The organism is Breoghania sp. JC706 (genome assembly GCF_037026715.1).
GTDB lineage: Bacteria > Pseudomonadota > Alphaproteobacteria > Rhizobiales > Stappiaceae > Breoghania.
The window spans coordinates 345000-401979 of the sequence record NZ_JBANCG010000003.1; the positions used below are offsets into that span (position 1 = coordinate 345000).

Consider the following 56980-nt stretch of genomic DNA (forward strand, 5'->3'; position numbering starts at 1 on the left):
GGCCGACGATGTCCAACATGCGCTCGCGCAGGCCGAGCGCTTGATCAAGGAACCATAAGATGGCCAAATCCAGCTCTATTGAGCATAGGAATGGCGATTATTGGACTAATTGGTCCACAAAGGGCCGGAGCACCGGCTGGATCATTGGAATGAAACCCCGAGCATTTTCTTCTCCACGCTTTCAGGAGCAACGCATGACGACCCCGAAGCTTTTCACACCGACGAAGGTGGGCGACATCGATGTGGCCAACCGCATCGTGATGGCGCCGCTGACCCGAAACCGCGCCCGCCCGGAGGACGACACGCCCTTCGAGTTGCACGCCGAATATTACGCACAGCGCGCCGGCGCGGGCCTCATCGTCTCCGAGGGCACGCAGATCTCGCCCGAAGGCAAGGGCTACGCCTGGACCCCGGGTATCTATTCGGACGCGCAGGTCGCCGGCTGGAAGAAGGTGACGGATGCGGTGCACGCCAGGGGCGGCAAGATCTTCGCCCAGATCTGGCATGTCGGCCGCGTTTCCCACAACACGCTGCAGCTCGATGGCCAGCCGCCGGTGGCTCCCTCCGCGATCGCTGCCGAAACGCGCACCTTCGACGGCAAGGAATTCCTGCCGACCTCAACCCCGCGCGCGCTGGAGCTTTCGGAAATTCCGCGGATCATCGAGGACTACCGCAAGGCGGCCGCCAATGCGGATGCCGCCGGTTTCGACGGCGTGGAGATCCATGCTGCCAACGGCTATCTGCTCGACCAGTTCATGCGTGATGGCTCCAACAAGCGCGAGGATGCCTATGGCGGCTCGATCGAGAACCGCGCCCGGCTCGTGACCGAGGTGACCGAGGCTGTCGTCGGCGTGCTGGGGGCGGGCCGTGTCGGCATCCGCCTCAGCCCCTTCGCCAATGCAAACGGCGTTTCCGACAGTAACCCGCAGGCGCTGTTCGAGCATGTCATCGACCGGCTGAACGGTTTCGGGCTTGCCTATCTGCACATGGTGGAAGGTCAGACCGGCGGTCCGCGCGAGTTGCCGGAGGGCGCCAGCATCGCGGCCCTGCGCAAGCGCTTCGACGGCACCTACATCGCCAATAACGGCTACACCCGCGAAATGGCGATCGACGCTGTGGAAACCGGCAAGGCGGATATGATCGCCTTCGGCCGGCCCTTTATCGCCAACCCCGATCTGGTGACGCGGCTGGAGAAGAACGCCCCGCTCAACGAGCCGGACAAGAACACGTTCTATGGCGGCGGCGCCAAGGGGTATACGGACTACCCGGTCCTCGACGAACAGGTTGCCTGAGGGCTTTCCGCCGGCGCACGTCTCGTGAACCGACGATGCCGCTTCGCCGCCTCCGGGCTGCTCGTGCCCCGGGGGCGGCGTTTGCATTTGCGGACACCGCACTCCCGGAGGTGCAAGGGCGTCCGACAAGGAGAAGGGAGCGGATCCCGGCCGTCATGGTCAATTTAGACAGTATTCAATAAACATATCATTTAATTTTGATTGTTGTTTTTCTTTGAAGTTCCGTCTTTTAAGGCTTTGTTTCCTGCGTCGGGTCTAGCTTCCCCTAGGGTTTAGGAGAGGGAAGAAGATGCTTCGCAAGAGCCTGTCCACGAAAATATCGGCGATCTTCCTCGCCGGTGCGTTCGTTCTGTGTGCCGCGCTCGTTGGCACGGCGGCGCTGCTCGGCGGGCGGGTCGCCAACGAGCAGGCGGACAAGGCGCTGATGAGCGCCACCGTGGGCAAGCGCAAGGCGCTGGAAATGACGCTGGAGCAGGTGCGCGAGAGCGTCCGCTTCTTCACCTCGCTGCCAACCGCCAAGGACAGCATCATGAAGATGCGCGCCGGCTGGAAGAACCTGAAGCAGGACCAGACAGCGCAGCTGCGCCGCATCTACGTGACCGACAATCCGAACCCGCCCGATCAGCGCCAGCTTCTCGTGGAAGCGCCGGAAAAGAACTACTACACGACCTCGCACGCCGTCATCCAGGCGAGCGCGCAGGAGATCATCGACCAGAACCTGTTTTCCGACATGGCGCTGAGCGATCCGGACGGCAATATCGTCTTCAGCTATCTCAAGGGCGAGGATTTCGGCCGCGCCTACGACGATCCCGCACTCGCGCGCAACGCGGTGGCGGCGGCGCTCAGTCCGCTTCTGGCGGGCGCGAAGGCCGGCACGCTGGCGCCGGGCGACATGTTCTTTTCCGGTTTCATGGTGGCCGACGGCGGGGCGGTCAATGCCGTGCTGGCGATGCCGGTCTTCTACCTCGACACATTCTTCGGGGCGGTCGCGTTTTCCATCAACATGAACCGCATCGCGACCATCCTCAACGATGCGACCGGCATCGCGGCGAGCGAGACCGGCATGCTGGTGACAAGCGAGGGCGAGGCCATCCGGTTCCGCGGCGCGGGAGGCAACGAGGTTTGGCGGTTTGCGGACATGCGCGAAAGCGACGGCGTCCTGCGTCTTAACGGCATGGCTTGGCGCTATCGTGCCGTGCCGGGCACGTTTCTCGAACGCAGCTTCACCGTTCTGGAGGCGGAGAAGCAGGAGGAACTGACGGCAGCCGCAAACCGGATCACCTATGGCCTGATCATCGCCGGCATCGTCTGTCTTCTGCCGTTCGCGCTCGTCATCTGGTGGTTGACGCGGCGCATGTTCGCACCGCTCGCGCGCCTGTCCGACGTATCCCGCCGCATTGCCGACGGCGATCTTTCCGCGCAAATCGGCGGACTTTCGCGCGGCGACGAAATCGGTGAGATGGCGCGTGCCGTCGATATCTTCCGGACCAATTCTCAGGAACGCGAACGGCTCGCTGCGGAAAGCGCGGCCGGCGCGGTGGCAAGCCGGCAGCGTGCCGAATCGGTCGAAGCGCTGATCTCCGGCTTCCGGGCTGAGGTGACCGAAATGCTGGCGAGCGTCGAGCAGGTGCTGGACGGGGTGGCGACCACGGCGGCCGATCTGGCCGGATCCTCCTCCGACGCGGCGCGTCAGGGAGCGGAGGCAGCCCTGCAATCGGAACGCGCCTCGGGCAACGTGGAGGCAGTGGCGGCCGCCACGGAGGAGCTGAACGCGTCCATATCGGAGATCGAACGGCAGGTCGCGACCACCGCTGATGTCGTGCGCCAGACCACCCGCTCGACCGCGGCGTCGAACGAGAAGGTGGCCGGGCTTGCCCGCTCCGTGGAGCAGATCGGCCACGTGGTCTCGCTCATTTCCGAAATCGCGGAACAGACGAACCTTCTGGCGCTCAATGCCACCATCGAGGCGGCGCGGGCCGGGGAGGCCGGGCGCGGCTTTGCCGTGGTGGCGGCGGAAGTGAAGGAACTCGCCGGCCAGACCGCGAAAGCGACGGAAGAGATCTCCACCCAGATCGCGGAAATCCAGGCCTCCACGACGTCCGCGGTGACCGAGATCGGCGCCGTTACCCGATCGATCGACGAGGTGAACGGCTACACCGAGGCGATCGCGGCGTCGGTGCGCCAGCAGGGGGCGGCGACGGGCGAGATCTCGCACAATGTCGCGGAAGCGGCGACGGGCACGCGCATCGTCAACGAATCCGTCTCGGCGCTTTCCGGGCGGGTGGGTGAAAGCGCCAGCGCCATGGGCGAGATGCAGGCCTCCACCCGGGCGATGAAGGAGCAGGCGGACCGGCTGCGCGCCTCCATCGACCGGTTCCTGCAGGACGTGGCCGCCGCCTGACGCGCCTTGCCGGGCGTATCCGTCACAGCTCCAGCTTGTCGACCTGGCCCTTCAGCAATTCCGCGCTCTTGCGAAGGGCGTCGTGTTCGTCGGGGTCCAGTTCGGGCACAAGATCGGTGACGACGCCGTCGGCGCCGAGGACGCGCGGAATGGACAGCGCCACGTCGCGCACGCCCTCCACGTTGTCGCTGACGCTGGAGACGGAAAAGACCGCGTGCTGGTCGCGCCCGATCGCTTCCACCAGCCGCGCCAGCCCCGCGCCGATGCCGTAATAGGTCGCGCCCTTGCCGTTGATGATCGTGTAGGCCGCATTGCGCACGCCGTCGTCGATACGGGCGCGCACCGCCTCGTCGAGCGGAACGTTCACCCGGGCCGCGACCTGGCCGATCGTCAGGGCGCCGGCGCGCGCGCTCGACCAGGCCAGCACCTCGCTGTCGCCGTGCTCGCCCAGTACATAGGCGTGAACGGAAAACGGCGAGACGCCCAGATGGCGGCCGAGCAGGGTGCGAAAGCGGGCCGTATCCAGGATCGTGCCGGACCCGATGACCCGGCTCGCCGGCAATCCGCTCACCCGTGTCGCGATCTGGGTGACGATGTCGACCGGGTTGGCGGCGGCGATCAGGATGGCGTCGGGAGCTGCCCGCAGCACCTCGCGGACGATGCCGCCAACGATGCTGGCATTGCGGGACAGGAGCTCAAGCCGCGTCTCGCCCGGCTTCTGGCTTGCGCCCGCCGCCAGGATGACGATGCGCGCGCCCTTCAGGTCGTCGTAGCTGCCGGAACGGACGCTGGTCGCCGAAGCGAAGGGCACGGCATGCGCGATGTCCTCGGCCTGCGCGTCTGCGAGCGCCTTGTTGAGGTCGACCAGAACGATCTGGCTGGCATGCCCCATGAGGGCGATGGCGTAGGCGGCGGCGCTGCCGACCATGCCCGCTCCGATAATTCCGACTTTCAAGGTAACCCCCGTCACGTTTCCGAAATTCAGTAGATGTGCCAGAACACCGCGCAAGAGGATCGCGGGCAAGGCGGCCGGCCGGTGATCTGCATGTCCGAAAACGCAAGGCTCGCACATGAGCGATGCGATTGCAAAGCGAGGGCAGCGCGCGGGGGTGGGGCGCATCGTTGCAGGCGCGGCAAAAGGCGGAACGAGGCCCTGTAGCTGCTGATCGAAAAGGTGTAAGTCAGCCGTCATGTCTGACAAGAACAAGTCCTGGCCCGACCTTTCCGGTCATCTGGAAGGCGGCGAACACGTCCTGCCGGTGCGCATCTATTACGAGGACACGGATTTCTCCGGCATTGTCTATCACGCGTCCTATCTGCGCTTCATGGAGCGCGGCCGTTCCGACATGCTGCGGCTGTGCGACATTCATCACAGCGAACTTGACGCAGGCCGCACCGGCGAACGGCTCGCCTTCGTCGTGCGCCACATGGACATCAATTTCCTCAAGCCCGCCCGCATCGACGACGTGCTGGAGATCCGCACGCGCTGTTCGAGCGTCCAGGGCGCGCGGATGATCATGGAACAGCAGGTGGTGCGCGAGGGCCAGGTGCTGATCGAGGCGAAAGTGACCGCGGCCGTGATCAACCCGCAAGGCCGCCCGCGGCGCATGCCGGCGGAACTCGCCGTCCGGCTCGGCGTTGGTCTGAGCCGCGACGGCTGAAGCCAGGCCTTGTCTGTCAAGAAAAGGCCGGCCGGGTGACGGTTGCCGGTTACTGGTCAGCGGAAATGCAGGCGCGCGGCCGCGCGCCACGCGCCTCGACACCCGATTGCCGCTCAAATCCGCGTCAACGCGGCCGTCGTTAAGGCGACGGTAACCTTGACAATGTCTTGCTAGCGTCGGGTTTGAGTGGCGAAAAGCCCCGGTTTCGCCAAATTCCACCGCCACAGAGGCTTCCGCCATGCGAGGGGTATCGCGGTTCTCGAAAGGGAGGTGGCGCGCAGCGGCCTTCATCGGCCGCGCGCACACATTGAGGTCCATCTGAATGATTTCGGAAGCGTTCGCGCAGACAACAGAGCTCGCCGCGCCGGCGGGCGACATATCGTTTTTCGCGCTGTTCCTCGGCGCGCACATCGTCGTGAAGATCGTGATGCTGGGTCTGATCGCGGCCTCCGTTTGGTGCTGGGCGATCATCATCGACAAGCAGCTGCTTTTCACGCGCACCCGGCGGCAGATGAACCGGTTCGAGAACGTGTTCTGGTCCGGCCAGTCGCTGGAGGACCTCTACCAGACGCTTGTCAACCGGGCCAACACCTCCATGGCCGCGCTCTTCGTCGCCGCCATGCGCGAGTGGAAACGGTCGCACGAGGGCAAGAAGCCGGCCATCGCCAGCCTGCAACAGCGCATCGACCGGGTCATGGACGTGACCATATCCCGTGAGATGGAGCGGCTTGAAAACCGGCTTCTGGTGCTGGCGACCGTCGGCTCGGCGGCGCCCTTCGTCGGCCTGTTCGGCACGGTGTGGGGCATCATGACCTCGTTCCAGGCGATTGCGGCCTCTAAGAACACCAACCTGACGGTGGTGGCACCGGGTATCGCGGAGGCCCTGTTTGCCACCGCGCTCGGCCTCGTGGCGGCCATCCCCGCGGTGATCGCCTACAACAAGTATTCGGCCGAGGCGACACGGCTGTCGTCGCGCATGGAAGGGTTCGCCGACGAGTTCTCGGCCATCCTTTCGCGCCAGATCGACGAACGCACGCAAGGATAAGCCGACATGGGTGTCCATACAGGAGCGGGTGCAAGCGGCGGTCGCCGTCGCGGGCGAGGCCGCCAGCGCCATCAGCCGATGAGCGAGATCAACGTGACGCCGATGGTCGACGTCATGCTGGTGCTGCTCATCATCTTCATGGTGGCCGCGCCGCTCTTGACCGTCGGCGTGCCCATAGATCTGCCCGAAACGCGTGCCAAGGCTCTGCAGGACGATGTCGAGCCGATCACCATTTCGGTGTCCAAGGACGGCAAGGTGTTCCTGCAGGATACCGAGATGGATCCGGACGAGATCGTGCCCAAGCTGACCGCGATCGCCAAGAACGGCTACGACGAGCGCATCTACGTGCGCGGCGATCGCGATGCCGACTACGGCACGGTGATGCGCATCATGGCGCGGATCAGCTCCGCCGGCTTCCGTCGCATCGGGCTGGTCACAACCGAGGAACAGAGCCGGTAGAGCATGCGTACAGGGCTCGTCGTATCCTTAATCGGCCATGCGGTCGTACTGCTTTGGGGGCTTATCGCCTTTCCGAGTGCGCAACCCTTTTCGGTCGAGCCCGTGGATGCGCTGCCGGTCGATCTGGTGCCGATCGAGGAAGTGACCAAGACCCGGATCGGCGACAAGACCGCGTCGAAGGACAATCCGTCGGCGCCCAAGCCCGCCGACAAGCCGGTGGAGGCGCCGAAGAAGGCGCCGGATCCGGGCAAGAAGCCGACGGAAAGCGCCAAGGCGCAGCCGGCCAAGGCCGAGCCGCAGAAGGTGGCCGAGGCACCGCCGGAGCCCGCGCCCGAGCCGCAGCCGGAACCCGAGCCTGAGCCGCAGGCGGAACCGGAGCCCGCGCCGCAGGCCGAGCCGGAACCGGCGCCGGCCGCGGAAGAGGCGCCGAAGGAAGCGGAGAAGGCGCCGGAGCCACCAAAGCCCGTCAACGTGGTGCCGCAGTCCAAGCCGGCGCCGCCCAAGCGCACGCAGACGGCGGCGGTGCAGCCGGCCAAGCAGCAGCGCGCACGCGAGCAGGATGACGAGAAGAAGTTCGATCCGAACGAGATCTCCAACCTGCTCAACAAGGTCAAGCCGGAGGGCGGAGAGCAAACGGTCTCCGACACGCCGGCCGGGCTCGGCAGCACGCGTGCCACACAGCAGCCGGGGCTTTCGGCCAGCCAGCTCGATCTCCTGGTCTCCAAGATCAAGGAGCGCTGGAACTACGTTCCCGACGCCTTCCCCCCCGATCTGGTGGTGGTGGTGCAGTTCCAACTGACCCGCGACGGCCATCTGGCCGGGACGCCGCGGATCATGAACTCCGATCCCTATCCCCGTTTCCGCCAGCTTGCGGAAGCGGCGGTGAGGGCGATCATCGCGGTCGACCGGTCGGAAGGCTTCGGTTTCCTGCCGCAGGAGAGCTACGACGGGAACGGTGGATGGAATACGGTGTTGGCCAATCTGAAGCCGCAGTGACGTTTCATGAGATGGTTCTGAGATCGAAGACATGTTGACAGGCACACGGCGCGGGCCTCTGGCCAAGGCCAGGGCAACGGCGGCCCGGCGCGGTGGGCGAAGTCAGTCTGAAGGGATAGCGATGCACGTCTTGTTCAAACGATGGGCCGTCATGGCCGCCGCGGTGCTCGGCTTCGTCGCCGTCAGCATCCAGCCGTCGAGCGCGCTGGTGGAGATCAACGTCGCCGGCGGCAACATCGAGCCGCTGCCGATCGCGCTGCCGGATTTCGGCGGCGACGACGCCAAGCTCTCGGCCGATATCGTCTCCGTCATCACCGCGGACCTGAAGCGCTCGGGGCTTTTCCGTCCGCTCGATCCGCAGAGCTTCATCCAGAAAAACATGGACGTGAACACCCAGCCGCGCTTCGGCGACTGGCGCGTGATCACGGCCCAGGTGCTGGCCACGGGATCGGTCTTCCGCCAGTCCGACGGACGGCTGCGGGCGGAATTCCGGCTGTGGGACGTCTTCGCCGGCGAGCAGATGCTCGGCCAGCAGTATTTCACCACGCCGGAGAACTGGCGTCGGCTCGCTCACATCATCGCCGATGCGATCTACGAGCGGCTGACGGGCGAGAAGGGCTATTTCGACACGCGCGTGGTCTTCGTTTCCGAAAGCGGGCCGAAGGACAAGCGCGTCAAGCGGCTCGCCATCATGGACCAGGACGGCGCCAACGTGCGCTACCTGACCCGCGGCGACGATCTGGTGCTGACCCCGCGCTTTTCGCCGACGAGCCAGGAGGTGACCTACATGTCCTACGCCTCCGGCGACCCGCAAGTCTATCTGCTGAACATCGAGACCGGCCAGCGCGAGGTGGTGGGCAACTTCCCCGGCATGACCTTCGCGCCGCGCTTCTCGCCCGACGGACAGCAGGTGATCATGAGCCTGCAGCAGGCGGGCAACGCCAACATCTATTCCATGGACCTGCGCTCTCGCCGGACGACGCGGCTGACTTCGTCGGCTGCGATCGACACCTCGCCGTGCTATTCGCCGGACGGGCGCCAGATCGTGTTCGAGTCCGATCGTGGCGGCTCGCAGCAGATCTACGTGATGAACGCCGACGGCTCGAACCCGCACCGCATCAGCTTCGGGCCGGGCAACTACTCCACGCCGGTGTGGTCGCCGCGCGGCGACCTGATCGCGTTCACCAAGCAGCACGAGGGCCGCTTCATGATCGGCGTGATGAAGCCCGACGGCAGCCAGGAGCGCATCCTCACCGAGGGCTTCCACAACGAGGGCCCGACCTGGGCGCCGAATGGCCGCGTCGTCATGTTCTTCCGCGACACGCCGGGCGCCAATGGCGGGCCGCAGCTGTGGACGGTGGACCTGACCGGCTACAACGAGCGCCGGGTGGAAACGCAAGGCTTTGCGTCCGATCCGGCCTGGTCGCCGCTGCTGGAGTAGGCGGCGTGCAGCGGGGCATGGCGCCGGGGTTGCCCGCCGCCTTGTCCCTGTGCGGCTTGCGCGCATGGCGCCGGGTGCGCGTCATGTGCGTTTTTTTCCGAATTTCGCTCCGCGCGATGGAACCAATCGCGGAGTGGCTGGTTACCGCCGGAGTTGGGCGGAAATCGTGCCGGCGGTCGCGGTCTTGATCGCGGGGGATACGGGGACTAGGTTCACTCACCGTTTCCCGAAATGGCAGGCAGGATCGGTTTCCTGTTCTGGCCGATTAGGGAAAAATTAACCATCTCCGCAAACCACGGCTTAACCAACTCGGGCTAGGTTTAGTTTACCCTATCGGGGCTCGGTGGGGACCAAGGAGTAGCGGGACTATGAAGATGAACGGGACATTCATGCGCGGATTGCGGGTCGCCGCTGTGGCGGCGATGGCGCTCTTCGTCGCAGCCTGCGCCCAGACGCGGCCGGACAACCTTGCCAACAGCACGGTGGCACCGGGGACGGCCCAGGATTTCGTGGTCAATGTGGGCGATCGGGTGTTCTTCACCGTCGACAGTTCCGATCTGACCGCCGAAGCCCGGGCCACGCTGGACAAGCAGGCGCAGTGGTTGCAGCAGTATCCGCGGTACACCGTGACGGTGGAAGGCCACGCGGATGAACGCGGCACGCGCGAATACAACATCGCGCTGGGCGCCCGCCGTGCGACCTCTGCACGCGACTACCTGATCAGCCGCGGTGTTTCGGCCGACAGGCTGCGCACGATTTCCTACGGCAAGGAGCGTCCGGTTGCCGTGTGCAACGACGCCTCGTGCTGGACCCAGAACCGCCGCGCCGTGACTGTCGTCAACAACGCGGGAAGCTGACGGCCGGCAACGCGCCCGCGTCTCAGACTTCTGGAAACAGGAGACCGGCGATCCCGAACGGGGCCGCCGGTCTTTTCGTTTTTCCCGCACACCGGTTGCGATGCGCGGCGAGCCTCCTATTCTCCTCACCTCGTGTCAGGTCAAAATTTGGCCGAACTCGGCGCGACCTATGGTAGGAAACGCGTAAACCCTTCTTCCGGGGCCTTCGGGCCCGTGACAACGGATGGATCATGAAGACATCACGTATCCCAGGCCGTCCGAAACGTGCCCGGGCCTTGGCTCTGGCGCCCCTGGCCGCGGCGTTCGCGCTGGCGCTCGCGGTTCCGTTGACCGCCGCAGGGCCCGCAGCCGCCCAGGGCGGCTTCTTCGGCTCGTCCAGCAATCGCGAGGACGGCCAGCTTGCCGTGCGGCTCGGTCAGCTCGAGGAACAGGTCCGCAAGCTCACCGGCCAGGTCGAGGAACTGAACCACCAGCTCCGCCAGACCCAGGACCAGTTGCGCCGCGCGCAGGAGGACAACGAGTTCCGTTTCCAGGAGCTTGAGGGCGGCAAGCCCGGCTCCGGCAAGCGGTCGCAGGCGCCGGCGCAAAGCGGCACCACCGGTTCGGCCAGCAACAGCTCTTATGGCAGCGCGCCTGCACCCGCCGCCCCCGATCCGAACGATCCTTATGCCACCAAGCGGCAGGCGACCGTGCGCGATCTCGGGTCCTATTCCGTGCCGGCCGGCGGCACCGGCGAAGAGGGCGGCTCGCTCGGCCCCTCCGGTCAGCCGCTCGACTTGTCGGCACTCGCGCGCGGCAATTCCGGCGGCGCCTACGGCGGCGATTCCTACGGCGGTGCGCCCGGCAACGGGGCTTATGAGGAGCCGGACAATCCGCCCCTCGGCGGCACAGGCGTCCCCGGTGTCGGCGGTGGCGACGATGCCATCGGCCAGCTTGCCGCGACCGCGCCGGACGGTTCCGCGCGGCAGGAATACGACGAGGCCTACTCGATGGTGCTGAACGGCCAGTACGATCAGGCCGCCCAGCGCTTCAAGCATATTCTGGCCGCCTATCCGGACGATCCGCTTGCCGCCAATGCGCAATATTGGCTGGGCGAGAGCTATTTCGGCAGGGGCAAGTACCGCGAGGCGGCGGATGCCTTTCTCAAGACCTACACGGACTATCCGGCCAACGACAAGGCGCCCGACAGCCTGCTGAAGCTCGGCCTGTCGCTCGATGGGCTCGGCCAGAAGGACGCGGCCTGCGCGACCTATTCGGAACTTTTGAACAAGTATCCCGGGGCCTCCGGCGCGGTTCTCGACCAGGCGCGCAAGGAGCGGAAGAGTGCCGGCTGCCGAGGATGACCAGACGCCGCTTTGCGACAGCGAGGCGACCGCGCTCTTAGCGCCGCTCAACGAATTTCGCCTGATCGCGCTCGCCGTTTCCGGCGGCGGCGATTCCATGGCGCTTCTGCATCTGTATGACCGTTGGCGAGAGGCCTGCCCCACGGCGCCCCGCGCGGTCGTTTTCACCGTCGATCACGGCTTGCGGGCCGAGGCGGCCGCCGAGGCGGAGATGGTCGCCCGGCGCTGCGAGCGCCTGCGAATTCCCCACAAGACGTTGCGCTGGCAGGGGCCCAAGCCCGTCTCCGGTATTCAGGAGGCGGCGCGCGCGGCGCGTTACGCGCTGATGGTACGGCACATGGCGGCGCTTGGTGCCGAGGCGCTGGTTCTCGCCCACACCCGCGACGATCAGGCGGAAACCTTTCTCGACCGGCTGGCGCGCGGCAGCGGCGTTTACGGACTGGCCGCCATGGCGCCGCGTACGCAGCGTGACGGCGTGACGCTGGCAAGGCCGCTGCTCGATGTCTCCCGCGCACGGCTGCGCGCGACGCTCGCCGCGGCGGACCTTTCCTGGGTGGACGATCCCTCCAACGAGGATCCCCATTATCGCCGCGTGCGCATGCGCCGGCTGATGCCGGTTCTGGCGCATGAGGGGCTTGGCCCCGATCGCCTCGCCGCGACCGCTCGTTCCATGGCGCGTGCTGCGGCCGCGCTCGACGGCTGGGTCGATGGCGTCATGGCGGGCGAGGTGGTGCGCCATCCGGCCGGTCCCTGCCGGTTCGACGCCGCGCTGCTGCGCCGGTTGCCGGAGGAGGTCGCGCTGAGGCTGGTTGCCCGGCTGTTGCGCGAAACCGGCGGCGGCGCCCACGTTCCGCGTCTTTCCCGGCTGGAGGCGGCGGTCGCGGCGCTGGAGGCCGGCGAGGGCCGGCGCACGCTCGCAGGCTGCGTCCTGGAGCGTCGGGGAGGAGAGATCCTTCTCTATCGCGAGATCGGCCGGTGCGGGCTTGAGGAACTCGAGCTGATGCCGGGAGAGTGCGGAATCTGGGACGGGCGTTTCGCCGTTTCCCTCAGCGGCGACGCGTCGGGCGGTGTGAAGGTCGGTGCCCTCGGCCCCGGCGGGTTGCGCCGTGCCGGGCTCCCTGCGCCCGAGGGCTGGCCGCGCGGCGTATTCGCCGGTGCCCCGGCGGCGCGGCGGGAAGGCGAGGTCCTGGCGCTGCCCGGTTTCGATCTCGACCCCGGCGAAAGGTGGCGGGGACGGGTCGTCGCCTGCCGCATCGGAGCGTGATTGTCGTGCCGGCTTAACAAAATGTCGACATCAATCGGTTGATAATGGGTCTGTGCCTTGTTCCGCGGGGGGGCGAGGCCTATCTTTCGGCAGGAACGCCACAGACGGCGCCGGATGCGGCGACGTCCAATCGAACCCCGGTCGGGGTGTGCCGGCAAGGACATGTCCTTGCTGGCGTCTCATCCACCGACCGGCGGCCAAGGGATCGTTATGAACTCAAATTTCAGGAATTTCGCGCTCTGGGTGATCATTGCCCTCCTGCTGATCGCCCTGTTCCAGCTGTTCCAGAGTTCGAACACGCGCACCCCGACGAGCGAAATCGCCTTCTCGCAGTTCCTCAATCAGGCGGAACAGGGCGACATTCGCGACGTCACGATCCAGCAGCAGCAGATCACGGGCCATTACACCAAGGGTGGCGGCACGTTCCAGACCTACGCGCCGGAAAACGAGCAGTATGTCGATCTTCTGCGCTCCAAGGGCGTGACCGTCGTCGCCAAGCCGCGCCAGGAGAGCTTCTCGCTTCTCAACACGCTGATCGGCGCGCTGCCGATGCTGCTGATCCTGGGCATCTGGATCTTCGTGATGCGCCAGATGCAGGGCTCGGGCGGCAAGGCGATGGGCTTCGGCAAGTCCAAGGCGAAGATGCTGACGGAGGCCCACGGCCGCGTCACCTTCGAGGATGTCGCCGGCGTCGACGAAGCCAAGGAAGATCTGGAAGAGATCGTGGAATTCCTGCGTGACCCGCAGAAGTTCCAGCGTCTCGGCGGCCGCATCCCGCGCGGCGTGCTGCTGGTCGGCCCTCCGGGCACCGGCAAGACGCTGCTGGCGCGCGCCATCGCTGGCGAGGCCAACGTTCCCTTCTTCACGATTTCGGGTTCGGACTTCGTTGAAATGTTCGTGGGCGTTGGTGCGAGCCGCGTGCGCGACATGTTCGAGCAGGCCAAGAAGAACGCTCCCTGCATCATCTTCATCGACGAAATCGACGCCGTCGGCCGCCATCGTGGTGCCGGCCTCGGCGGCGGCAACGATGAACGCGAGCAGACGCTCAACCAGCTGCTCGTGGAGATGGACGGCTTCGAGGCCAACGAGGGCATCATCCTGATTGCCGCGACCAACCGGCCGGACGTGCTCGATCCCGCGCTGCTGCGCCCGGGCCGTTTCGATCGCCAGATCGTCGTGCCGAATCCGGACTTCACCGGCCGCGAGAAGATCCTCAAGGTCCACATGCGCAAGGTTCCGCTGGCGCCCGATGTCAATGTCAAGACGCTGGCACGCGGCACTCCCGGCTTCTCCGGTGCGGACCTGATGAACCTCGTCAACGAGGCGGCACTGCTGGCCGCGCGCCGCGGCAAGCGGCTCGTCACGATGTCGGAGTTCGAGGACGCCAAGGACAAGGTGATGATGGGGGCGGAGCGCCGCACCCTGGCGCTCACCGAGGAAGAGAAGAAGCTCACCGCCTATCACGAGGCCGGCCATGCGCTGATCGCGCTGCACATGCCGGCGTCCGATCCGATCCACAAGGCGACCATCATCCCGCGCGGTCGTGCGCTGGGCATGGTGATGCGCCTGCCGGAGAAGGATCAGGTCTCGCTGACCCGCGCCAAGTGCCACGCCGACCTTGCGGTCGCCATGGGCGGGCGCGTGGCGGAGGAGATGATCTTCGGCTACGACAAGGTCACCTCGGGCGCCTCCGGCGACATCCAGATGGCGACCAAGCTCGCCAAGGCGATGGCGACGCAGTACGGCATGTCCGACAAGCTCGGCCCCTTGATGTACGGCGAAAACGAGGACGAGGTCTTCCTCGGCCATTCGGTCGCCCGCACGCAGAACGTGGCCGACGAGACCCAGCGTCTTGTCGATGCGGAGATCAAGGGCTTCGTCAACACCGGCTACGAGACGGCCAAGCGCATCCTCACCGAGCACGAGGACGAGCTGCACATCATCGCCAAGGGGCTTCTGGAATACGAAACCCTGTCCGGCGACGAGATCAAGGGCCTGCTGAACGGCACGCCGCCCGTGCGCGATCTGGACGACGAACCGATCATTCGCGGTTCGGCCGTCCCCAAGACGGGATCGCACAAGAAGGGCGACGGCGGCGAACCGGCCGGTGGCCTGGAGCCTCAGCCGCAGGGCTGAGCCCGTCTCGCGACACCGAATTGGAAAAGGGCCCGGCATAGCCGGGCCCTTTTTCGTGGGCGGGGCGGAGGGGATAGTGTCGCCCTTTCAGCGCTCCGCCGCTCGCATTTTTCGCATTCACGGCACTCAGGGCACTCACCGCACTCGACTGCACTTTCCGCTCGTCATTGCCGGCTCCGACCGGCAATGACGGGTGAGAGGGCGGGCGAACCGCATCGGGCCGCGGCGTGCGCTCTATCCTCAAGACAATTCGTCTGCGCACGAGCCCTTCGCTCGCGCGCCTCCCCGCCCGCTCGCACTCCGCCCCGCCTGTCGTCTCCGCAAAAGCCCCCACCTCCGGCGGGCACTGTCACAATCGCAAACAATTTTTGAACTCTTCGGTGACCATAATTCTGTATGTAGACGGCTGAGAACCGGTATCCGCCGCCTCGGCTGCAGACCCGCTCAAGGCTTGCGGCTTTGCAGGGAGCTGGCCGGAAAGCCCCATTGTTCACGCCCGCTGGCAGGCATTTGTCGCAGCCCCGCCCGAACCGGCGGACCGCGCGCCCCGGCGGATCCAGAATTTCGGAAGATCCATGACACGCAGCTACTTCGGCACGGACGGTATTCGCGGACAGGCCAACCGTTGGCCCATCACGCCCGAGGTTGCGATGAAGGTCGGCATGGCCGTCGGTGTCATCTTCCGAAACGGCGGCCACCGGCACCGGGTCGTGCTCGGCAAGGACACGCGGCTTTCCGGCTACATGATCGAGACGGCGCTGGTCGCCGGCTTTACCTCCGCCGGCATGGATGTCTTCCAGCTCGGGCCCATCCCGACGCCCGCCGTCGCCATGCTGACGCGCAGCTTGCGCGCCGATATCGGCGTGATGATTTCGGCCTCGCACAATGCCTTCGCCGATAACGGCATCAAGATCTTCGGCCCGGACGGCTTCAAGCTGTCCGATGAGGTCGAACGCGAGATCGAACGGCTGATCGAGAGCGATCTTTCCGGCCGGCTGGCGGCCCCCGCCGATCTCGGCCGGGCCAAGCGGGTGGACGGTGTGCGCGATCGCTACGTCGAGTACGCCAAGCGCACGCTGCCGCGCAACATGAGCCTGGAGGGCCTGCGCATCGTCGTCGACTGCGCCAACGGCGCGGCCTATCGCACGGCGCCGGAAGTGCTGTGGGAGCTGGGCGCGGAGGTGTTTTCCATCGGGGTTGAGCCGGACGGCCTTAACATCAACAAGGATTGCGGCTCCACCTCCATCGGTGCGCTGTGCGAGAAGGTGCGCGAGCTGCGCGCCGATATCGGCATCGCGCTCGATGGCGATGCGGACCGGGTGATCCTCGTGGACGAGAAGGGCGAGGCGGTCGATGGCGACCAGCTGATGGCGGTCGTGGCGGAAAGCTGGAAGGAGAGCGGCCAGCTCGCCCAGCCCGGCATCGTTGCCACCGTCATGTCGAACCTCGGGCTGGAGCGGCATCTGTCCGATATCGGCCTGACGCTGGCGCGCACCAAGGTCGGCGACCGCCACGTGGTGGAACACATGCGCCAGCACGGCTTCAATCTTGGCGGCGAGCAGTCCGGCCACATCATCCTGTCCGATTTCTCCACCACCGGCGATGGCCTGGTGGCCGCGCTTCAGGTGCTGGCGGTGGTCCGCCAGCAGAACAAGCCCGTGTCCGAGGTCTGCCGCCGGTTCGAGCCGGTGCCGCAGGTGCTCAAGAACGTGCGTATCGTCGGGGGCACCTCGCCGCTCGACAGCGCGGCGGTCGCGACCTCCATCGAGGCGGGCCGCGGCCGGCTCGGCAAGGGCGGTCGGCTTGTCATCCGTCCGTCGGGCACCGAACCGCTCATCCGCGTGATGGCGGAAGGCGACGATGTCGATCTCGTCAATTCCGTGGTCGACGATATCTGCACGGCGCTCACCAGCGTCGCGGCCTGAGGCCTGAAGTTCTGGGGCTGCTGGCGCCATCGGCTCCCGCCGTCCGCATTTTCTCTGATTTTTTTCGTTAAGGATTGCGGTCCTGTCGTGGGACGCTGCGGGAGGTTTGGTTAACGGGAAGGCGCGCGCCGCCCGTTTCCGGCCATGGTCCCGTTTTTGCCCTGCGACAGGCGGGGTCCGGATATTTCTCGATAACCAAGTATTTGTGCGCACTTGGCGAAAATGCCGGTTTCACCGGCGCCTGCCTGCGGTTCCCTATATTTCCGTCTCTCTAACTGCGCGTTAAAGAACGCTAACGGAAGATTAATGGTTTTAGTTAATGTAAATATGTCGGTAACCTAATCTATTATCCATTTTTGTTAGGGTTAATTGCCCATTAAACTTTCTGCACGCATCATTCGGCCCGTCGAGTATGAGTTTGACTGCCTGTTCACGATGGTTCTGGGCAACACAGAGGATGGGGTGCGAGATGTGCAGCCTGAGGAAACTGATCATATTTGCTAGCGTTGCGCTCGCCCTGCCGTCGGTCGCAAGCGCAGCTGACCTTCCCGAATACATTCCCGAACCCTATGTCGCGCCGCAGGGCGGCTGGTATCTGCGCGGCGACATCGGCTTCAAGATCTATCGCGACCCGGAAGCGAGCACGACCTACAACGGCATCGGCGACTTCTCCAGCGAAGGCATGGACAACACGGCCCTTCTTGGGGGCGGTATCGGTTACTACTTCAATGACTGGTTCCGTGCCGACGTGACGGCCGACTACGAGTTCAAGTCCGGCTTCGAAGGGCGCGCGCCGTGCTTCGGTCCGTGCGGTGCGGGGAGCACTTCCATCGAGACCGCCGATATCGATGCGTGGACGTTCATGGTCAATGCCTATGCCGATCTTGGCACCTGGCAGGGGTTCACGCCCTATGTCGGCGCCGGTATCGGTACGTCCTACGTCAAGGCCTCGGGCATCCGCTTCGACAATGGCAGCGGCAACACCGGTTCCTACGGCAACCACGGCCGCTGGAACCTCGCATGGGCGCTGATGGCCGGTGCCTCTTACGAGATCTCGCCGAACATGATGGTCGACGCGGGCTACCAGTTCCGCTCGCTCGGCAAGGCCAAGAGCGGCCGGATTTACGGCACCCAGAGCCGCATCGAGTACGACGACATTTACGCCCACGAATTGCGGCTGGGCCTGCGCTACAACTTCAACTGATCGACCTGAAAAGGTCTTCGGTGACAGACGGAACGGGCCGGGAAGGGTAACATCCCGGCCCGTTCTCGTTCGGTACGGCCCTGCCTTCGCTCAGGCCCGCACCTCCTGACGCTGGAAGGAGACATAGGCCAGCGTGAAGACCAGAACGATGCCCGCCACCAGGCCGGAGAAGTCCGGCCAGATGATCAGGAGGCTCTGGTCGAGCGGCAGCGGGGCGCCCATGAGCGCGCCTTCCATCTGGCTGCGGAACAGCAGGCCCAGCGCCCGGGTGGAGGGGTGCAGGATGCCCGTCAGCATCTCGCCGTAAAGCGTCGTCGGCGAAAGTCGCAGAAGGTCGTGCTGAAGGTTGTACTGGGTGAGCGCCGTCATCGGGTCGAGCGGATCGACGGGGGCGAGCGCCCCGGCCACCAATGGTGCCAGCATTGGCCAGAACACCGTGAACAGCAGCCACAGGGCAAGAGCGGCAAGCGCCGCCGTCGCGGTGGAGCGGAACCAGGTGGAAAACAGCAGCGCGATGCCGAGCCAGATCGCCGAATAGGCGACCGAGACCACAAGGAACGCGATGCCGCGCGCCACCTCCTCGCCCGAGGGCGGCAGGCCCAGCGACAGGATGCCGACGCCGGTTACCAAGAGCCACAGCGTGATCACGCAGATGGTGAGCACGACGAGGCCGCCCAGGAACTTGCCGGCGAGCAGCGCGTCCCGGTAGATCGGCTGGGAGAGGATCCGGCTCATGGTGCGGCGCTGGTATTCGCCGTTGATCGCGTCGAACGCCAGGGTGATGGCGACGAGCGGCAACAAGAAGCCCAGAAAGCCCGCAAACGAGGGCAGGGGCTCGCGCGCCGTGGTGAACAGGCGAAGGAACAGGAACGGATCGGAACCGACCGTTTCCTTCAGCTGCCCCGCCGAACCGTAGGCCGCGCCGATGGCGGTCAGGATGACGAGGCCGAGCACGATCTTCATCCGTGCGCTGGTGAGGTGGTCGGCGGCCTCCTTGGCGGCCACCGCCCACAGGCCCGTCCAGGGCGATCCCTCACGCTGCATGGCTCACCTCCATGGATGCGCGCTGGTCCTCGAAATAGCGCTGGTAGACGTCGTCGAGGCTCGGCCGGTGCATGGCGATGCGGCTGAGCCGGCCGCCGCGCTCCACAATCCGGGCCGCCACGTCGGCGCGAATGTCGGCCGTTGCGCGGATGCGCAGCCGGCCGGGCGTCAGGTTCTCGAAGCCGGCGACGCCGGGGATGGAGGCCACCGCCGTCTTGATGTCGATGCCGTCCGCTTCCACCTCGATCGTGTAGGATCCGCCGAGCACCTTCGAGCGCAGTTCGTCGACGGAGCCGGTGAGCCCGATCCGCCCCTGGTTGATCAGAGCCACCCGGTCGCAGATGGATTGCACCAGCGACAGAAGGTGCGAGGACAGCAGCACCGTGCGTCCGTCGTCGCGCAGCCGCCGGATGAGGTCGAGCAGCTCCGTGGTCGATTGCGGATCGAGCCCATTGGTCGGCTCGTCGAGGATGGCGATGGGACTGTCCTTCACCAGCACTTCTGCAACGCCGAGACGCTGGCGCATGCCGTGGGAAAAGCCCGCGACGTTCTTCTCCGCCACGTCGCTCAAACGGACCCGTTCTAACGCATTGTCGATGCGGGCATCGGCTTGCGCCGTGTCGAGCCCTGCGAGCCTTGCAGTGTAGCGCAGGTTCTCGCGTGCCGTCATGGTGTCGTAGAAGCCGACATTGTCAGGCAGGTAGCCGACGGCCCGTTTCACCGCCAGCGGCTGGCGCAGCGGGTCGAGCCCGGTGACGCGGACCTCGCCCGACGTAGGCTCGGTCAGTCCCAAAAGGATCAGGATCATCGTGGTCTTGCCGGAGCCGTTCGGCCCCAGAAGCCCGAAGACCTCGCCCCTGTTAACGGTGAGATCAAGCCCCGCGACGGCCTCCACGCCGCCGTAGCGCTTGACGAGACCCCGAACCTCGATCACGGGGCCTCCCTTTGCCGGGCCGCTCATCTGCGGCCATACCGGCGCACGCCGACGGCCATGACCAGAAGGGCGGCGGCGATGACGCCGAGCCCGGTCGCGCCCCACAGCGTGGAGGTGGCGACGGTCACGCGGAAATCGGCCGAGTTCGACACGCCGGAGCCGGATGCGCGCACGCTCGTCATGTAGTCGCCGGCGACCGCGTTCTTGGCCGGCGTCAGGTGCAGGGACACCTCCTGCTTGCCGTCGGGCGCCAGTTCATCAAGCGTTTTCGGCTCCATTTCCGCCTTCCAGCCGGAGGGCGCATGGGCGGTCAGGGTCACGTCTCGGGCTGCGTCGGTGCCGGTGTTGGCGAGGGTGAAGGAGAAATCGCGTTCTTCGCCGGCCGTCGCGGTGCCGGACAGCAGGCCGCCGGGCCCCATCAGCACGATCTCGGGCTGGCCGGTGATCTGCAGGTGCAGCGGGGCCTGGGCGGTGACGGCATCGCTCTGCGCGCCGATGGCGACGTCGTAGGTACCGGCGGCGACATTCTGCGGGGCCTTCACCTTGGCCTTGATGGTCTTGGTCTCGTTGGCCTTGATGGGCAGCGAGGTGATCTCCTGGCTGCCGTAACCTTCGGTGAAGGCGACCTGGAAGCCGTCGGGCGCCTTGGAGGTGAGGTTCACCACCGTGTCCTTCGGGCTGTCGTTCTTGAGGGTGAGTTCGAAATCGAAGGAGGATTTCGCCGTGCCGCGCAGGCTGGGCAGTTTCGGCTCCAGCGTCAGCTTCGCGGGCTTTGCCTCCGCCATGGTGAGCTTGATCGGCAGGCTCAGCGTCTGCGGTGCGCCCTGAGCGGGATCCTCAACCGTGCCGCGCACGTCGAACGAGAAGGTGCCGGCCGTCTTTGCTCCGCCCTTCGGCGGGGTGAGAACCACATGCAACGTCTCGGTGTCGTCCGTGCCGACCATGGCGGCGGAGACCTTCGATCCGCTGCCGTCGATCTCGGATGTCCAGCCTTTGGGAAGGCCGTCAAGCGCAAGTTCCACGCGCTCGGGCGGCAGGGCCTTGTTCTTGAGCGAGATGTCGAGCTTGACGGTATCGCCGAAGTCCACCGTTCGTTCGGGAAACGCCGTGGTGAGCCACAGACCGCGCACCGGCGGCGCCTGATCCTGGCCCATCATCATGGTTTCGGCGGAGGCTGGAAGAATGGTGATGAGAGATGCTGCGGCAAGCGCCGGCAGCCATGCGCGTCCAAGCGACATGGTTTGGTCTCCTGCTGTTCTGTCCGTCAGAAAACGGGCCCCTTCGCGTCGCGACGGCGGCGTTGGGGGCAGGTATTGGACGCGTGAAATTTCGTGACTGAAACCGGGCGAAATCGTGTTGAAAAAATTACAATGCGGTAATGTGCGGCATTGCCTTGCGGCGTCGCCCATTCCCCCGGCTCAGGCCACCCGCTCCTGTGTGACATAAAAAAAAGCCTGCGCGCGGGAGCTTTCCTCCGCGTGCAGGCCGACTGATCGTTATTCCGTTTTCAGTGGAGGCGCAGCCTCACTCCGCCGGCTGGGCCGCACCATGGCCGATGGCCGATTTCGGCGCGCCGACCGGCAGGACTTCACGGCCGTGGGTCTCGTTGATGACCTCGGCGGCTGCCAGATAGAAGGCGAGGATGGCCGTCACCAGCCCGACATAGCCGCCGGCATGCTTGACCGCTTCCAGTCCCGTGAAGTCGCCCGCCGCCAGCAGCGCGAAGGTGATCCACAGCGCAAGGAATACCATTTGCAGAGCGCGGGGCAGGGCGAGGCTGCCGATCCACATGAAGAACGTGAAGACGCCCCACATGGCGAGCCACCATGCGACGAACTCTCCGGAGACGCCGGCGGAGAAGAAGTGCACGAACAGGGCGAAGGTCCACCAGAAGGCGCCGTAGGAGCAGAAGGCGACGCAGCCGAAGGTGTTGCCACGCGGCATTTCCATCAGGCCGGCGGCGAATTGCGCCGTGCCGCCGAAAGCGAAGGCGGAGGCCAGCACCAGCGGCACGCTGGCACCGGTGAAGAAGCCGGCATTCACCAGGCTCAGCATCCAGGTCGTCAAGGCAAAGCCCGTCAGTCCGAGCGGCGCCGGATTGGCTAGTTTTCTTTCCATGACTTAAAATCCACTCTGCGCCGTTCTTTTATCTGGCGCGTATCTGCTTGGATGTTGCGTGGAGCTGATCTTCGAAGGGTCTCAAGCCTCGAATGTCCTCCCCACTGGCTCACGTTGCTTGCCGACCGTGATGCAGTAATATAACTCTGTCGGGGATAGACTTTAGACGCAAGCTATAGAATGTCGCAGGCCCTAAAATGACCTGATAGATATTGTTTATCGGCGAAAAAACGCTTGGTAATACCGGGAAAATTCGCTGCCCGATGAGCTCGGAAAACCGAAAGAATGCAACGCCGGGCGGTTGTCCCTCAGCTGCCGCGTCCGCCGGCCTCCAACTCGTCGCGTGGCCGGCAGCAGGCGCGGATGAGGCTGCGCAGCCAGCGGTGGGCGGGGTCGTTGTCGAGGCGCGGATGCCAGATCTGGGAGATCACGACCGGGTCCGTCGGGAACGGCAGCTCGAAGAATTGCAGTGCCGGCGGGTTCGGGCCGGCGGTTCCGGTCGGGGCGAGCGAATGTGTCACCAGCGCCACCAGATCGCTCTCCGCGGCGATCGCCAGCGCGGTGAAGAAGCTCGGCACCGTCAGCGTGCAGCGTCGTTCGAGGCCGAGCGCTGCCAATGCCGCATCGATTGGCCCCACGTGCCCGCTGCGCCGCGAGGAGAGTACATGGTCGGCCGCCGCATAGCGCTCCGGCGTCAGGACGCCTTCCATCAGCGGGTGACCCGTCCTGACCGCGCCGACATAGTGATCGCGGAAAAGCGTCTGGACCTTCAGTTCCGGCACGCTTTCCCCCAGAACGCCGATTTCCAGATCGATGGCCGCCTCGCGCAAGGGCTGCGGGTTCTTGTCCGGCTTCGGCGCGAAGCGCAGCCGGATCCCGGGCGCCTCGCGCCGCACCGCCGCGTGAAGCCCGGCCGCATAGGCGGCGACGAAGGCATCGTTGGCGCGGATGGTGAACGTGCGCTCCAGCGTTGCAAGATCCAGCGAGATATCGGCGCGGCCGAGGATCGCGTCGACCTCGCCCGCCACGTGGGGCACGCGCTCGCGCAGCGCGGCAGCATGCGGCGTCAGAACCATGGAACGGCCCGCGCGCACCAGCAGCGGATCGCCCGTCGTCTCGCGCAGGCGGGCGAGCGTGCGGCTCATGGCCGACGCGCTGAGCCCCAGCCTGCGTGCAGCGCCGGCCACGCTAGCCTCCGCAAGCAGGGCGTCCAGCGCCCGAAGCAGGTTGAGATCGGTGCTGGTCATCGCAAATTCCGTTCGCGCGCGGTCGTCCGGTTCATGACATGGCGTTTCATGCAGCTATTGAATGCAGTACGCGCGTCTTCTGCAATGGCTTGGGATGGATATTTTACCCGGCAGAGATCCGATGGAGCCCTTATGTCCTCACTTGCCCACACCGACGCCGTCGTGCCGATGGCCGGCCTTCCCATGCCACAGCGGCTTTTCGCGACGCTCGCCGTCCTCTCGACGCTCGTGCTGGTCGTGCTCGACGGGGCGATCGCCAACGTGGCGCTGCCGACAATCCACACCGAGCTGAAAGTCTCCGCAGCCGCCACGGTCTGGGTCGTCACCGCCTACCAGCTTGCGCTGGTGATGGGGTTGCTGCCGAGCGCCGCGCTCGGCCAGAGCCTCGGCTACCGAAAGGTCTTTGCGGGCGGCGTTGTGGTCTTCACTGTGGCCTCCGTGCTGTGCGCGCTGGCACCGTCGCTCACGTGGCTGGTGATTGCCCGCTTCGTGCAGGGGCTTGGCGCTGCGCCGCTCATGTCGTTGGCGGTCGCGCTGCTGCGCCATGTCTTTCCCCCGCGCATGATGGGCCGGGTGATCGGCTGGAACGCGCTGGTCGTCGCCCTTTCTTCCGCCATCGGGCCCACCATCGGCGCGGCGGTGCTGTCGGTTGCGAGCTGGCCGTGGATTTTCGCGGTCAACGTGCCCATCGGCCTTGTGGTGCTCGTGGCGGTTCGCGCGCTGCCCTCGCCCGCGGGCAGTGGGCATGCACTCGACGGGCTTTCGGTGCTGCTGAACGCGGCCGGGTTTGGCTGTCTGGTGATGGGTGCGGATGCGGTGATCGAGCGACCGGAAACCGGTCTGCCGCTGCTTGCCGTCTCGGCCGCGAGCTTCATCGCCCTGGTGCGGCGCGAAGCCCCGCGCCGGGCCCCGCTCATCCCGCTCGACCTGTTGCGCCGGCGCTCGTTCCGCCTCTCGGTGATTGCGTCGGTGTGCTGTTTCTCCGCCCAGATGTCGAGCTACGTGGCGCTGCCCTTCATCTTCCAGCACGGGTTCGGCCTTTCCGCGATGATGACCGGCATCGGCATGACGCCGTGGCCGCTGGTGGTGGCGTTTGCCGGGCCGGTTTCCGGCCGCCTTTCCGACCGGATGAACGGCGCCGTCCTGTGCGCCGTGGGCGGTCTCACGCTGGCCGCTGGTCTCCTCATGGCCGCCCTGTGGCCGGAAAGCGGCAGCCCGGTGCCGCTGGTCGCGATGACGATGGTCTGCGGCCTCGGCTTCGGCCTTTTCCAGGTGCCCAACAACCGCAACATGCTGGTCTCCGTGGAACCGGAGCGCGCAGGCGCTGCAGGCGGCATGCAGGGCACGGCACGTCTCGTCGGCCAGACGACGGGCGGGCTGATCATGACGGTGCTGTTCACGCTGACACCCGCTGATGTGGCCCCGCACCTGGGACTTGGCGTGGGTGCGGTGCTTGCCGCGCTGGCGGGCGGGGTGAGCGCGTTGCGGGCGCGGTAGGGGGAGGCCGGGGAGAGGGGACGAGCGGGAGGGAAGGATTGGACGGACGGGAGGAAGGGGCCGATGCTGCGATTCCTGCCTTGCCCGGCGGGTGCTTCTTATGCACCCGTACTCAACCCACCCACGATGTCATCCCGGCCTCCGAGCCGGGATCCATTCCGTGATGTTGCGGCGGCGGCTATGGGCCGATTATCGTGCCGGATCAGTCACTTCTTATCGCCGAGTTATAATTGATAATATTCGATTATATATTATACCATAAAAACTATTATATTCACATATAAAACAATATTTATTATAGATAATTTTCTGCAGAAAGTAATTTGTCTACTGGTCGTAGTAATAATATTTTCGGATTATCTTTTATTGAAATTCGCTTTTCTCTAAATTTCAACCAGAATGCGATGCGTAGTTCTTTTTCGTCTCTAAAATTTTCGGGCTTTATAAAGGCTATTTTATTCTTCAGATGTCTCACTTCGGAAATTGGGAAGTCCGCTTCCTGCTCAATGCAAATCGAACGTTCTTCGTAAGACACCGGTTGTATATCAACTTCCAATTGTAGGCCGCTTGCTAGTTCATTAAACCCGTTTTCTATCAATAGATAATCCGGTATGTCCTTAACTGAAATGCTACTCCATAGTAAATTACTCAAATGACCTGCAAAAGCACCCAGATTTTTAGCATTAATTTCCCAGAAACTGTCATGAGTCTCTGTTATAGAGCCGGCAGAGCTATTTTCACTGAGGGATAAGCAGTATATCCAGCAATTGTGCGTGGATCCATAAATTTCAACGCCCTTTATATGTGCCTGACCGGAAATAATAGCCATTTCCTCAATCGCAGCGTAACCCGTACCATCTTCGTGACCGCCAAATTCAAATTCGCTGACCCAATCGTTTGAGACGGGTGATAATTTCGGAAATTGAATGGAGAACTTAAATTTGCCTTCTCCAATATCTCTGAGTTTTTCATTTTCTTCTTTTCGATAGCTAAAAAGAGTGCCCAATCTTATTGTGTTGCATCCAGTTTTAATATTGTACGCTGAGGGGCAATATTTTACTAATGGCGGGCTCGAAAATTCGATAAATTTCGCCATCCATATCATCCTGTTCAATACGAATCTGACGGAAATATAAACTTTACGTTATATATGGTCAATGTTGGCGAAGTTTCTTGTGCGTATGAGAAGCCTCAGCATGCCCCGCAACAATCTGTCATTTGCCCTTCTCCGCATTTTCGCATATGTCGGTCAGTGGGACACCCTTCCCCAACGAAGGGCGCCTATCTGAAAGGGTAGCAACATGACAGTGACTGAAAAGCCGGCCATTTCGCCGGCCAATCCCGATTTTTCTTCCGGCCCCTGTGCCAAGCGTCCCGGCTGGACGCTCGATGGCCTCAAGGATGCCCCGCTCGGGCGTTCCCACCGTGCCAAGATCGGCAAGGCGAAGCTCGCCCAGGCCATCGACAAGACCCGCGAGCTCCTGCAAGTGCCCGCCGATTATCGCATCGGCATCGTTCCGGCCTCCGATACGGGCGCGGTGGAGATGGCGCTGTGGTCGTTTTTGGGCGCGCGGCCTGTGGACATGCTGGCCTGGGAAAGCTTCGGGTCTGGCTGGGTGACGGACGTCGTCAAGCAGCTGAAGCTCGACAATGCCCGCAAGCTCGAAGCCGGCTACGGCGAGTTGCCGGATCTCTCGGCCGTCGATTTCTCCCACGACGTGGTCTTCACCTGGAACGGGACGACTTCCGGCGTGCGCGTGCCGAACGCGGACTGGATTCCTGCGACCCGCGAGGGCCTGACAATCTGCGACGCGACGTCGGCCGCCTTCGCGCAGAAGCTCGATTTTGCCAAGCTCGACGTGGTCACCTTCTCCTGGCAGAAGGTGCTGGGCGGGGAGGCCGCGCACGGCATGCTGATCCTCAGCCCGCGCGCCGTGGAACGCCTTGAAACCTATACGCCTTCCTGGCCGCTGCCGAAGGTCTTCCGCATGACCAAGGCGGGCAAGCTCAACGAGGGCATCTTCAAGGGCGAGACCATCAACACGCCCTCCATGCTTTGTGTCGAGGACTATCTCGATGCGCTCGACTGGGGCCTTTCGCTTGGCGGGCTGGACGCGCTGATGGCGCGCGCCGATGCCAATGCCAAGGTCATTGCCGACTGGGTGGAAAAGACCCCGTGGGTCGATTTCCTGGCGGCCGATCCGGCCATCCGCTCAAACACCTCGGTGTGTCTCAAGATCGTCGATCCGGCGGTGACGGCGCTCGACGAAAAAGACCAGGGCGTGTTCGCGAAGGCGATCGTCGCAAGGCTCGATGCGGAAGGTGTCGCCTATGACATCGGCTCCTACCGCGATGCGCCGGCGGGGCTTCGCATCTGGTGCGGCGCGACGGTGGAGGCCTCCGATCTGGAAGCGCTGACGCCTTGGCTCGACTGGGCTTTCGCGGAAGCCGTCGCCTCTCTTCAACAGGCGGCCTGATCCGTGACGGGCGAACCGATGAGCCGCAAGCTCGCCGGGTTCGTCCGATCGGTCGGGATTCCGGTGCGTTTCGAAGCGCTGCCGGATCCCACCTTCCTGCCCGGTTTCGATATCCGTTTCGGCACGCTCGTCATCGACGAGGCGCGCCTTCTCTATCCCGGCGACATCCTGCACGAGGCCGGCCATATCGCGGTGAGCGATCCGGCCGAGCGGGAGCAGGAACGTCTGGATCCGAGCCCGGGCGACGAGATGGCGACGATCGCATGGTCCTATGCGGCCGCCTGCCATCTGGGAATTCCGCTGGAGGTCCTCTTCCACCCTGACGGGTACAAGGGGGATGCCGAAGCCTTGATCGAGAACTTCTCGACCGGCCACTATCTCGGCGTTCCCCTGTTGCAGCTCTACGGCCTCACCGTCGAGCCGCACCGCGCCGCGGAGGAGGGCGCCGATCCCTATCCCCACATGACGGGCTGGCTGCGTTCATGAGCCGGCCGAACGAGGTGGATCATGGCTCCCAAGGTACTGATTTCAATAGAAGTTGCGTCCGAATTCGGGCGTTTTGCGTGCGGCATGCCTCTGTCCGTCGTGTCTGCCGGGCGCGTGGCGTGCTCCTGGTATGATGCCAGCCCGGCACTGCTGAAGGCACCACTCTTCGCAACGGCTTGACGGCGATGCTGGCCTTCCAAAGGACTTTCCGCTTTGCCGACGTCCAATTGTCGGTGCGTTCGGAGGGCCCCGTTTCCACCGCGCTCTCCGAGCGGTGCCATCCGAAGCTGCCACAGGGCATGCGGATCGACTGGTGCACCGTTGCCACCGTCACGCTCGATTGCGTCGCCGGGGCCCGGTTCGCGGTTGGCCTGACATTGCAGCCGGCGGCGGAGGCAGGCTGGGAGATGGACCAGGAGACGGGCGAAGCCTTTGACGGGACTTCGTTTTGTTCCTCGAACGGAGACGTTGCCTTCGTCGCGATGCGTGATCCCGACTGGCTGGCGAACAGGTTCGCATTGCGGGTCGTGGACGCCAGCCAAGGCATCGCGCCGTTGACCGTCACCTATGAGGCGGCGGAAGCCACGTCGCCGATCATCCAGATAGCGATAGCCGAAACCATGCGTCCGTCGAACGAGCAGGAGGCTTTGTCGCCCTGCTTCGCGACGGACGTTGCTCTTGATTTCTAGAGGAGGTCAAATTGGCTCCCAAGGTACTGATTTCTGACAAGCTTTCGCCCGCCGCCGTGCAGATCTTCAAGGATCGCGGGCTCGATGTCGATTTCCTTCCCGATCTCGGCAAGGACAAGGAAAAGCTGGCCGAGGTGATCGGTCAGTATGACGGTCTTGCCATCCGCTCGGCGACCAAGGTCACGGAAAAGATCATCGCAAAGGCCGACCGGCTGAAGGTGATCGGGCGGGCCGGCATCGGCGTGGATAACGTCGACATTCCGGCCGCCACCGCCAAGGGCATCATCGTGATGAACACGCCCTTCGGCAACGCCATCACCACGGCCGAACATGCCATCGCGATGATGTTTTCCGTCGCCCGGCAGATCCCGGCGGCCGATGCCTCCACGCAGGCTGGAAAGTGGGAAAAGTCGAAGTTCATGGGCGTGGAGATCACGGCCAAGACGCTGGGGCTGATCGGCTGCGGCAATATCGGCTCCATCGTCGCCGAGCGTGCCATCGGACTTCGGATGAAGGTGGTCGCCTACGACCCGTTCCTCTCGGCTGAGCGGGCGCGCGATCTCGGTGTCGAGAAGGTGGAACTCGACGAGCTGCTGCGCCGGGCCGACTTCATCACGTTGCACACGCCGCTCACCGAAAAGACCCGTAACATATTGTCGGAAGAGGCGATTTCGCGCACGAAGAAGGGTGTCTACATCATCAACTGCGCGCGCGGCGGGTTGGTCGACGAGACGGCACTGAGGGCCGCGCTCGACAGCGGCCACGTGGCCGGGGCGGCGTTCGACGTGTTCGTAGAGGAGCCGGCGAAGGAGAACGTGCTGTTCGGCGCGCCGAACCTCGTTTGCACGCCGCATCTGGGGGCGGCAACGGAAGAGGCGCAGGAGAATGTCGCGCTGCAGGTGGCGGAGCAGATTTCCGATTACCTGATGAACGGCGGGGTCACCAACGCCTTGAATATGCCGTCTATTTCGTCGGAGGAAGCACCGAAGCTGACGCCCTTCGTGCGGCTTGCCGAGCAGCTTGGATCGTTTGCCGGCCAACTCACCGAGACGGCGATTTCGGGCATCCGGATTGAGTACGAGGGCCACGTTGCGCAGATGAACACCAAGGCGCTGACGGCGGCGGTCCTGACCGGCGTTCTGACGCCGCTTTTGCAGTCGGTCAACATGGTCTCCGCACCGTCGCTCGCGCGCGAGCGCGACATTCAGGTGGAGGAGGTTCACCGTTCGCAACAAGGTGCCTACGAAACCTATATCCGTCTGACAATATTGACGGAACGCCAGAGCCGTTCGGTTGCCGGCACGATTTTCGCCGACGGCACGCCGCGCATCATCCAGGTGAAGGGCATCGACATGGAAGCCGCGCTCGGGGCCCACATGCTCTACATCACCAACGAGGACAAGCCGGGCTTCATCGGCAAGTTCGGATCGATCCTCGGCGATGCCGGGGTCAACATCGCGACCTTCAGCCTGGGCCGTAACGAGCCGGGCGGCGATGCCATCGCGCTGATCGAGGTCGATGGAGAGGTGCCGGCGGAGACCGTGGAGAAGCTTGTCGCGCTGCCGCTGGTCAAGCAGGTCAAGCCGTTGAAGTTCTGAGGAAACGGGATGCGGGGCGGCGGGGATAACCAGGCCGTCCCGCGTCCTTTCGCATGTTCATTCGTCGATTGTTCGAATTTCGTCGAATTCTCTCGAATTCGTCTCGAATTTCACCCAAATGCGAAAGTCGTTCAAATGCGCCCGCGCGATGTGCCGCGACGCGCCATCAGCCATCTCGGAATTCGTCCGTCGATCGTGACGAGGGCGGCGGCGATCAGCGCCATGCCGGCCCAGTGGCGCGGCTGAAGTACCTCGCCCAGCACGAGCGCGCCGGCAAGGATGGCGCTGACCGGCACCAGGAACGTGACCAGCATGACATTGGCCGGACCGGCTTCCGCCATGATGCGGAAGAACAGGATGTAGGCGAGCGCGGTCGACAGCAGGGCGAGGCCGAGCATCGATGTTATCACCGGGGTGGACGGCCAGTTATCCACGAAGCCGACGCCGCCGGTCGCAAGCAGAATGACGATCAGGATGAGGCTCGATCCGGTCAGTTGCCCGGCAGCCGTCACCAGCGCTGGCGTGTTGCGGAAGCGGCGGGCGTAAAGTGCGGAGAAGCCGTAGGAAACGGTGGCGCCGAGGCAGGCGAGTTCGGCCACAACATGATCGCCGACGCCGGCGACGGCTTCGGCCCCGATCATCACCGTGACCCCGCAAAAGCCGAGGATCACGCCGGCGACTTTCAGCGGCGTGGCGCGGTCGGTCGTGGTGAACAGGTGCAGGATGATGACGGTGGAGATCGGGGTGAAGGCGTTGAGGATCGCCGCAAGGCCGGAGGCGATCTCGGTCTGGCCCCATGTCAGCAGACCGAACGGCACCACGTTGTTGAGGAGGCCCATCACCACGAAGGGCGCGAAGCCGGCAATCGTTGCGGGAAAGGGGATCCGCCTGATGCGCAGCACCACATGAAGGGTGAGGGCGGCCAGCGCGACGCGCAGGAAAACGATCTCCATCGGCGCGATCTCGGCGACCGCCACCTTGGTGAAGAAGAACGATCCGCCCCACAGGATGGAAAGCGCGATCAGCATCGTCCAGTTGGCGAGCGACATCTGCGGAGCGGAGGGTATTTCGGGCGGGCGCGTCATCATCGTGATCCGGTGTGGCGTGGGAGCCCAGATCTAACGGGTCACACGGCGGGATGACACACGTTTCTTGCGTGAGGGGAGCGGGGCGGGGATTGCGCAAGCGGCCCCTCCTTCGAGACGCCGTCTTGCGACGGCTCCTCAGGATGACGTTGTGTATGTTGATGCTTTAGAGAAACGATCAGCACGGTAACGGCATCCTGAGTGTCTGGCCCGGAATGCGCGCGGCTTGCTCCTGACTGTCATTCCCGCGCAGGCGGGGAGCCCGCACCCCGTGGGGGCTGCTATTCAATTCAATAAGGAAATCTTGTGGTTACTGGATCCCCGCCTTCGCGGGGATGACAATCGTGCCTGTGGCTGACGCCCTAACGGCTGAACCGCTGCGCCAGGAAAATCCCGGAGAGAATCAGCGCATAGCCGATGGCGTGGTAGAGGCGGAAGGCCTCGCCCAGGAACACGATCGCCACCAGCGAGGCGACGACAGGGATCAGGTGGAAGAACGGGCCCGCCCGGTTGGGGCCGATCAGCTCCACCCCGCGGTTGAAGCAGATGTAGGCGAGGATCGTCGCGATCAGCACCACGTAGGCAAGGGTCAGAAGCGTCTGCCCGTCGGCCTGCATGACGAAGCCGGACGCCATCTCCATCGCGGTTGCCGGCATCAGCATCAGCCCGCCGAGGCCGATGGCGATGACCAGGAACGACATGGGGTGGATCGGCGGGCGCTTGCGCAGGAGCGTGGCGTAGAGCGCGTAGCAGGCCATGGCCGCGACGAGATAAAGGTCGCCAGGATTGACGGTCAGCTCCGTCAGTCGCGCGGGATCGCCCTCGGTGATGATGGCCAGCACGCCGATGCTGGAGAGCACGATGCCGCCGATCTGGCCGGGTGTCAGCCGGTCGCGGAAGAGGATCAGCGACCACAGCGCGATCCAGAACGGCGCGGTCGACTGCATCAGCGCGCCATTGACGGCCTGGGTGTATTGCAACCCGACATAGGCCAGCGAATTGTAGAGCGTGATGCCGACGAAGGAGAGCAGCAGCACGATCGGCAGGTGCCGGCGGATGACGGACAGATCCTGCCGGACCTTCGGCCAGAAGATCAGCGCCAGAATGACGAAGGCGCCGATCCAGCGCATCTGGGCAAGCGCCAGCGGCGGGATATGGCCGGCGGCGACCCGGCCGAGGACGATGTTGCCGCCCCACGAGGCCGCCGTGGTGGGCAACAGGATATAGGGCTGGGAGTAGAGCCAGGTGCCGAGGCGCGCGGCGGACGTCGTCATGAAATCGGAAACCTCACGTTGCGCCGTATTCGGACGTGTTCGGGATGGCTCCCCTTCAAACCGGCACTTCATTGCCGAGTATCGGGTATCGGAATGTGTGTAAAGCCGCCCGAATGCCGTTGCGGTACGGTTGGCGGGGCTTTCCCGTGAATGCTCCCCCACCTGCGCGGGGATGACAGGGGCGGAAATACTGCGCTCCGTTTCCGGTGTCTCCTGGACTCTGTTCTCTCCGCCGTCATTGCCCGGCTCCGTTCGGGCAATCCAAGGCGGGCGGCGGAGGGTGTGGAGAGGGTAATGGATCCCCCGGACTTCGCCGGGGGATGACGGTGGAGAGTGTCGTGAGGGTGCCGAGGGCGAAGGGCATGGCGGAGAGCTTGGCTGCTCGCGAAAACGCCGCTTTTCCGGGACTGCGTCTCACAGTTTCGGTGTCATTCCCGCGAAGGCGGGAATCCAGCATTCCAGAGGCCTCTCGATTGAAGTCTGGGCGGTTTACGCATTGCGGCTGGATTCTGTGGTTGCCGGATCCGCGCCTTCGCGGGGATGACAAGGAAGGGAGCGGGGAGGACAGGGAAGAGGGAGGGGAGGACAGCGGAGGGAAATGCCGCGCTCTGTTTCCGGCGTCATCCCGCTCAGGAGTGCAAAGACGTGCGAGGTTCCCCTCGCAGGGACTCGTCACGGGCGGACGATATGTCTATAGTCCGCCCGCTTCGTGCGTGCCGGAAACGGCGCGCCGATTCCGGCCGTGCCCGCGCAACCGCGGTATCGCGCCGGGCCCGCGCATTTTCGAACGCCGGACGCCTTATGAAACGGGTGACCGCCGGCGAACCAATCTCAAGGAACAATAAGCCAATGGCCAACGTCGTTGTTGTCGGATCGCAGTGGGGAGACGAAGGCAAGGGCAAGATCGTGGACTGGCTGTCCGAGCAGGCGGATGTCGTCGTCCGCTTCCAGGGCGGCCACAACGCGGGGCATACGCTCGTCATCGACGGCGTGAGCTACAAGCTGTCGCTGCTGCCGTCGGGCTGCGTGCGCGAGGGCAAGCTCGGCGTGATCGGCAACGGCGTGGTGCTCGACCCGCATGCGCTGGTCGCCGAAATCGGCCGGCTGGCCGATCAGGGCGTCACCATCACGCCGGATAATCTGCGCATCGCCGAGAACGTTCCGCTGATCCTGTCGCTGCATCGCGAACTCGACGCCTTGCGCGAATCATCGAACGAAGGCACCCGCATCGGCACGACGAAGCGCGGCATCGGCCCGGCCTACGAGGACAAGGTGGGCCGGCGCGCCATCCGGCTGATGGATCTGGCCAACACCGAGACGCTGCGCGACAAGATCGCCCGCCTGCTGACTCACCACAACGCGCTGTTGCGCGGCTTCGGCAAGGACGAGATCAAGCCGGAGGCGCTGTACGAGGAGCTCACCAGCGTCGCCGACAAGGTCCTGCCGTTCATGGACATCGTCTGGCGGCTGCTCGACGAGAAGCGCAAGGAAGGCAAGCGCATCCTGTTCGAGGGCGCGCAGGGCGCGCTGCTCGACATCGATCACGGCACCTATCCGTTCGTGACCTCGTCGAACACGGTGGCGGGCTCCGCCTCGGCCGGCTCCGGCATCGGGCCGGGCAGCCTCGACTATGTGCTCGGCATCACCAAGGCCTATACGACGCGCGTTGGCGAGGGGCCGTTCCCGACCGAGCTCAACGACGAGATCGGCCAGTTCCTGGGCGAGAAGGGCCGCGAGTTCGGCGTGGTGACGGGGCGCAAGCGGCGCTGCGGCTGGTTCGATGCGGTGCTGGTCAAGCAGACCGTCAGGACCTGCGGCATCAACGGCATCGCGCTCACCAAGCTCGACGTGCTGGACGGGCTGAAGGAGATCAAGATCTGCGTCGGCTACAAGCTCGACGGCAAGGAGATCGATTATCTGCCGGCCTCCCAGGGCGCTCAGGCCCGCGTCGAGCCGATCTACGAAACGCTCGACGGCTGGCAGGAAACGACGGCGGGCGCACGCAGCTGGGCCGATCTACCGGCACAGGCGGTCAAGTATGTCCGCCATGTCGAGGAGCTGATCGGCGCGCCGGTGGCGTTGCTGTCGACGTCTCCGGAACGGGATGACACAATCCTTGTCCAAAATCCGTTTCAGGATTAACCCTAAACGTCGCAGAATTGTTCAGTCCTTATAAGAGTAGCCAATGGCGGACTATCACGCTGTCTTGAAGCGGGCGATCGATGCACTTCCCGAAAACACGGGAGCGGCGCGTCGGGCTGTCTACCAGCGCGCGCGCCAGGCGATCGTCAATCAGCTCAAGAGCTATGACCCGCCGCTGGCGCCTTCCGCGATAACGACCGAACAGCTGCATCTGGAAGAGGCGATCCGCAAGGTGGAAGCCGACGCGGCCCGCGCCTCTCTGGGGCTTGGACCCGCGCCGCGGCCGGCCGCTGCGGCGCCTCAGCCGTCTGCGCCTGCGCAGCCGTCTTCTCCGGCGCCTGCCCAAACCTCTGCCCCGGCCTCTGCCCCGGCCTCCGCCCCGTCCCCTGCCTCGGCGCCTGCGCCGAACGGGGCGCCCGCCGCCACGCCGACGCGGCCCGAAGCGGAACCGGTTCCCGGATACGAGGGCGGACGCGGGGCGGAGCGTCAGGCGGAGGAAAAGCCGGCTGCAGCCCCTGTAGCGCCGCCTGTCGTGCCGGGCGCAGCGGAACGTCCCGTCGGCAACGGCGGCAAGACGGCCGCAACCAAGCCGCCTGCCGGTGAGAGCGCAAGTGAGCGCGCTGGTGGCCATGCGGGCGGGCGGGAACGGATCGAGCCGACGCCGCCTGCGGCCGACGACATTTTCGACGATGAACCCGAGACGGGACCGAAGCCGGCGCGCAACGGCAACGGCGGCGCGGCGGAGGCGCCGGAACAGGGTACCGAGCCGCGCGGCAACGGCAAGTCGGGCAACGGTGGTCCCCAAAACGGCGGCCCCGAAAACGGTAGACGGGGACGGGATGCGATTTCCGACCTCGATGCCATGACGCGCGGCGCGCAGGATCCGACCGCCTCGACCATGCCGCGCTATTCCGATCGCGACCTTCGGCCCTCGCGGCTGCCGATGATCGGCGCGGCGGTGGTGGCCATCGTCGTCTTCATCGGGCTGGTGAGCGTGGTCTACACCCAGCGCGATTCCATTCTGGCGATGTTTTCCGGGTCGGACACGCCGCAGGCGAGCGACACGGCCTCCGGCACGGACGAGCCCGCCTCTTCGGAGGGCGGCAAGGACACGGCCCGGCTTCTCAACGACGACGGGTCGCCGGCCGCGCCCGATGCGCGCGCGGTGACGACGACGCGTGTGGTGCCGCCGGCCGAGGATGGGGTGACGGTCGCCCCGCAGGGCGGCGAGCCGGAAACCTCCGTCGACGAGCCGGACGCGACCCAGGCCGGCGAGCCGGACAATAGCGCGGCCGCGACCGCGCCGGCGGCGGCGAATTCCGATACCCAGGCTCCGGCTTCCGCCTCGCAGGCGACGCCGGTCGCCCAGCGCGCGATTCTTTACGAGGAAAGCGCGGACGCCAGTTCCGGCGGCTCGGCCGAGCAGGGCCGGGTGCTGTGGTCGACGGCGCAGGAAACGCCGGCCGGCGGGAGCAAGTCGGACACGGTCATCAAGGCCCAGATCACCATTCCGGGCCGTGACGTGGCGGTGGAACTGACGATCCGTCCCAACCAGGACAAGACGCTGCCGGCGAGCCACCTCATCGAGCTGAAGTTCAACCTGCCGAAGGATTTCGCCGGCAAGGGGATCTCGTCGGTGCCGGGGCTGATCATGAAGACCACCGAGGAGGCGCGCGGCGATGCGCTGCGCGGGGCCTCGGTCCGTGTCGCGGACGGCTTCTTCTGGGTGGCGCTCTCTTCCATTCCGGACGAGCGGGAACGCAACATCGCGCTTCTGCGCGACCGCGGCTGGATCGACATTCCGATCCTCTACGAGACCGGCAAGCGCGCCATCCTGACGCTGGAAAAGGGCTCGCCCGGCGACCGCGTCGTCCAGACCGCACTGGATGCCTGGACGAAGAGCTAGGGCCGCTCCCGTCGTGAGTGCCTCGGCCTGCCATGAGGGGCCTCCGCGCCGCCCCCCTTGCATTGCCATGCGAACCGCCCCACACTGACATTACTTCCGAGGGGTGTTCGCGAACGCGAACTGAGATGGCCAGTTCCGATCCGCTACAAGTGCGGGAGGGCAGGGGCCGAACCCTTCGAACCTGATCCGGGTCATGCCGGCGAAGGGACGGAAACCTGAGCCCTATTTTCCCGGGTCTCCATGGTCTTTGGTGTCAAGGACGGGGAGATCCCATGTTTCATCTGCATGCTGCGCAAGAGCGCGGCAGACCGATTTCAAGACTGCCGTACTCCGGTATGGCGCCCAGCTCGGACATGCCGCCCGGTTGCGGGAGAACGGTGTGCCCGTCGGATTGTTCATTGGCACACTCACTGGGGTGGCAAGCAGGGCGGTATTTCGCCCTTCCGGTTTCCTGATCCTTCGCAAGGCGTCGATTGACACCGGCAACCGGCGGGCCATGCGGTGTGCCGTTTTCCCGGTCCTGCCGTTTCCCGCGCCTGGGCAATCGCAACCGCCTGAGGTCCTCCGGCTCAAGGAAGATCATGTCTGAATTCCAACGGCGTATCGTGCGCGGGCTTGTAACCGCTGTCCTGCTCATGGGGGCGTGGGAACTGGCCGTGCGCGGCCTGAGGCTGCCCTCCTACATGCTGCCTCCGCCCTCCCGGGTGGCCGAGGTGCTGGTCGCGCGCGCCGACTTCCTGTTCCACCAGGCCGGCATCACGGCCTACGAGACGGTGCTGGGGCTCGTCTTCGGCGTCGTCGGCGGGGTCGTGCTGGCGCTGACGCTTTCGGTACTGCCGCTGGCGCGGCGCTACCTGCTGCCGGTCGTGGTGGTCAGCCAGGCGCTGCCGGTCTTTGCCATCGCGCCGCTTTTGGTGCTGTGGTTCGGCTTCGGGCTTGCCTCCAAGATCGTCATGGCGAGCCTGATCATCTTCTTTCCCGTCACCTCCGCCTTCTACGACGGGCTGCGCCGCACCGACCCCGACCTTCTCGACTACGCCAAGCTCGTGCGCGCCACGCCCTGGCAGACGCTGATGCTGATCCGCGTGCCCGCCGCGCTGCCCGCGCTGGGCTCCGGCCTGAGGGTCGCCGCCGTCTTCGCACCCATCGGGGCGATCGTGGGGGAATGGGTCGGCTCCTCGCAAGGGTTAGGCTTCGTCATGCTGCAGGCGAATGCCCGCGCGCAGGCCGACATGGTGTTCGCGGCGCTCGTGCTGCTCGCCGCGATGGCGCTTCTTCTTCGCACGATCGTCGACAAGACGACCCGGGCGATGACGCCCTGGCAATCCGAACAGGCCTGAGAAGGCCGGACCGGGAAAATTGAAAGAGAGGAGACCTCATATGCTGAAATCGATGAAAGCGACTTTCGCCGCGCTGGCCTTCGCCGCCGCCTTCGCCGGGGGGGCGGCACAGGCCGCCGACAAGCTGACCGTGCTGCTCGACTGGTACGTCAATGCCGACCATGGCCCGCTGGTGGTGGCCAAGGAGGGCGGATATTTCGAAGCCGAGGGGCTGGACGTGGAACTGGTGACGCCGGCTGACCCGTCCGCCCCGCCGCGTCTCGTGGCCGCCGGGCAGGGCGATATCGCGGTCTCCTACCAGCCGACGCTTTACGAGCAGGTGCAGGAGGGGCTGCCGGTCAGGCGCATCGGGACGCTGATCTCCACCCCGCTCAACACGGTGATCGCGCTGAAAAGCGGGCCGGTGAAATCGCTTGAGGATCTCAAGGGCAAGAAGATCGGCTTCTCGATCTCGGGCTTTGAGGACGCGATCCTGTCGACCATGCTCGGTACAGTCGGCCTGTCGGAGGACGACGTGGAGATGATCAACGTCAACTTCGCGCTGACGCCGGCGCTTCTTTCCGGCCAGGTCGATGCGGTGGTCGGCGCCTATCGCAACATCGAGCTGAACCAGCTTGAGGCGGAGGGCAACCCGGGCTTCGCGATCTACCCGGAAGAGCACGGCGTGCCGGCCTATGACGAGCTGATCTACATCGCCAACAAGGACAAGCTCGACGACGACCGCCTGCCGCGTTTCCTGCGCGCGGTGGAGGCGGCGACCGTGTTTCTGACCAACCACCCGGAGGAAGGGCTGAAGCTCTTCGTCAAGAACCATTCCGACATCGACGACGATCTGACGAAGAAGTCCTGGTACGATTCCGTGCCGCGCTTCGCCAAGCGCCCGGCGGCGCTCGATGCCGGCCGCTACGAACGGTTCGGCGCCTTCATGGAAAAGGCCGGTCTGATCGAAAAGGCGCCGAAGGTCGAGGATATCGCGGTGGAGATCAGGTAGGGGGCTCAGCGGACAGAAGTCCCTGGTCGCGGCATTCTCCATCGTCGTTGCCCGGCGCAAGTCCGGGCAATCCATTGCGCGCGACCGTGTGTGCGGAGGGTGCTGGATCCCCCGGACGAAGCCGGGGGATGACGGTGGAGAGATCTGGCCGGGGGGCGGGAGGTTCAGACCGCCACCGGCTGCGCATTGGACCGGTTCATGGTGGGGCGGGAACAGGTTGCCCGTCCTTCGAGACGCCCGCTGACGCGGGCTCCTCAGGATGACGTTGAATGTGGTGTCGGTTCCGTAAAGGCATCAACACACACAACGTCATCCTGAGGAGGTGCGAAGCACCGTCTCGAAGGATGGGCCACAGCACGAATCCTCGCGTTCGGCTTCCGCCCAATCGTGAAACCCTCCCGAGAGATCACAGCTAGATCCTGCGGTCGCGCAGCGTGGCCACGCGCTCGGCGAAACGGTCGTAGAAGGCGGCGAGGGTTTCGGGGGCGGCGGTGCGGCAGGCGGTGAGCGCCATGTCGGCCTTCCATTTGTCGCCCGCATGCCAGGCCGCGACCAGCTTTTCGTGCTGCGTTTTCAGCGCCGCGAATTCCGGCGAAGCCGCGTAGGCCTCGTCGCCGGCAAGCGCGTAGAGGGCGACGGGCTCCGACTTGCCCTTGAGCGGGATCTCGCCCGCCTCCAGAAAGGCAAAACCGGGCGCGGCGTGGGCCGTGTCCTCGGAGACGAGAAGCTCCGAGCCTACGGCCTTGCAGCTCGATTCGATACGCGCGGCCACGTTCACCGCATCGCCGACCACCGAATAGTTGAAGCGCCGGTCGGAGCCCATGTTGCCGACACAGGCAGCGCCTGTGTTGATGCCGACGCCGATCTGCACCTCGCTGATCGGCTTGTGGCCGGCCTTGAAGCCGAAGGCATCGGCCGCGTTCAGCTCCACCACGATCTCGCGCATCCTGAGCGCCGCGCGGCAGGCGAGGGCCGCGTGGTCGGGCGTTTCCAGCGGCGCGTTCCAGAAGGCCATGATGCTGTCGCCGATATATTTGTCGATGGTGCCTGCCTCAAACTGGATGGCGTCGGAGAGTGGCGACAGCAGCGTGTTGAGGAAATGGACGAGATCCTGCGGCGTCAGCATTTCCGAGATCGGCGTGAAGCCGCGCACGTCCATGAACATGATGGAGAGCGTCCGCATTTCGCCGCCGAGCTTCATCGCGTCAGGCTGGTCTTCCAGCTTCGACAGCAGTTCCGGCGCCAGATATTGCGAGAAGGCGCGGCGCACGAAGCGCTTTTCGCGGTCTGAGACGACGTATTGCTGCAGCGTCGCCGCGCCGTAGACGAAGGCGGCCGAAAGCGAGGGGTAGATCGGATCGATCAGCAGGGAGGCCTCGCGGAAGGCGAAGACGGCAACCGCGACGCCGGAGGCCGCCAGAACCGCTCCGATGATCGCGGATGGGACCGGGCCTGTGGCGACGAGGGCGGCGATGACGAGCAGGCCGAGCGCAAGGGTGATGAGGATTTCCAGCCCGTCGGCCCAGTCGGGGCGGCTGAGATAGGTGCCGCCGATGATCTGTTCGGCCGCCTGCGCATGCACCGAGACGCCGGGCACCAGCCCGCCCAGCGGAGTTGCGCGGATATCGTTGAGGCCGACGGCGGAGGTGCCGACGAAAACGATCGCGCCCTCCAGCGCATCGCGCAGCTGCGCTTCCCTTTCGGGCGCGAACAGGTCGCCAGCGGAGACGTAGCGCGCGGGCTCCGGCGGCGTGTAGTAGATCCACAATTCGCCCTCGGCCGTGGTGGGAACGGTGAAGGCGCCGACGCGAAGGGCGGCGATGGCCGGGCGGCCGGTGTCGGCCTCGCCGCTGGCGCCTGTCGAGCGCACGAGAACACCGCCGGCACCCTGCGCCAGCCGCAGCGCCTCCACCGCAAGGCTCGGGTAGAGCGCCTGGCCGTTGGAGAAGACCAGTGGAATGCGGCGCACCACGCCGCCGGTATCGGCCCGCGACAGCGAAATGCCGCCGGCGCCCGCAGCCGCCTGCTGCAATTCCGGCAGGCTGGCGAGCGCGGAGGTGAAGGGCGGCAGGATCGCCTTCGGGTCGGTGCCGCCGAAGGCGAAGCCCGCCTTGGGCAGCGGGCGTGTGCCGCTGGCATCGGCCAGGATCGCGAAGCCGAGCGCGACCGGCTTTCCGGCAAGCGTTTGGGCGAGCCGGGCATCGTTGTCGGGCAGGCGCGAGAGCAGCGCGCGCACGCGGGCGGCCTCCGGCGTGGCGCCGAGATCGAGGCTGCGGGCAAAGCGGGCGGGCGAGGTGCGGTCTCTTTCGGCAAAGACCATGTCGAAGGCGACGGAGGCCGCCCCCAGTTCGGTGAGCCGGCTGGTGAGCCGTGCGATGAGCGTGCGCGGCCAGGGCCACTGGCCGAACTGCTTGAGCGAAGCATCGTCGATATCGACGATGCGCACGGGAAGCGGCTGATAATCGCGCGGCCACAGGCGCTGGTAATAATCGAAGGTGAGCTCGCGCACGGCCGCCACGAAGGGCGGATTGGCGAACCTGAGTCCCACCATGACGGCAAGCATGGCGAGGCCGGCAATGACCACGAGCGCGGTCTTCCTGCGTTTGGGGCGTCGGGCGGCCATCGGGTCCTGTCCGTGCAGGGAAGGGGCCGCGCGCGGGATGCGGCGGCTGGCGACACGGTAGGCGAGGGCATCCGGACGGGCAAGATGGCGCGGGCTCCGCGACGGTTCTTCCAGCGCGCTTCCGGATCGGATGCGACGGTTAAGCCGTTGCGGAGGTTTCGGCCCGGGCCTATCTTTGCACCGTGCCCCGGGTGATTGTCCGGGCGCACCAATGGAGACTGGATGTCAGAGCTTGTGTGATCGGCTCTCCGCGTGAACGGAGAGCCTTCGCGAACCGATAGACCCGCTGGCCAGCGTTTGCGGCCGGCACGGGTGCGTTTGCGTTCCATCACACGAGAAATCCATGAACATTTCCCGCAACGAGCAACGTGCGCTGCACGTGCTGGCGCTCGGCGGCCATATCCGACATACGCGTGACGACGACGGGAGCCGCAAGGTCTGCGCGGTTCTCTGCGTGACCCGCGAGGGACAGATCCTTTCCGATTGCACCCTGGCCGTTTTCCTCTCGCTTCGCCGCAAGCGGCTGATCCGTTCCGAGGGAGGAAAACCCTACACCATCACCCATCGCGGCCGCCTCGCGGTGCGCGCACAATTCGACAACAAGGGAGCCTGACATGGGCAGGGAAGCTGACATGCAGATCCGCAAGGAAACCGCGCGGGATTGTCCCGCCATATCGAGCCTCATCGCCGAGGCCTTCCTCAGCGCCGAGCATTCCACAGGGCGGGAGGCCGATATCGTCATCGGCCTGCGCACTGCCGGTGCGCTGGTCCTTTCGCTGGTGGCGGAGGAGGAGGGCCGGATCCTCGGCCACATCGCCATATCGCAGGCGAAGGTCGGCGGGGAGGCGGGCTGGTTCCTGGTCGGCCCTCTCGCCGTTCTGCCCGCATGGCAGGGCCGCGGCATCGGCTCCGCGCTGATGCGGGCGGCGATCGAAGAGCTGAAGGGGGCAGGGTCCGGCTTCGTGCTGGTCGGTTATCCCGACTATTACGGCCGCTTCGGCTTTCGCAGCTTCGCCCGGCTGACCGTTGCCGGCGTGCCGGCGGAAAACGTCATGGCCCTGCCGTTTGGGAGCGCGGAGCCGGTGGGCGAGATCGTCCACCATCCGGCCTTCGGGCTCGATCAGGCGTAGGGCGCGCGACGGGGGAGGGCGCAAGTCCTCCCCTTGTCCGTCCCGCGCGGGGATGACACTCGGGGGTGGCGGGGCAAACGCACTGTTCCGCAATGCCTGCCCGTTTCTCGGCCTGCCCCCGGTTCGGGCCCGCGCTAGCCCTTGAGCCAGTCCTCGAGCTTGCCCGCGTCCGGCAGACCGCCGGAATGGACGAGCTTGCCATCGACCGCGATGCCCGGCGTCGACATCACGCCGGCCATGGCGATCGATTTGGGGTCGCTCACCTTTTCCACCTCGATGTCGAGGCCGAGCCTTGCGGCGGCGTCGCGGACCATCTTTTCCGTGGTCTCGCAGCGTTTGCAGCCGGGACCGTAGACCTTCACGCTTTTCACGGTATTTCCTTCCTCAAAAGATCAGGTTGAACAGAAAGCCGACGGCGAGGATGCCGCTTGCGACGACGGCGATGAAGACGCCGATCAGCCGCAGCGTGAGCACCTGCCTGAGGATGATCATTTCCGGCAGGCTCAGCGCGATCACGCTCATCATGAAGGCGAGCACCGTGCCGAGTGCCGCGCCCTTGCCCAGAAGCGCCTCGACGATGGGGATGACGCCGGCGGCGTTGGTGTACATGGGAATGCCGAGAACGACGGCGGCCGGCACCGACCACCAGGCATCCGCCCCCATGATGGAGGCCATCAGATCCTCAGGCACATAGCCGTGGATCAGCGCGCCGACGCCGATGCCGAGGATGATCCAGATCCAGACCCGGGCGAAGATCTCGCGCACGGCCTCGATCCCCAGCCGGTAGCGCTCGACCATGGTCTGGCTCTCGCCTTCCACCGCCTGCGGGGCGGTGGCGCCGGAATGGATGTCGCGCACCCAGTCCTGCAGCCAGCCTTCGAGATTGAGCTTGCCGATGACGAACCCGGCGACGATGGCGATGGCGAGGCCGAAGGCGAGATAGGTCACCGCCACCTGCCAGCCCACGAGGCCGAAGAGCAGCACCAGCGCCACCTCGTTGACCATCGGGGCGGCGATGAGGAAGGAGAAGGTCACGCCGAGGGGGATGCCGGCGGAAACGAAGCCGATGAACAGCGGCACGGCCGAGCACGAGCAGAACGGCGTCAGCACGCCGAGACAGGCTGCCATCGCGTTGCCCACGCCCTCGGCCCGGCCGGAAAGCAGCGCGCGGGTCTTTTCCGGGCTGAAGAAGGAGCGCACCACACCCATGGCGAAGACGATGAGCGTCAACAGCATCATGACCTTGGGCACGTCGTAGAAGAAGAACGCGAACGCCTCGCCGGTGTGGCTGTGGCGCGCGACCGGCAGCAGTGCGGTCAACGCCTCGGAAAGCGGGATCAGCTGGCGATAGATGAGCCACCAGAGGGCGAGAGCGACGGCGACGCCCGTGTGCCAGAGCCATTCGGGCCGGGGATGACCGGCGGGGCCGGCGGTTTCCGTGCTCATGCGGCCTCCCTTTCGCTGGCCTCGGCGTCGAACACCGCATCGAGGATCGCCCGGATTTCGGGCCGAAGGTCCGGGTTCAGCCGGTAGCGGACCCATTGCGCATCGCGCCGGTCGCACACGAGCCCTGCCTGCCTGAGAACCTGCATGTGACGCGACATGCGGCTCTGCGTGGCATCGAGCTTTGCCATCAGCTCGCACACGCAATGCTCCGCGCCATCCTTCAGAAGACGCATCGCCTCAAGGCGCGTGGGTTCGGCAAGGGCGGACAGAACGGAAAGGACCATGGCTTGTGCTCACTCAAATCAGCATATGCGCATTGGCGCATGAAAAGGGCTGCGCGTCATTGCGATTGATCAACGGCGGCGGGGAGCTGGGAGGATCGGGGCGCGCAGATCGACGGCGGAGAACTCTCGGCTTGCACCAATCACCTCTCCGATGGGGAGTGGTCGCCGCGAAGCGGGGGCGCCCTCCGTATCCATGTGAGCCCGAAACCCCTCACCCCCGCCCTCTCCCCATGGGAGAGGGAGCTGTTTGGCCGAGCTGCCCGCTCTACAGCAGTTCCTGTTCCAGACCGGGGATGGGGCCGGTGATGTCGTAGATCTCCAGCCTCTCATCGCGGCTGATGGCGCCGGGGTTGGAGCCGGGCGCGCCCTCCGGAACGTCCATGCCGAAACACGCGTAATATTCGATCCAGGCAGGGTGCGGCTTTCCGGTCGCGATGTCGCGGAAGCTCATCGGCTCTTCCACGAAGAAGGGCGCGCCGTCATTGGCGTGGCGGAACATGTTGACCACGAGCTCGGAGCAATAGAGCGCGCCGTTGCCGGTGAGATAGAGCTCGTCATAGGGCATCTCGCACAGCGCGAAGCCGTATTCCATCGCCCTGTCGATAAGGTCGGTGTGGGGCGCGCGCAGGCGCCCGAGCATCAGCCGCGCGCGGCCGTCGTCGTCATGCGAGCGGCGGGCGAAGTTCTGGAACGGGGTGAGCTTCACCTCCGGATAGAAGGCCTCCAGCACGAACTCGCCAAAGGGGGCCACGGCGACGACGCCCATGTGGTTGAGCCGGGCGCCGCGATAGCCGACGGTGACAGCCGATATGGCGTTGTCCTCGTGACCGATCGCGGAGAAAATCAGGTCTCCGGTGCGCATCGATAGGGGGCCTTTGCTCGGACGCGGTTGTCTTGCATGGCCGCTATCATGGACGTACGAAGACGTTCAACGGGCATTAGCGCGCAGGCGCGGACATGGGCGCGAAACGGCCCTCCGCGCCGGGAGAAACGTATGGAAATCCGGGACGCGGACATCCTGACGATCGGCCATTCGACGCACACGCTGGAGACGTTCATCGGCCTCTTGCGCGGCGCCGGCGTGACGGCGCTGGCCGATGTGCGCTCCATCCCCTTTTCGCGCCACATGGCCCGCTTCAACCGCGAGGCGCTGGCGGACGCGCTCAGCCCCCACGCCATCGCCTATGTCCATCTGGGCGCCGAGCTCGGCGGGCGGCCGGCCGATCCCGCGCTGTGCCGCGACGGCCGGCCCGACTACGAGAAGGTGGCGCGGACAGCGGAGTTCGCCGCCGGGCTCGACCGGGTGATGGCGGGGGCGGAGCGCTATCGCATCGCGCTGATGTGTGCGGAACGCGATCCGCTCGATTGCCACCGCTGCCTGCTGGTCTCGCGTGCGCTGAAGGAGCGGGGCGTCAGGGTCGGCCATATCCTGGCGGACGGCCGCATCCGGGCGCATGAGGAGATAGAAGCGGAGCTTCTGGAAATGGCGGGGGACGATCCCGGCCAGACGGATTTTCTGGCAAGCGGCACGGAGCGGCTGGCCAACGCCTACCGCCACCGCCTCGCCGGCGGGCGTCGGGCCCGCACACGCCGGGACGGCATGCGGGCGCCCGAATAAACGAAAGGCCCGGATACACGAAAGGCCCGATTAAACGAAAGGGACGGCACATGATGCCATCCCTTTTCGTGCAGTGGTATTCCAGGGCGCATTCTGCCCCGCCCGGCCCTTGGGCCGGGGTTGGTTTCGTGTCGCTCAGGCCGGGACTTCCTCGCTCACCACGGGCGACTTCGCGTCTTCGGCAGCGAGCTTCTTCATCTCGCTCTGCACCTTCTCGAAGGCGCGAACCTCGATCTGGCGCACGCGCTCGCGCGAGACGCCGAATTCGCCGGACAGATCCTCCAGCGTGATCGGATCCTCCGACAGGCGGCGCGCCTCGAAGATGCGGCGTTCGCGGTCGTTCAGCACGTCCAGCGCGCGCCGCAGCATGGAGCGACGATGGTCGAACTCTTCCTGCTCGGCCAGAATCGTCTCCTGGCTGTCGCTGTCGTCCACCAGCCAGTCCTGCCACTCGCCGCCGCCATCGCCGTCGGTGCGGATCTGGGCGTTGAGCGAGGTGTCGCCGGACAGGCGCCGGTTCATCGAGATCACCTCTTCCTCGGACACGCCGAGGCGGGTGGCGATGGTGGTGACGTCTTCCGGCTTCAGGTCGCCCTCGTCGAGCGCCTGGATCTGGCCCTTCACCTTGCGCAGGTTGAAGAACAGCCGCTTCTGGTTCGCGGTCGTGCCCATCTTCACGAGCGACCACGAGCGCAGGATGTATTCCTGGATGGAAGCCTTGATCCACCACATGGCGTAGGTGGCGAGGCGGAAGCCCTTGTCCGGCTCAAAGCGCTTGACGGCCTGCATCAGGCCGACATTGCCCTCCGAGATCACCTCGCCGATCGGCAGGCCGTAGCCGCGATAGCCCATCGCGATCTTGGCGACGAGCCGGAGGTGGGAGGTGACGAGCCGGTGCGCGGCCTCAGGATCCTCGTAATCCTGATAGCGCTTGGCCAGCATGTATTCTTCCTGGGGTTCCAGCATGGGGAACCGCCGGATTTCGGTGAGGTAACGGGACAGCCCGTTCTCGCCGGCTGAAATCGCCGGAACACTCGCCTGGGCCATTGAATGCACCCTCCTTCATCGTGACACGGATCTCCCCAATTCGCGGGCAAGATCTCTTGTTCGGACGCCCGCAAGGGCGCGTCCGCCCGATTTAATATAGGGATCAATGCGCCGAAAACACGGCCCTGTCAGGTTAAAGTTTCGTAAAGGTCAATCAGTTCCGCGAAGTCTTCGGGAAGCGGGCTTTCGAAGCGCATCACCTCTCCGGTAACCGGATGCTCAAAGGCGAGCAGGCCCGCATGAAGCGCCTGACGGCCGAAACCGGCCACCTTTTCCCGCAAACCTTCCGGCAGCCGGTTCACCTTGGTGCGGAAATGGGCGCCGTAGTCCGCATCGCCCACGAGCGGATGGCCGATATGGGCCATGTGGACGCGGATCTGGTGGGTGCGCCCGGTCTCCAGACGGCATTCGATCAGCGAGGCGAGCGCGTCGCCGTCCCTGGCACCATAGCGCTTCTTCAACTGCCAATGGGTGATGGCGTGGCGTGCGCCGTGGGCGGTCTCGCGCACGACCGCGATCTTCAACCGGTTGTTGGGCGAGCGGGCGAGCGGTGCATCGATCGTGCCCTTCAGGCCCGGAGGGGCGCCCCACACGAGCGCGGAATAGGCGCGCTCCAGTGCGGTGGTGCGGCCGTGATCGGCGAATTGCGCGGAAAGCCCCTGATGGGCGACGTCGGACTTCGCCACGACGAGCAGGCCCGAGGTGTCCTTGTCGATGCGGTGGACGATGCCCGGACGGCGCACGCCGCCGATGCCCGACAGGCTGTCGCCGCAATGAAAGAGCAGCGCGTTGACGAGCGTTCCCGTCCAGTTGCCTGCACCGGGATGGACGACGAGGCCGGCCGGCTTGTCGATGACGATGAGGTCGTCGTCCTCGTAGACGACGTTGAGCGGGATATCCTCCGGCTCCGGCGTCGCGTCCTCCGGTTCCGGTTCGCTCAGGCGCACGGTTTCGCCTTCGTTGACCCGGTACTTGGGCTCGACTATGGTCCGCCCGCCGACCGTGACCTGGCCCTGCTTGATGAGGTCCTTGTAACGGTTGCGGGAGAAGGTGCCGGCGCTTTTGGCAAGCCAGGCATCGAGCCGCTCGCCGGCATCGTCCGCCGTCACCGTCAGTTCCACGTCAACCCGTTCTTCGCTGGGCCCGTTCGCCATGTCCGATCCTGCTTTCGACGACGAAGATAAAGAAAAGCCGCTCGATCCCGCCGCCGAAAGGTTGCAGGCCAAGCTGAAGCGACTCGTGTTCTTCTCCTCCCTTATCATGGTGGCGGGGCTTATCGCGGTGTTTTCCGCGATCATCTACAAGGTGAGCTCGCGCGGCGGCAGCACGGCGGGCGTTTCAGGCGCGGAGATGGCGGCGACGATCTCGGTCGGCGCCGATGCCCGCGTGCTTTCCACCCAGGTCGACGGCGGCCGCCTGTTCGTGCTGGTGGAAGAGGGCACGGGCCGCGCGCTGCTGCAGTATGACGCCACGACGGGGAAGCTCATGGGGCGCACGGATTTCGTGGCGCGGTAGAGAAGGCTTTTGTCCCGAGGCGCCTTTCCTCGCGCCAATCCCAAGCTTATCTCGATCGCTCGACCGTCATTGCCCGGCTTCGTCCGGGCAATCCAGCGGAGAGGGCGCCTCACACCCCAATCACCTCTCCCATGGCCCATTTGGGGGGAAGAGGTCGGACCGCAGGTCCGGGTGAGGGGTTGCGCGTTCTCCGTATCCCCGAGGCATTCCATCCCTCCATCCCCTCACCCTATCCCTCTCCCCATGGGAGAGGGGACCCGTTCATTCCGTGTTGCGTCGCTTGAGATCCCTGCGGGCCGCAGCGTTCGCTGGATCCCCCGGACTGCGCCGGGGGATGACGGTGGAGAGAGCCGAACCGGAGGCGGAACAGCCAGGGCGATCTCTTTCCTTGTCATTCCCGCCTTCGCGGGGATGACAGAATCGAGCGTGTCCCGGCGTTTTTCGACACGCCTGGGGATAGCGAAAAAGAAACCGCTTGAACCCGTTTCCCCCTCTTGCAATGGTGATCCTCACAGGCTATATCCGCCATCCATCGCGCAAGCAAAAGCGCGACACCGCTGCTCCCATCGTCTAGCGGTCTAGGACGCTGCCCTCTCACGGCAGAAACAGGGGTTCGAGTCCCCTTGGGAGTACCATTTCTTCAAAAAGAAATGTGTTTTTAGCCACTTGGCACTGGGTGCGGGGTGGCTTCATTGTCTCGTGCGGGCGTGGGCGTCATCGCCACGACTCTTTTCCTGCCATTGCCGCTTCGTTCACCGATCCCTCCCGCGTCATCCCGGGCGCGCTGCAACGCGCAACGTTGCTGCGCAGAACCGGGACCTCGCGCGGCAGGCACCGATGGCAGATCCCGGATCTGCGAAGCGGCACTTCGCGCCGCATCGCGTCCGGGATGACGCTGGAGAGTTCTTCCCAAATGGCAGGACACGACCCGCTGTCCGTCCCGAGAAGCGCGCCGGACGTCTCGGCTGCCGCGTCTAACTCTCCGCCTGTTCCAGCCGCACCGTCAGTCCGCCTCCTTGCCTCTGGTGCAGGGTGACGGCGATGGCGTTCGCCTCGCAGATCTCCTCCACGATGGCGAGGCCGAAGCCGTGGCCGGGGCGCTGTTCGTCGAGGCGGACGCCGCGGCGGAAGGCGTGCGCCATGTCCTCCTCGCTCATGCCGGGGCCGTCGTCGGAAATCTCCACGACCGTGCCGTTCCGCGCGGTCTTCGCGCGCACCTCGATGCGCTGCTCCGCCCATTTCGTGGCGTTTTCGAAAAGGTTGCCGAGAAGCTCCATGAGATCGGCGACCTCGATGGCGAGTGTGGCATCCGGTTCCACGGCGATCTTCCAGTCGAGCACGCCGCCGGCCGGCGTCTGCTTCAGCGTGCGTACCAGACGGTCGATCTGGGGTTTGAGCTCGATACGGGCGGCGGAGCGGCCCTGCGCGCGGGTGCGGATGCGCGCGAGCACGAGCTGGTGCTCGATCTGGCGGCGCATGTCGCCGGAAACCGCGTCGATGTCGTCGGCGACGGGCCCCGCGCCCTCGCGCCTCAGCCGGGCGGCGAGTGAGGCCAGCACGGTGAGCGGCGTCTTCAGGCCGTGAGCGAGATCGGCGGCGCGGGCGCGGGCGTGGGTGATCGCCTTTTCCTGGTCGGCCAGAAGATCGTTGACCGCATCGACCAGCGGCATCACCTCGTCGGGCTGGTCACGCGGAACCGTTTGCGCCCGTCCGGCGCGGATGCGGGCGACGTCGCGCTCCAGACGGCGCAGGGGGCGCAGGCCGACATAGGTCTGGACCGCCGCCGCCATGATCAGCGCCAGCGCCAGCAGGGCTAGCGAGGGCAGGATGGCGAGCGTGTAGTCGCGCTGGGCGTCCGCGACCTCGCCCGCGTCGATCGCGACGGCGACGCGCAGCGCCACCGCGCCGGCGGGACCGGGATGCGTCACCAGCCGTTCGCGCACGATCAGCTTCTCGCGTCCCGGGCCGGTGACCTCATGGCGATGGGGAAGGCCGGTGGAGAGCTCGTCGGGCGGCAGGGAAAGCGTCGCATCCCACAGCGAGCGCGAACGCAGCACCTGCCGCGTGCCGGTCACGGTGATGCTCCAGTAGAGACCGGAGAGCGGGCGGGAAAAGCGCGGATCGGCGGGTTCCCGGTCGAGCCGCACGGTGCCCTGCGCATCCACAGCCACGCCCGCGACGAGCTGGGTGATGAACGTGTCGAGCTCTGCGTCGATGCGCGCCTCGTACTGGCGGGTGAAGATGGCGATCAGGCCGACGGCCGACAACGCCAGCGCGGCGACGACGATCGCCGCGGAGAAGACCAGAAGCCGCGCGCGCAGCGAGGAGGGGCGCAGCCCGCCCATCAGTGCCCGGTAACGCTTGCGGCGGGCTCGGCGATGTAGCCGAAGCCGCGCCGGGTGCGGATATGGTCGGGCCCGATCTTGCGGCGCAGCCGGCCGATCATCACCGCGATGGTGTTCTCGTCGCAGTCGGCGTCGGGACCGTAGAGATGTTCGATCAGTTCCGAGGCGGTGACGACGCGGTCCTGGTGGAGCATGAAATAGCTCAGGAGCCGGTATTCCTGCGGCGGCAGGTGCAGGGCGCGGCCGTTGAGCGTGATCTGCTTGTGCTTGGGATCGAGCACGAGATCGCCGAGCCGGATGGTGGCGGTGGCGTGGCCGGCGGCGCGGCGGATGATGGCGCGAAGCCGGGCCAGCAGTTCCTCCATCTGGAAGGGCTTGGCGAGATAGTCGTCGGCGCCGGCCTCGATGCCCTCCACGCGCTCCATCCAGGCGCCGCGGGCGGTGAGCACCAGAATGGGGAAGCTGCGCCCGTTGGCCCGCCAGCGCTTCAGGATCGTGAGCCCGTCGAGCCCGGGCAGGCCGAGGTCAAGCACCACGCCGGCATAGTCCTCCGTATCCCCAAGGAACCAGGCCTCGTTGCCGTCGGCCACATGCTCGACGGTAAAGCCCGCTTCATTGAGGATCTCCCCGATCTCCTTTGCAATGCGGCGGTCGTCTTCCACCAGCAGGATGCGCATCGTCAGTCCACCTCCAGAATGCGCCCGTTCGACGGGTCGATATGGTATTCGCGCACGCGGCCGTTCTCGCTCATGATCTTGATCTCGTAGACCGGCTGGCCGTCCTCCATTTCCAGCTCCACCTTGATGACCTGACCCGCGTTTTCCAGCCCGCTCAGCCGGATCACGTCGACGAGCGGCAGGATCTTGCCGCTTTCGCGCAACTCGATGGCGCGGTCCTGGGAGGTGATGATGTGGTCGTCGCGGGGGCGGCCGGACTTTTCCCCGTGGTCGGAGTCTGCCCATGCGGCCGCCATCGAGAGGCCGGCGAATGCGGCAAGCGCCAGCCCGGCCGCAATGCGGCGACGGGGTCCGTTGCCCGGCGGCAGGGGGAACTGGAAATGTTTCGCGCGTGTCTGCATGAAGGTGTTGTCGCTCCTTGCGCATGACAAATGGCTGACAATGCGCGTCAGGTGGCCGTCACGCAGCTTCCTCTAGGGTCGCCGCAGTTCGGATCCGGACCCCCGGACCGATTGCGGAGCCGGACCGATTGTGAAACCGGCACGATTGTGAAACCCAATTGGGAGAAAGACCATGCGTAAGTTCTCGATGTTTGCATGTGCGGCGCTCGTTGCGGCGGGTGCCGGGGCTCTGGCGGTCGGCAGTGCGCAGGCTTCCGACAGCGAGGGCGGCTGCGGCAATGCGCCGAAGTCGCAGTGGATGGGCGAGGACGCGGCCAAGGCCAAGGGCGTCGAACTCGGCTACGAGGTGCGCCGCGTGAAGGTGGAGAAGGGCTGCTACGAGCTCTACGCCAAGGACAAGGACGGCAAGCGCGCCGAACTGCTGATGAACCCGGTCACCGGCAAGATCGTCGGCACCGACGGCGACGACTGATGGACAGCGTCTCCGAGACGACCCGTTCCGGCCGCCTGGAGCGGCCGGACGAGGTCCGGGTGTGGGATCCGCTGGTGCGGATCTTCCACTGGAGCCTCGTGGCCGCCTTCACCTTCGCGTATCTCACCGGCGACGAGTGGCAGAGCGCGCACGAGACGGCGGGCTACGTGATCGTCGGTCTGGTCGCCTTCCGCCTGCTTTGGGGGCTCGTCGGCCCGCATCACGCGCGTTTTGCCAGTTTCGTGCGCGGGCCCGCCGCCGTCATCGGGTTCCTGCGCGACAGCGTGCGGATGAGGGCGCCGCGCCATATCGGTCACAACCCGGCCGGCGGGGCGATGGTGATCGCGCTGCTCGTCATGCTGGCGGTCATCACCGGCACCGGCATCATGATGACCACTGACCGCTTCTGGGGCGTGGAATGGGTGGAGGATGTGCACGAGATCGCCGCCAACCTGACGCTCGGGCTCATCGCTCTCCATGTGGCGGGCGTCGTTCTGGCGAGCTTCGAGCACGGCGAGAACCTGGTGCGCGCGATGGTCACCGGGCGCAAGCGGCGGTAGGGGCCCGCGACAGGGGAAGGGCTCCTGTCTTTTCCTGTCGCATCGCCCTCCGCTGTCCTTCCCGCGAAGGCGGGAATCCAGCATTCCAGAGGCCCTTCGGTGGGGACAAATGCCGGATCCTGTGGTTGCTGGATCCCCGCCTTCGCGGGGATGACAAGGAAGGGGCCGGTGCTCTCCTCCGTCATTGCCCGGCGTAGCCCGGGCAATGACGGAGGAGAGGCATGGGGTGAGAAAAGAGAGAGGGCGGTTGCCATCCGTCCGCCCCAATCTTCCCGGCCTTCCCATCCTGATCGTTCTTCCCCGACACCCTCCCTCTCCGCCGCTCACCTTCCCCTCCGGCAAATGTTCAAGCCTTTCCGGTTTTCCTTCATCGTCGCGCGGCGATCTGCTGCCTAGTTTCTCCCGCAACTGCCGGTCTTGACTGGCAATGGAGGAGGAACCGGCCCGGTGGGCGCTTTTTTGCGCTGCGGCGGGCCGACATGGGAGGAAACTTCATGCGTACCCAGGTCGCCATCATCGGCGCGGGCCCGTCCGGCCTGCTGTTGTCGCAGATCCTGCACAATGCGGGCATCGACAGCGTCATTCTCGAGCGCAAGTCGCTCGACTACGTTCTGGGCCGCATTCGCGCCGGCGTTCTGGAGCAGGGGCTCGTCGACATGCTGGATGCGGCCGGCGTCGGCGCGCGCATGCACCGCGAAGGGCTCGTCCACGACGGCACCGAACTGTGCTTCAACGGCACGCGCCACCGCATCGACTTCAAGGAGCTGACCGGCAAGACCGTGATGGTCTACGGCCAGACGGAGGTGACCCGCGATCTGGTCGATGCGCGCCGCGCGGCGGACGCCAAGCTCGTCTACGAGGCCGAGGACGTCGAACTGCACGATTTCGACGGCGACAGCCCGTGGGTCACCTATCGCAAGGACGGGGTGGAACACCGCATCGACTGCGATTTCATCGCCGGCTGCGACGGCTATCACGGGGTGTCCAGGGCGAGTGCGCCACAGAGCGTGCTGAAGACCTTCGAGCGCGTCTATCCGTTCGGCTGGCTGGGCATCCTGTCGGAGACGCCGCCGGTCTCCGAGGAACTCATCTATGCCCGCCACGAACGCGGCTTCGCGCTGTGTTCCATGCGCTCGCACGTGCTGTCGCGCTACTACGTGCAGGTGCCGCTCGACGACAAGGTGGAGGCGTGGTCGGACGAGCGCTTCTGGGACGAGCTGCGCCGCCGCATCGACCAGAAGGCCGCCGACACCATCGTGATGGGGCCGTCGATCGAGAAGACCATCGCGCCCTTGCGCAGCTTCGTCGCCGAGCCGATGAAGTTCGGGCGGATGTTCCTGGTGGGCGACGCCGCCCACATCGTGCCGCCGACGGGGGCCAAGGGGCTGAACCTCGCGGCCTCCGACGTGCATTACCTGTCCGAGGCGCTGATCGCGCATTACGGCAGCGGCGAGGGTGAACTGATCGAGCGCTATTCGGAAAATGCGCTCAGGCGGATCTGGAAGGCGGAGCGGTTTTCCTGGTGGATGACCAACCTGATGCACACCTTCCCCGACGCTTCCGGCTTCGATGGCAGGATGCAGGTTGCCGAACTCGACTATGTCACCTCGTCGAAGACGGGGGCTGCGGCACTGGCGGAGAACTACGTCGGCCTGCCGTACTAGAGCGCTTGTCGTTCAGACGGAATCGTCTGAACGAGAAGAAACCGCTCCAGATCAATACCTTGAGCATATTCTTAATCGATCAGATTGCCTCGATCCGATCGGAATATGCTCTGGGGGCGGCTCTAACCCCGTCGCGTTCACGGGCGTGCGCCCCGGCACGTTTCACGTACGTGGGCGCGCGCCTATGCCTTTGATACATAAAGTTTATCCGAAACAGAATTTCCGTAGCCGGGCCTTTCCGCGTAGGAGCGTCTTCTGGGTTTTCAAACAGGAGATGCAGGCATGGCTCGTCTGGAAGGCAAGGTCGCCGTCGTCACCGGCGCCAGCTCCGGGATCGGGGAGACGACGGCACGGGTTTTTGCGCGCGAGGGGGCGACCGTCGTGCTGGTGGCGCGTCGCGAGGCGCGGCTTGCGAAGGTGTGCGACGACATCGAGGCTGCCGGCGGGAAGGCCGACTACGTGGTCGCCGACCTCGCCGAGCGGGCCAATTGCGACCGGGTCGTGGAAACCGTCATCGCGCGCCATGGCCGCCTCGACGTTCTCGTGAACAATGCGGGCATTCCCGACAAGCACATGCCGACGACCCGCACGACGGACGAACTGTGGGACCGGGTGATCGCGGTGGACCTCACCAGCGTGTTTCACATGAGCCGTGCGGCGCTGGAGACCATGGAGGCGCAAGGCTCGGGCAGCATCATCAACATCTCGTCGATTGGCCAGCGTGGTCTTGCCGGGGCCGCCTATTCATCGGCGAAGGCGGGCGTCATCGCGCTGACGCGCAATATCGCCATCCAGTTCGCAGGCAAGGGCATCCGCTGCAACGCCACGCTGCCGGGGCCGACGCCCACGGAGCTGAACACGCCGGAAGCGATCGCCACTTTCGATCCGGAAATGCCCGGCGTTACCGCGCGGCACTTCGATCTCAGCGTGCCGGAGGCGACGACGGAGGACCAGGCTGCGGCGATTTTGTTCTTCGCCTGCGACGAGTCGAAGGCGATGACCGGCCAGTGCCTGACCGTGGACAACGGCGCCACGCTTTAGGCGTCTCGTAGGAAGGCCCGCAAGGGAAAAGCCGTTCGCGCGGCATGATATCGTGCCGGCAGGGAGCACCTCCCGCGTGACCTTCCGCCGGCCGTTGCCCGGTCTTCAGGAAGCGCTGGCGCGTTCGCGGGCGGGGGTCTTGTCGGCCAGCGCCTGTGCGCGCAGGGTGCGGATGCGATCGGCGAGGCTTGCCGGGGCGTCCGCGCCGGCTCCGTTCGCTGCCCTGTTTTGCGCTGGCGAACCTGCCGCCTTCAGAATGCGGTCGGTTTCCGAGCCCTCGCCCTCCATCGCCGCCGTCAGGGCGACGATCTCGGCGGCGAGGTCGGTGATCTGGTCGCGCAGCAGGCGGTTCTCGCGTTCCTCGCCGGAATTGAGACGGTCGAAGCGACTGCGCAACTGGTCGTGCTCGGCAGAAAGGCGATTGAGCTCGTCGGCGAGCGCGTTGTTTTCCGCCTCCAGCGAGGCGAGCACGCCTTCCACGTTGTCGCCCGAAGTGCCGCGCAGCGCCTCAAGCTGGAGCGACAGGCGGGTGATCTCGGCCTGGGATTCCACCTTCTGGCCTTCCAGATCGAGGATCATCGCCTCCATCTTCTGAAGCGCCGCATCGGCGGAGGTGCGCGGGCGCGGAGCCTCGTGCGGACGGGCCTTCTCCAGATCCTGAAGCTGACGGCGCAGACCGTCGCATTCGCCTTCGAGCCGCAGGATCCGGCTGGCATCCGCCGTGTGGCGCGCCTTGTGGCCGGCGATTTCCTCTTCGAGCTCCGCAACCGTCATGTTGATGCCGGCCGCATGGGCGGCGGCCGCGGCATCTTCCTGGCGGGCGAGTTCGGCGGCGCGAGTCAGCTCGGCGATCTGCTTGCCGCGCTGGACGAGGTTGCGTTCGGCCTCGCGCACGCGGGCCGAAAGTCTGGCGATCTCTTCCTGCCGTGCGACGAGCTCGGCGCGCAGCGCCTCCTCGCGGGCTTCCAGCTCGCGCACGTGGCGGGCCTTCTCGTCGCGCTCCAGAACGGCGGCCTTCAGCGCCTCGCGGGCCTCGGTGACATCGAGCTCCTGACGGATCATCCGTTCCTTGAGCCCTTCGGCGCCCAGTTCCAGACGCCGGGTCTTGACCGCGTATTCGGCGCGCAGCTGATCGCGCGCGGCGCGCGCTTCCGACAGCGTCATCGGGGAGGTGGCCTCGACGGAGCGGCGCGTCAGGCGAACGGCGCGGCGCCACAACGCGGGCCCGAGAACCAGCATCACAAGCCCTGCGGTCAGGAAACCGAGGGCAAAATACATCGCCGCGTTGATCACGATCCGATCCCG

Annotated in this window: 51 protein-coding genes, 1 tRNA gene and 1 riboswitch (1 of these 53 running past the window's edge); of the genes, 32 read left to right on the plus strand and 20 right to left on the minus strand. The window is 65.5% G+C overall.

Translation table 11 applies throughout. The features are described 5' to 3' along the window. From V2L18_RS07465 to V2L18_RS07475, 3 genes are all read left to right on the plus strand, one after another. On the plus strand, nt 1-58 hold the 3' portion of the coding sequence (locus tag V2L18_RS07465) for a helix-turn-helix domain-containing protein (RefSeq protein WP_336177408.1). It extends 554 nt beyond the left edge of the window; only the last 58 of its 612 coding nucleotides appear in the window; its start codon lies off the left edge, out of view; it ends in the stop codon at nt 56-58. A 136-nt stretch (nt 59-194) separates the two neighbouring features. Continuing rightward, a complete protein-coding gene (locus V2L18_RS07470; RefSeq protein ID WP_336177410.1) occupies nt 195-1292 on the plus strand; it encodes an alkene reductase in 1098 nt (365 codons plus the stop codon). 289 nt (nt 1293-1581) lie between these two features. Next, nucleotides 1582-3693, plus strand: coding sequence for a HAMP domain-containing methyl-accepting chemotaxis protein (locus V2L18_RS07475; protein ID WP_336177411.1), 2112 nt, complete (start codon nt 1582-1584; stop codon nt 3691-3693). 22 nt (nt 3694-3715) lie between these two features. Here the strand turns inward: V2L18_RS07475 and V2L18_RS07480 are convergent, their stop codons facing one another. Further along, the gene (locus V2L18_RS07480) at nt 3716-4663 is read right to left on the minus strand and encodes an L-lactate dehydrogenase (protein WP_336177412.1); all 948 of its coding nucleotides are present in this window, start codon (nt 4661-4663) and stop codon (nt 3716-3718) included. 220 nt (nt 4664-4883) lie between these two features. On the opposite strand from V2L18_RS07480, the gene ybgC reads away from it, so the two are divergent. The 11 genes from ybgC to V2L18_RS07535 all read left to right on the plus strand — a co-directional run bounded on the left by ybgC (nt 4884) and on the right by V2L18_RS07535 (nt 18024). After that, a complete protein-coding gene (ybgC, locus tag V2L18_RS07485) occupies nt 4884-5354 on the plus strand; it encodes a tol-pal system-associated acyl-CoA thioesterase (RefSeq protein ID WP_336177414.1) in 471 nt (156 codons plus the stop codon). Between the two features lie 322 nt (nt 5355-5676). Then, nucleotides 5677-6399: a protein TolQ gene (gene tolQ / locus V2L18_RS07490; protein ID WP_336177415.1), complete on the plus strand. Its 723-nt coding sequence runs from the start codon at nt 5677-5679 to the stop codon at nt 6397-6399. A gap of 6 nt (nt 6400-6405) precedes the next feature. Continuing rightward, nucleotides 6406-6858, plus strand: a complete 453-nt coding sequence (gene tolR, locus V2L18_RS07495) for a protein TolR (RefSeq protein WP_336177417.1) — start codon at nt 6406-6408, stop codon at nt 6856-6858. Nucleotides 6859-6861: 3 nt separating this feature from the next. Continuing rightward, nucleotides 6862-7854, plus strand: coding sequence for a cell envelope biogenesis protein TolA (locus V2L18_RS07500; protein ID WP_336177418.1), 993 nt, complete (start codon nt 6862-6864; stop codon nt 7852-7854). A 151-nt stretch (nt 7855-8005) separates the two neighbouring features. Further along, entirely contained in the window at nt 8006-9295 is a 1290-nt protein-coding gene (tolB, locus tag V2L18_RS07505) for a Tol-Pal system beta propeller repeat protein TolB (RefSeq protein ID WP_336177725.1), read from the plus strand. A gap of 374 nt (nt 9296-9669) precedes the next feature. After that, on the plus strand, nt 9670-10152 hold the full coding sequence (gene pal / locus V2L18_RS07510) for a peptidoglycan-associated lipoprotein Pal (protein WP_336177419.1): 483 nt from the start codon (nt 9670-9672) through the stop codon (nt 10150-10152). Between the two features lie 275 nt (nt 10153-10427). Next, nucleotides 10428-11495 (plus strand): tol-pal system protein YbgF, encoded by a 1068-nt coding sequence (gene ybgF / locus V2L18_RS07515; RefSeq protein WP_336177420.1) that lies wholly within the window; start codon nt 10428-10430, stop codon nt 11493-11495. Then, the gene (tilS, locus tag V2L18_RS07520; protein ID WP_336177421.1) at nt 11476-12759 is read left to right on the plus strand and encodes a tRNA lysidine(34) synthetase TilS; all 1284 of its coding nucleotides are present in this window, start codon (nt 11476-11478) and stop codon (nt 12757-12759) included. Before ybgF ends, tilS begins: the two co-directional genes overlap by 20 nt. A gap of 210 nt (nt 12760-12969) precedes the next feature. Then, nucleotides 12970-14895 (plus strand): ATP-dependent zinc metalloprotease FtsH, encoded by a 1926-nt coding sequence (gene ftsH / locus V2L18_RS07525; RefSeq protein WP_336177423.1) that lies wholly within the window; start codon nt 12970-12972, stop codon nt 14893-14895. A 575-nt stretch (nt 14896-15470) separates the two neighbouring features. Beyond that, nucleotides 15471-16820: a phosphoglucosamine mutase gene (glmM, locus tag V2L18_RS07530; protein ID WP_336177424.1), complete on the plus strand. Its 1350-nt coding sequence runs from the start codon at nt 15471-15473 to the stop codon at nt 16818-16820. A 469-nt stretch (nt 16821-17289) separates the two neighbouring features. Then, entirely contained in the window at nt 17290-18024 is a 735-nt protein-coding gene (locus tag V2L18_RS07535) for an outer membrane protein (RefSeq protein WP_336177425.1), read from the plus strand. A gap of 90 nt (nt 18025-18114) precedes the next feature. Here V2L18_RS07535 and V2L18_RS07540 read toward each other — a convergent pair whose 3' ends face one another. The 5 genes from V2L18_RS07540 to V2L18_RS07560 all read right to left on the minus strand — a co-directional run bounded on the left by V2L18_RS07540 (nt 18115) and on the right by V2L18_RS07560 (nt 23367). Next, nucleotides 18115-19068 (minus strand): ABC transporter permease subunit, encoded by a 954-nt coding sequence (locus V2L18_RS07540; protein ID WP_336177426.1) that lies wholly within the window; start codon nt 19066-19068, stop codon nt 18115-18117. After that, a complete protein-coding gene (locus V2L18_RS07545) occupies nt 19058-20002 on the minus strand; it encodes an ABC transporter ATP-binding protein (protein WP_336177427.1) in 945 nt (314 codons plus the stop codon). Before V2L18_RS07545 ends, V2L18_RS07540 begins: the two co-directional genes overlap by 11 nt. Before the next feature lie 23 nt (nt 20003-20025). Next, complete coding sequence (locus tag V2L18_RS07550) at nt 20026-21240, minus strand: NEW3 domain-containing protein (protein WP_336177428.1); 1215 nt, start codon at nt 21238-21240, stop codon at nt 20026-20028. Nucleotides 21241-21526: 286 nt separating this feature from the next. Further along, nucleotides 21527-22120, minus strand: coding sequence for an acetate uptake transporter (locus tag V2L18_RS07555; protein ID WP_336177429.1), 594 nt, complete (start codon nt 22118-22120; stop codon nt 21527-21529). A gap of 308 nt (nt 22121-22428) precedes the next feature. After that, the gene (locus V2L18_RS07560) at nt 22429-23367 is read right to left on the minus strand and encodes a LysR family transcriptional regulator (RefSeq protein ID WP_336177431.1); all 939 of its coding nucleotides are present in this window, start codon (nt 23365-23367) and stop codon (nt 22429-22431) included. A gap of 132 nt (nt 23368-23499) precedes the next feature. On the opposite strand from V2L18_RS07560, the gene V2L18_RS07565 reads away from it, so the two are divergent. Beyond that, nucleotides 23500-24864, plus strand: a complete 1365-nt coding sequence (locus V2L18_RS07565; RefSeq protein ID WP_336177432.1) for an MFS transporter — start codon at nt 23500-23502, stop codon at nt 24862-24864. A 295-nt stretch (nt 24865-25159) separates the two neighbouring features. Here V2L18_RS07565 and V2L18_RS07570 read toward each other — a convergent pair whose 3' ends face one another. Continuing rightward, nucleotides 25160-25960 (minus strand): hypothetical protein, encoded by an 801-nt coding sequence (locus V2L18_RS07570; protein WP_336177434.1) that lies wholly within the window; start codon nt 25958-25960, stop codon nt 25160-25162. Nucleotides 25961-26165: 205 nt separating this feature from the next. Here V2L18_RS07570 and V2L18_RS07575 point away from each other — a divergent pair, with 205 nt between their 5' ends. From V2L18_RS07575 to serA, 4 genes are all read left to right on the plus strand, one after another. Next, the gene (locus tag V2L18_RS07575; RefSeq protein WP_336177435.1) at nt 26166-27341 is read left to right on the plus strand and encodes a phosphoserine transaminase; all 1176 of its coding nucleotides are present in this window, start codon (nt 26166-26168) and stop codon (nt 27339-27341) included. Between the two features lie 3 nt (nt 27342-27344). Continuing rightward, the gene (locus V2L18_RS07580; RefSeq protein WP_336177437.1) at nt 27345-27827 is read left to right on the plus strand and encodes a hypothetical protein; all 483 of its coding nucleotides are present in this window, start codon (nt 27345-27347) and stop codon (nt 27825-27827) included. Between the two features lie 176 nt (nt 27828-28003). Then, nucleotides 28004-28516: a hypothetical protein gene (locus tag V2L18_RS07585; RefSeq protein WP_336177438.1), complete on the plus strand. Its 513-nt coding sequence runs from the start codon at nt 28004-28006 to the stop codon at nt 28514-28516. An 11-nt stretch (nt 28517-28527) separates the two neighbouring features. Continuing rightward, entirely contained in the window at nt 28528-30114 is a 1587-nt protein-coding gene (serA, locus tag V2L18_RS07590) for a phosphoglycerate dehydrogenase (protein WP_336177439.1), read from the plus strand. Nucleotides 30115-30245: 131 nt separating this feature from the next. On the opposite strand, the gene V2L18_RS07595 is transcribed toward serA, so the two are convergent. Together V2L18_RS07595 and V2L18_RS07600 are read right to left on the minus strand one after the other, a co-directional pair. Then, nucleotides 30246-31199 carry a DMT family transporter gene (locus tag V2L18_RS07595; RefSeq protein ID WP_336177440.1) on the minus strand — a complete coding sequence of 318 codons (954 nt, stop codon included), beginning with the start codon at nt 31197-31199 and terminating at the stop codon, nt 30246-30248. A 362-nt stretch (nt 31200-31561) separates the two neighbouring features. After that, nucleotides 31562-32473 (minus strand): DMT family transporter, encoded by a 912-nt coding sequence (locus tag V2L18_RS07600; protein WP_336177442.1) that lies wholly within the window; start codon nt 32471-32473, stop codon nt 31562-31564. An 849-nt stretch (nt 32474-33322) separates the two neighbouring features. Here V2L18_RS07600 and V2L18_RS07605 point away from each other — a divergent pair. The 4 genes from V2L18_RS07605 (at nt 33323) to V2L18_RS07620 (ending at nt 38852) form a co-directional block, all read left to right on the plus strand. Then, a complete protein-coding gene (locus V2L18_RS07605; protein ID WP_336177443.1) occupies nt 33323-34615 on the plus strand; it encodes an adenylosuccinate synthase in 1293 nt (430 codons plus the stop codon). Between the two features lie 43 nt (nt 34616-34658). Next, nucleotides 34659-36521, plus strand: a complete 1863-nt coding sequence (locus V2L18_RS07610) for a hypothetical protein (protein WP_336177445.1) — start codon at nt 34659-34661, stop codon at nt 36519-36521. An 89-nt stretch (nt 36522-36610) separates the two neighbouring features. Next, nucleotides 36611-36746: riboswitch (TPP riboswitch) on the plus strand. 356 nt (nt 36747-37102) lie between these two features. Next, on the plus strand, nt 37103-37861 hold the full coding sequence (locus V2L18_RS07615; protein ID WP_336177446.1) for an ABC transporter permease: 759 nt from the start codon (nt 37103-37105) through the stop codon (nt 37859-37861). 52 nt (nt 37862-37913) lie between these two features. Beyond that, nucleotides 37914-38852: an ABC transporter substrate-binding protein gene (locus V2L18_RS07620; RefSeq protein WP_336177727.1), complete on the plus strand. Its 939-nt coding sequence runs from the start codon at nt 37914-37916 to the stop codon at nt 38850-38852. A 412-nt stretch (nt 38853-39264) separates the two neighbouring features. On the opposite strand, the gene V2L18_RS07625 is transcribed toward V2L18_RS07620, so the two are convergent. Continuing rightward, entirely contained in the window at nt 39265-41475 is a 2211-nt protein-coding gene (locus V2L18_RS07625) for an adenylate/guanylate cyclase domain-containing protein (protein ID WP_336177448.1), read from the minus strand. 343 nt (nt 41476-41818) lie between these two features. Here V2L18_RS07625 and V2L18_RS07630 point away from each other — a divergent pair, with 343 nt between their 5' ends. Together V2L18_RS07630 and V2L18_RS07635 are read left to right on the plus strand one after the other, a co-directional pair. Next, entirely contained in the window at nt 41819-42088 is a 270-nt protein-coding gene (locus V2L18_RS07630; RefSeq protein ID WP_336177450.1) for a YjhX family toxin, read from the plus strand. 1 nt (nt 42089) lies between these two features. After that, the gene (locus V2L18_RS07635; RefSeq protein ID WP_336177452.1) at nt 42090-42605 is read left to right on the plus strand and encodes an N-acetyltransferase; all 516 of its coding nucleotides are present in this window, start codon (nt 42090-42092) and stop codon (nt 42603-42605) included. Nucleotides 42606-42739: 134 nt separating this feature from the next. On the opposite strand, the gene V2L18_RS07640 is transcribed toward V2L18_RS07635, so the two are convergent. From V2L18_RS07640 to V2L18_RS07655, 4 genes are all read right to left on the minus strand, one after another. Further along, nucleotides 42740-42976 carry a thioredoxin family protein gene (locus V2L18_RS07640; RefSeq protein ID WP_336177454.1) on the minus strand — a complete coding sequence of 79 codons (237 nt, stop codon included), beginning with the start codon at nt 42974-42976 and terminating at the stop codon, nt 42740-42742. A gap of 13 nt (nt 42977-42989) precedes the next feature. After that, nucleotides 42990-44051, minus strand: coding sequence for a permease (locus V2L18_RS07645; protein ID WP_336177456.1), 1062 nt, complete (start codon nt 44049-44051; stop codon nt 42990-42992). Next, entirely contained in the window at nt 44048-44335 is a 288-nt protein-coding gene (locus tag V2L18_RS07650; protein WP_336177457.1) for a metalloregulator ArsR/SmtB family transcription factor, read from the minus strand. Before V2L18_RS07650 ends, V2L18_RS07645 begins: the two co-directional genes overlap by 4 nt. Nucleotides 44336-44600: 265 nt before the next feature. Beyond that, on the minus strand, nt 44601-45197 hold the full coding sequence (locus V2L18_RS07655; RefSeq protein WP_336177458.1) for a YiiX/YebB-like N1pC/P60 family cysteine hydrolase: 597 nt from the start codon (nt 45195-45197) through the stop codon (nt 44601-44603). Nucleotides 45198-45329: 132 nt separating this feature from the next. Between V2L18_RS07655 and V2L18_RS07660 the strand changes: the two genes are divergently transcribed. Beyond that, nucleotides 45330-45953 (plus strand): DUF488 domain-containing protein, encoded by a 624-nt coding sequence (locus V2L18_RS07660; RefSeq protein WP_336177460.1) that lies wholly within the window; start codon nt 45330-45332, stop codon nt 45951-45953. 135 nt (nt 45954-46088) lie between these two features. On the opposite strand, the gene rpoH is transcribed toward V2L18_RS07660, so the two are convergent. Then, nucleotides 46089-47000 carry an RNA polymerase sigma factor RpoH gene (gene rpoH / locus V2L18_RS07665; RefSeq protein WP_336177461.1) on the minus strand — a complete coding sequence of 304 codons (912 nt, stop codon included), beginning with the start codon at nt 46998-47000 and terminating at the stop codon, nt 46089-46091. Between the two features lie 128 nt (nt 47001-47128). Then, nucleotides 47129-48154: an RluA family pseudouridine synthase gene (locus tag V2L18_RS07670; protein ID WP_336177463.1), complete on the minus strand. Its 1026-nt coding sequence runs from the start codon at nt 48152-48154 to the stop codon at nt 47129-47131. Here V2L18_RS07670 and V2L18_RS07675 point away from each other — a divergent pair. Both V2L18_RS07675 and V2L18_RS07680 read left to right on the plus strand, forming a co-directional pair. Further along, nucleotides 48153-48515, plus strand: a complete 363-nt coding sequence (locus V2L18_RS07675; RefSeq protein ID WP_336177465.1) for a hypothetical protein — start codon at nt 48153-48155, stop codon at nt 48513-48515. The genes V2L18_RS07670 and V2L18_RS07675 overlap by 2 nt on opposite strands. A gap of 559 nt (nt 48516-49074) precedes the next feature. Next, a tRNA-Glu gene (locus V2L18_RS07680) sits at nt 49075-49150 on the plus strand. Nucleotides 49151-49489: 339 nt separating this feature from the next. Here the strand turns inward: V2L18_RS07680 and V2L18_RS07685 are convergent. From V2L18_RS07685 to V2L18_RS07695, 3 genes are read right to left on the minus strand one after another with little or no spacing between them, the layout of a single operon-like run. Next, nucleotides 49490-50860: a HAMP domain-containing sensor histidine kinase gene (locus V2L18_RS07685; RefSeq protein WP_336177466.1), complete on the minus strand. Its 1371-nt coding sequence runs from the start codon at nt 50858-50860 to the stop codon at nt 49490-49492. Next, nucleotides 50860-51537: a response regulator transcription factor gene (locus V2L18_RS07690; RefSeq protein WP_336177468.1), complete on the minus strand. Its 678-nt coding sequence runs from the start codon at nt 51535-51537 to the stop codon at nt 50860-50862. The genes V2L18_RS07685 and V2L18_RS07690 overlap by 1 nt, the downstream gene beginning before the upstream one ends. 2 nt (nt 51538-51539) lie before the next feature. Then, on the minus strand, nt 51540-51938 hold the full coding sequence (locus V2L18_RS07695; RefSeq protein WP_336177469.1) for a PepSY domain-containing protein: 399 nt from the start codon (nt 51936-51938) through the stop codon (nt 51540-51542). Nucleotides 51939-52110: 172 nt separating this feature from the next. Here V2L18_RS07695 and V2L18_RS07700 point away from each other — a divergent pair, with 172 nt between their 5' ends. The 4 genes from V2L18_RS07700 (at nt 52111) to V2L18_RS07715 (ending at nt 55675) form a co-directional block, all read left to right on the plus strand. Beyond that, nucleotides 52111-52410, plus strand: a complete 300-nt coding sequence (locus tag V2L18_RS07700; protein ID WP_336177471.1) for a PepSY domain-containing protein — start codon at nt 52111-52113, stop codon at nt 52408-52410. Next, a complete protein-coding gene (locus V2L18_RS07705; RefSeq protein WP_336177472.1) occupies nt 52410-52970 on the plus strand; it encodes a cytochrome b/b6 domain-containing protein in 561 nt (186 codons plus the stop codon). Before V2L18_RS07700 ends, V2L18_RS07705 begins: the two co-directional genes overlap by 1 nt. 494 nt (nt 52971-53464) lie before the next feature. Beyond that, the gene (gene pobA / locus V2L18_RS07710; protein WP_336177474.1) at nt 53465-54634 is read left to right on the plus strand and encodes a 4-hydroxybenzoate 3-monooxygenase; all 1170 of its coding nucleotides are present in this window, start codon (nt 53465-53467) and stop codon (nt 54632-54634) included. 282 nt (nt 54635-54916) lie between these two features. After that, the gene (locus V2L18_RS07715; protein WP_336177475.1) at nt 54917-55675 is read left to right on the plus strand and encodes an SDR family oxidoreductase; all 759 of its coding nucleotides are present in this window, start codon (nt 54917-54919) and stop codon (nt 55673-55675) included. Nucleotides 55676-55780: 105 nt separating this feature from the next. Here V2L18_RS07715 and V2L18_RS07720 read toward each other — a convergent pair whose 3' ends face one another. Continuing rightward, nucleotides 55781-56968 carry a hypothetical protein gene (locus V2L18_RS07720; protein WP_336177477.1) on the minus strand — a complete coding sequence of 396 codons (1188 nt, stop codon included), beginning with the start codon at nt 56966-56968 and terminating at the stop codon, nt 55781-55783. Nucleotides 56969-56980: the final 12 nt, after the last annotated feature.

Coding starts and splice junctions, on each gene's coding strand:
- V2L18_RS07470 (WP_336177410.1), top strand. CDS start 195: ATGACGACCCCGAAGCTTTTCACACCGACGAAGGTGGGCGACATCGAT.
- V2L18_RS07475 (WP_336177411.1), top strand. CDS start 1,582: ATGCTTCGCAAGAGCCTGTCCACGAAAATATCGGCGATCTTCCTCGCC.
- ybgC (WP_336177414.1), top strand. CDS start 4,884: ATGTCTGACAAGAACAAGTCCTGGCCCGACCTTTCCGGTCATCTGGAA.
- tolQ (WP_336177415.1), top strand. CDS start 5,677: ATGATTTCGGAAGCGTTCGCGCAGACAACAGAGCTCGCCGCGCCGGCG.
- tolR (WP_336177417.1), top strand. CDS start 6,406: ATGGGTGTCCATACAGGAGCGGGTGCAAGCGGCGGTCGCCGTCGCGGG.
- V2L18_RS07500 (WP_336177418.1), top strand. CDS start 6,862: ATGCGTACAGGGCTCGTCGTATCCTTAATCGGCCATGCGGTCGTACTG.
- tolB (WP_336177725.1), top strand. CDS start 8,006: ATGGCCGCCGCGGTGCTCGGCTTCGTCGCCGTCAGCATCCAGCCGTCG.
- pal (WP_336177419.1), top strand. CDS start 9,670: ATGAACGGGACATTCATGCGCGGATTGCGGGTCGCCGCTGTGGCGGCG.
- ftsH (WP_336177423.1), top strand. CDS start 12,970: ATGAACTCAAATTTCAGGAATTTCGCGCTCTGGGTGATCATTGCCCTC.
- glmM (WP_336177424.1), top strand. CDS start 15,471: ATGACACGCAGCTACTTCGGCACGGACGGTATTCGCGGACAGGCCAAC.
- V2L18_RS07535 (WP_336177425.1), top strand. CDS start 17,290: ATGTGCAGCCTGAGGAAACTGATCATATTTGCTAGCGTTGCGCTCGCC.
- V2L18_RS07540 (WP_336177426.1), bottom strand. CDS start 19,068: ATGCAGCGTGAGGGATCGCCCTGGACGGGCCTGTGGGCGGTGGCCGCC.
- V2L18_RS07550 (WP_336177428.1), bottom strand. CDS start 21,240: ATGTCGCTTGGACGCGCATGGCTGCCGGCGCTTGCCGCAGCATCTCTC.
- V2L18_RS07555 (WP_336177429.1), bottom strand. CDS start 22,120: ATGGAAAGAAAACTAGCCAATCCGGCGCCGCTCGGACTGACGGGCTTT.
- V2L18_RS07560 (WP_336177431.1), bottom strand. CDS start 23,367: ATGACCAGCACCGATCTCAACCTGCTTCGGGCGCTGGACGCCCTGCTT.
- V2L18_RS07565 (WP_336177432.1), top strand. CDS start 23,500: ATGTCCTCACTTGCCCACACCGACGCCGTCGTGCCGATGGCCGGCCTT.
- V2L18_RS07570 (WP_336177434.1), bottom strand. CDS start 25,960: ATGGCGAAATTTATCGAATTTTCGAGCCCGCCATTAGTAAAATATTGC.
- V2L18_RS07575 (WP_336177435.1), top strand. CDS start 26,166: ATGACAGTGACTGAAAAGCCGGCCATTTCGCCGGCCAATCCCGATTTT.
- V2L18_RS07595 (WP_336177440.1), bottom strand. CDS start 31,199: ATGACGCGCCCGCCCGAAATACCCTCCGCTCCGCAGATGTCGCTCGCC.
- V2L18_RS07600 (WP_336177442.1), bottom strand. CDS start 32,473: ATGACGACGTCCGCCGCGCGCCTCGGCACCTGGCTCTACTCCCAGCCC.
- V2L18_RS07605 (WP_336177443.1), top strand. CDS start 33,323: ATGGCCAACGTCGTTGTTGTCGGATCGCAGTGGGGAGACGAAGGCAAG.
- V2L18_RS07610 (WP_336177445.1), top strand. CDS start 34,659: ATGGCGGACTATCACGCTGTCTTGAAGCGGGCGATCGATGCACTTCCC.
- V2L18_RS07615 (WP_336177446.1), top strand. CDS start 37,103: ATGTCTGAATTCCAACGGCGTATCGTGCGCGGGCTTGTAACCGCTGTC.
- V2L18_RS07620 (WP_336177727.1), top strand. CDS start 37,914: ATGAAAGCGACTTTCGCCGCGCTGGCCTTCGCCGCCGCCTTCGCCGGG.
- V2L18_RS07625 (WP_336177448.1), bottom strand. CDS start 41,475: ATGGCCGCCCGACGCCCCAAACGCAGGAAGACCGCGCTCGTGGTCATT.
- V2L18_RS07630 (WP_336177450.1), top strand. CDS start 41,819: ATGAACATTTCCCGCAACGAGCAACGTGCGCTGCACGTGCTGGCGCTC.
- V2L18_RS07635 (WP_336177452.1), top strand. CDS start 42,090: ATGGGCAGGGAAGCTGACATGCAGATCCGCAAGGAAACCGCGCGGGAT.
- V2L18_RS07645 (WP_336177456.1), bottom strand. CDS start 44,051: ATGAGCACGGAAACCGCCGGCCCCGCCGGTCATCCCCGGCCCGAATGG.
- V2L18_RS07650 (WP_336177457.1), bottom strand. CDS start 44,335: ATGGTCCTTTCCGTTCTGTCCGCCCTTGCCGAACCCACGCGCCTTGAG.
- V2L18_RS07655 (WP_336177458.1), bottom strand. CDS start 45,197: ATGCGCACCGGAGACCTGATTTTCTCCGCGATCGGTCACGAGGACAAC.
- V2L18_RS07660 (WP_336177460.1), top strand. CDS start 45,330: ATGGAAATCCGGGACGCGGACATCCTGACGATCGGCCATTCGACGCAC.
- rpoH (WP_336177461.1), bottom strand. CDS start 47,000: ATGGCCCAGGCGAGTGTTCCGGCGATTTCAGCCGGCGAGAACGGGCTG.
- V2L18_RS07675 (WP_336177465.1), top strand. CDS start 48,153: ATGTCCGATCCTGCTTTCGACGACGAAGATAAAGAAAAGCCGCTCGAT.
- V2L18_RS07670 (WP_336177463.1), bottom strand. CDS start 48,154: ATGGCGAACGGGCCCAGCGAAGAACGGGTTGACGTGGAACTGACGGTG.
- V2L18_RS07685 (WP_336177466.1), bottom strand. CDS start 50,860: ATGGGCGGGCTGCGCCCCTCCTCGCTGCGCGCGCGGCTTCTGGTCTTC.
- V2L18_RS07690 (WP_336177468.1), bottom strand. CDS start 51,537: ATGCGCATCCTGCTGGTGGAAGACGACCGCCGCATTGCAAAGGAGATC.
- V2L18_RS07695 (WP_336177469.1), bottom strand. CDS start 51,938: ATGCAGACACGCGCGAAACATTTCCAGTTCCCCCTGCCGCCGGGCAAC.
- V2L18_RS07700 (WP_336177471.1), top strand. CDS start 52,111: ATGCGTAAGTTCTCGATGTTTGCATGTGCGGCGCTCGTTGCGGCGGGT.
- V2L18_RS07705 (WP_336177472.1), top strand. CDS start 52,410: ATGGACAGCGTCTCCGAGACGACCCGTTCCGGCCGCCTGGAGCGGCCG.
- pobA (WP_336177474.1), top strand. CDS start 53,465: ATGCGTACCCAGGTCGCCATCATCGGCGCGGGCCCGTCCGGCCTGCTG.
- V2L18_RS07715 (WP_336177475.1), top strand. CDS start 54,917: ATGGCTCGTCTGGAAGGCAAGGTCGCCGTCGTCACCGGCGCCAGCTCC.